The organism is Klebsiella sp. 141251 (genome assembly GCF_050600725.1).
GTDB classification, from domain to species: Bacteria; Pseudomonadota; Gammaproteobacteria; order Enterobacterales; family Enterobacteriaceae; genus Klebsiella; species Klebsiella aerogenes.
Genome location: NZ_JAQIRG010000013.1, coordinates 1 through 57522, shown reverse-complemented (window position 1 = coordinate 57522; position 57522 = coordinate 1). Strand labels below are relative to the sequence as shown.

Below are 57522 nucleotides of genomic sequence, written 5' to 3'. Positions count from 1 at the left end.
GTGCCGTGGAACGAACAAACGCCGGCGCAGCGTCAGCAGACGCTGCAGCGTCAACGTCTGGCACAACAACAGCAGCAGGCGCAGCAGCAACAGTGGGCGCAGACTCAGCAGCAGACCACGCAGCAACAGCCGCGCGTCCAGCAGCCGAAGCCGGTGCAGCAACAGCAACCGAAGCAAACCGCGTCTAACCAGCAGCCGTATCAGGATCTGCTGCAGACGCCGGCGCATAACACCACCACGCAGCCGAAAACCCAGGCCGCCGCGCCGGTCGCCCGCGTGGAAGAAGCGCCGAAAGCCGCAGCCGCCGAGAAGAAAGACGATCGCAGCTGGATGGTTCAGTGTGGTTCCTTTAAAGGCGCCGAGCAGGCCGAAACCGTGCGCGCTCAGTTAGCCTTTGAGGGCTTTGCTTCGCACATCACCACCAATAACGGCTGGAATCGGGTGGTGATTGGGCCGCTGAAAGGCAAAGAGAACGCCAACGATATGATCAACCGTCTCAAGATGGCCGGACACGCAAACTGCATCCGTCTCGCCGCCAGGGGTTGAAACCCCAAAAATCCCCCCCATCTATAATTGCATTCTGCCCCGCGTAACGCGCGGGGCCCCTATTCCGCTTTTGCAACCAAGGGGTCTGCTCGTGACAACAATAGTTAGTGTTCGCCGTAACGGCCATGTCGTTATCGCCGGTGATGGCCAGGCCACGCTGGGCAACACCGTGATGAAAGGCAACGTGAAGAAAGTGCGTCGTCTGTACAACGACAAAGTGATCGCTGGTTTCGCTGGCGGCACCGCTGACGCCTTCACCCTGTTCGAACTTTTCGAACGTAAGCTGGAGATGCATCAGGGCCATCTGGTGAAAGCCGCCGTTGAGCTGGCGAAAGACTGGCGTACCGACCGCATGCTGCGCAAGCTGGAAGCGCTGCTCGCCGTCGCTGACGAAAACGCGTCGCTTATCATCACCGGTAACGGTGACGTGGTTCAGCCAGAAAACGATTTGATTGCGATTGGCTCCGGCGGGCCATATGCCCAGGCCGCCGCTCGCGCGCTGCTGGAAAACACCGAAATGGGCGCTCGCGACATCGCCGAGAAAGCGTTGGATATTGCAGGGGATATCTGCATCTATACCAACCACTTCCACACCATCGAAGAATTACCTTCTAAAGCGTAAGGATCTCCCATGTCTGAAATGACCCCACGCGAAATTGTCAGCGAACTGGACAAACATATTATCGGCCAGGACGCAGCCAAGCGTTCTGTTGCTATCGCCCTGCGTAACCGCTGGCGCCGTATGCAGCTTAATGAAGAGCTGCGTCATGAAGTCACACCGAAAAACATTCTGATGATTGGCCCGACCGGCGTCGGTAAAACCGAAATCGCCCGTCGTCTGGCGAAACTGGCCAACGCGCCGTTCATCAAAGTTGAAGCGACCAAGTTCACCGAAGTGGGCTATGTTGGTAAAGAAGTGGACTCTATCATCCGCGATCTGACCGACGCCGCGATCAAAATGGTCCGCATGCAGTCCATCGATAAAAACCGCTATCGCGCCGAAGAAATGGCCGAAGAGCGTATCCTCGACGTGCTGATCCCCCCGGCGAAAAACAACTGGGGCCAGGCTGAACAGCCGCAGGAGCCTTCAGCTGCGCGTCAGGCATTCCGCAAGAAATTGCGCGAAGGCCAGCTTGACGACAAAGAGATCGAAATCGACCTCGCCGCGGCGCCAATGGGCGTTGAAATCATGTCCCCTCCGGGCATGGAAGAGATGACCAGCCAGCTGCAGTCCATGTTCCAGAACCTGGGCGGCCAGAAACAGAAACCGCGTAAGCTGAAAATCAAAGACGCGATGAAGCTGCTTATCGAAGAAGAAGCAGCGAAGCTGGTTAACCCGGAAGAGCTGAAGCAAGAAGCTATCGACGCCGTTGAACAGCACGGTATCGTGTTTATCGACGAAATCGACAAAATCTGTAAGCGCGGCGGCAACTCCTCCGGCCCGGATGTGTCTCGTGAAGGCGTTCAGCGCGACCTGCTGCCGCTGGTGGAAGGCTGCACCGTCTCCACTAAACACGGGATGGTGAAAACCGATCACATTCTGTTTATCGCCTCCGGCGCGTTCCAGGTCGCCAGCCCATCCGATCTGATCCCGGAACTGCAGGGCCGTCTGCCGATCCGCGTTGAGCTGAAAGCGCTGACCACCCATGATTTCGAACGTATTCTGACCGAGCCGAATGCCTCCATCACCGTGCAGTACAAAGCGCTGATGGCCACCGAAGGCGTGAATATCGAATTCACCGAAGATGGTATCAAGCGTATCGCTCAGGCCGCATGGCAGGTTAACGAAACCACCGAAAACATCGGCGCGCGTCGCCTGCACACGGTGCTGGAACGTCTGATCGAAGATATCTCTTATGATGCCAGCGAAATGAACGGCCAGACGGTGACCATCGACGGTGATTATGTCGGTAAACACCTGGATGTTCTGGTGGCAGATGAAGATCTGAGCCGTTTTATCCTATAATCCGGTTCAATGCATTTTCATCACACACGATGGGGCTATGATAGCCCCATTTTTTTGGCTGAAAGAAATGACTGAACAACCGATAACACGCACCAAGGCCTGGCTTGAAAGCCTGCGTCCCAAAACATTACCTCTGGCGTTCGCCGCTATCGTCGTCGGCACCGCGTTGGCGTGGCAGCAAGGCCACTTCGATCCGCTGGTCGCGCTGCTGGCGCTCATCACCGCCGGTTTGCTGCAAATTTTATCTAATCTCGCCAATGATTATGGCGACGCCGTTAAAGGCAGCGATAAACCTGACCGTATTGGGCCGCTGCGCGGAATGCAAAAAGGCGCCATTACCCAAGCGCAGATGAAACGCGCGCTGATCGTAACGGTAGCGCTGATTTGCCTTTCCGGCCTGGCGTTGCTGTTCTCCGCCTGGCAGACAATGGCGGACTTCATCGGCTTTATGGTGCTCGGCGGGTTGTCGATTATTGCGGCTATAACTTATACCGTTGGCACGCGTCCTTACGGCTATATTGGCCTTGGCGATATCTCGGTGCTGGTTTTCTTCGGCTGGCTGAGCGTCGTCGGCAGTTGGTATCTGCAGGCGCACAGCATCGACGCGGTTATTTTCCTGCCCGCTACCGCCTGTGGCCTGCTGGCCGCAGCGGTGCTGAATATCAATAACCTGCGCGATATCGATAGCGACCGTTCGAACGGTAAAAATACGTTGGCGGTCCGTCTGGGGCCAATTAACGCTCGCCGTTATCACAGCGTCCTGCTGTTCGGCGCTCCACTGTGCCTGGCGCTGTTTAACCTGCTGGCGCTGCGCAGCCTGTGGGGCTGGCTGTTTATTCTCGCCATTCCGCTACTGGTGAAACAGGCGCGTTTCGTCATGCGTGAGCGCGAACCGGTGGCGATGCGTCCGATGCTCGAACGCACGGTCAAAGCGGCATTATTAACCAACCTGCTGTTTGTCATCGGGATTATCGGCAGTAAGCTGGCGGCATAACTGACAAATATCAATTAACAATTGATGATTTTGCAAACAATGCAGTTCACGGGATATACTAAAAATTCTCGCAGCAACTGAACGTTAAGCCTATGAAATACGATACTTCCGAGCTTTGCGACATCTACCAGGAAGATGTCAATGTCGTGGAACCGCTGTTTTCCAACTTTGGAGGGCGGTCGTCGTTTGGTGGACAGATCATTACGGTAAAATGTTTCGAGGATAACGGGTTGCTCTACGATCTGCTCGAGCAGAATGGCCGTGGTCATATTCTCCTCATCGACGGCGGCGGTTCCGTGCGACGCGCGTTAATTGACGCAGACCTGGCGCGTCTGGCGGTACAAAACGAATGGGAAGGGCTGGTGGTCTATGGCGCGGTGCGCCAGGTTGACGACCTGGAAGATTTAGATATCGGTATCCAGGCATTAGCCGCCATTCCAGTGGCCGCTGCAGGGGAAGGTATCGGCGAAAGCGACGTGCGCGTCAATTTCGGCGGCGTCACCTTCTTCTCCGGCGATCATCTGTATGCCGACAATACCGGTATCATCCTTTCCGAGGATGCGCTGGATATCGAATAGCACTAGCATTGAAAGGCAGGCGCAGCCTGCCTTTTCTTTATAACCAGGATGGTTAATCGCTCACACAAGTGCAAAGGAGTGCATGACTTGCGTGAAATACTCTATTTCCTCAGCTTTATTTCGATACCATGGCTACTATATCGAGGATTTCGCATCCTGATTTTAGCCCAACCGCCCTATGTCCTTGCTGCGTCATTACGCTTAGGAGCAGCTTTCGTTATATTTATCGGTGCGGTATCTCTTCCACGTAACGCAGCGACCTTTGAAAAGGAATACAAAGAAATCGTTGGCTATCCATCGACCCAAGTAACACTGCAATTTGCAACGCTGGACAACTCGCAAAAACAACAAATTTTGCAAGAAATGGCTGATTACTTTTCTGATACAGAAAAAATGCTGAAAGTGACGCAAAAGAAGGCGACAGGAAAAGGCCCAAATTTATGGTATAGAACTCCCGAGAAAAACTACAGAACCTGGCACGATACGATCCCTACGCGCTACCGCTGGCAAGAAAATCGGCTGGAGATAGCCACCGGCAGACCACTTGAAGATGAAGAAATAGATACTTTAGAAGCGGTGTTAAGATTAACAATCGCGCAAGAAAATCATTCTGTTTTTTCTGAGCTGTTAAGCCAATCGCTAGAAAATTATCATTTGCAACGCAAGGTTCAATTTCGCCCTTGAAATCGAAACCCACGCTTGTCGATAACCAGCATACCGAGCATGGCTCGCTCGGTTTTATACGCTACGAAAAAAAAGGCCTTCTCCGTGAGAAGGCCTTTTTGTTATGCCGAGAAACTTAGTACAGTTTCTTCGCGCAATCCATCCAGTCAGACTTGAACGGACGCTTCATATTTTCGATAGCATCGATGATGTCGTGGTGAACCAGCTTCTCGTTCTGGATACCGACACAGCGGCCGCCAAAGCCCTGCAGCAGCAGTTCAATAGCATATGCGCCCATGCGGGAAGCCAGAATACGGTCGTAAGGAACCGGAGAGCCGCCGCGCTGAATGTGACCCAGCACGGTCGCACGGGTTTCACGGCCCGTTTCTTTCTCAATGAAGCTAGCCAGTTCGTCAACGTCGCACATGTGCTCGGTGATGGCCACGATCGCGTGTTTCTTACCTTTTGCGATGCCGGCTTTGATTTCAGCCACCAGATCGTCGCGGGTATATTCTACTTCCGGCACCATGATGAACTCACAGCCGCCGGCAATCGCCGCCGCCAGCGTCAGATCGCCACAGTAGCGGCCCATCACTTCCACCACAGAGATACGCTGGTGCGAAGAGGAGGTGTCACGCAGGCGGTCAATAGCTTCAACAACGGTGCTCAGCGCGGTAAAGAAACCGATGGTGTAGTCAGTACCTTTGATGTCGTTGTCGATGGTGCCCGGCAGGCCGATGCAAGGGAAACCCATCTCGGTCAGACGCATCGCACCCATATAGGAACCGTCGCCGCCGATAACAACCAGCGCGTCCAGGCCGCGCTTTTTCATATTTTCAATGGCGACTGCGCGAATATGCTCTTCGCGGAATTCCGGGAAGCGAGCGGAGCCGAGGAAGGTACCGCCACGGTTGATCATGTCGGACACGCTGTAACGGTCAAGCTGAACCATACGATCTTCATACAGGCCGAGGTAACCGTCATAGATTCCAAAAACTTCCAGACCTTCCGTTAATGCCGCGCGCACAACGCCGCGAATTGCTGCGTTCATGCCCGGCGCATCACCGCCACTTGTCAACACACCGATTTTCTTAATCATGACTACCTCTGAACTTAGGAAGCAAAAAATAATCCTGTTGCCTGAAGCGCTCCCATACCAGGAGTGCACGACGATAATTGCAATAGTATATCAAACGCTTCTGGCTGAATTGATTCAGGTCAGACCAAATGGCGGTAATTTATACAAAAAATGCCTACCCGCCCCACATTTTTACATCGAGTTTACAGACTATAACCGAAAGCTCAAAAAACGCCCTGCTGCGCCGGCGGCACCACAGAACAGGGATCCTGATGGATAATCACATCCGATCCCGGGAAACGGCGCAAAATAGCCTGCTCCACCTGGTCGGCGATCACGTGCGCCTGCACCAGCGGGAGGTTATCTTCCATTTCCAAATGTATTTGAATAAAGCGAGTCGGCCCTGACTGCCGCGTTCGTAGATCGTGCGCGCCGCTGACGCCGGGCCAGCTGTTCACGATACTGATGATTTCCTGACGTTCCTCATCCGGAAGCGCGCGGTCTAATAACGATTGCACCGCGTCGTAACCCATACGCAGCGCGCTATATAAAATATAGATGCCAATCCCTAATGCAAACAGCGCATCGGCACGGTGCCAGCCATACCAGGAGAGGCCGAGGGCGATAAGAATAGCGCCGTTCATCATAACATCAGACTGATAATGAAGCATATCCGCGCGCACGGCCTGACTCTGGGTTTTTCTGACCACCCAGCGCTGAAAGGTCACCAGCATCAGGGTGCTTATCAAGGCGATCAGCGTCACCACCATCCCGACGCCTGCCGCCTGCATCGGTTCAGGGCGAATCAGATGCTGGATCCCGGTCAGGAACAGAAACAATGCCGAACCGGAGATAAACATGCTCTGCGCCAGCGCCGCCAGCGATTCCGCTTTCCCATGGCCAAAAGTATGTTCTTCATCAGCGGGTTGTAGCGAGTAACGCACCACCAGCAGGTTGGTCAGCGAGGCGGCAATATCCACCAGCGAATCCACCAGCGCCGCCAGAATACTCACCGAACCGGTATACCACCACGCAAAAATTTTGATCAAAAGTAACACGGAGGCCATCGCCGTCGCGGCAATAGCCGCGCGACTTACCAGCCGCCCATAAGATTGATTCATAAACGCTCCTTTTCCGGCGATGCGCTTAGTATAACCTGAACTTTTACCCGGAAGATGAACGGGCATGCGGCGGCTGAGGCGAAAAAAAGACAAAAAAAACCCCCACATCATGTGGGGGAAGACAGGGATGGTGTCTATGGCAAGGAAAACAGGGTTTGTTACTTGGGTTGCACGGTACTGCTACTACTGGAAAGCATCATGGCTGAGCCTTTCTGCATCCTTGCAACCTCACGCAACTGATCCATACGCTGCTGGTGCTTAGCATTTAAAACCGCTTGCTGCTCAGGGGTTAGCAGGTGATACATCTGGTTGCGAACTTTCGCCATTTCTACCTGGCGGGCAACCTGTTCCTGCGCCATCTTTTCTGCCTGAGCGCGCACAGCGCTTTCATCAAATTTATCTGCGGTGACAAGGCTATGCATTGTCTCCAGTTCGCTAACATTAACAGGGAGCCGGTCATGGCGCGCCCGTTGCATAAGATCCCGTAACTGCTGTCGTTGCTGTTCGGTTAGACTTATGCCGTCAAACATATGGCTCTGGCCGCTGCGCTGGGCTCCTTCTTCACCGTGGAGCCAGTTAACGCCGGTAACGACTTCAGCGGCTTGGCTAGTAGCACTTAGCGCCAGCGTTGAGGCCATGACGGCAGCGATAACATTGCGCATCACATACTCCCAAAACGTTTGTGTCGCGATTCAACGAGAGACAGTTTACGATTCAGGCTGCAAACATGCGTCAGGGGGTGTAAAACAACGTAAAGTCATGGATTAGCGAGCCTTGATGACGTAATTTCTGCCTCGGAGGTATTTAAACAATGAATAAAATCCTGTTAGTTGATGATGACCGGGAGCTCACCTCCCTGTTAAAAGAGCTGCTCGATATGGAAGGTTTTAATGTGCTCGTTGCCCATGACGGTGAACAGGCGCTGGCGCTTCTTGACGACAGCATTGATCTCCTTTTGCTTGATGTGATGATGCCGAAGAAAAACGGTATCGACACGCTTAAAGAATTACGTCAGACACACCAGACCCCGGTTATCATGCTAACGGCGCGCGGAAGCGAGCTGGATCGCGTTCTCGGCCTCGAACTCGGGGCGGATGACTATTTGCCTAAGCCGTTTAACGATCGCGAGCTGGTGGCGCGTATACGCGCGATTCTGCGTCGTTCTCACTGGAGCGAGCAGCAGCAGACCACCGAATCCGGTTCTCCGACCCTGGAAGTGGATGCGTTAAGCCTCAATCCGGGCCGTCAGGAGGCCAATTTTGATGGGCAAACGCTGGAGCTGACCGGCACCGAGTTCACCCTGCTGTATCTGCTGGCGCAGCATCTTGGTCAGGTGGTGTCACGTGAACACTTAAGCCAGGAAGTGCTGGGCAAGCGGCTGACGCCGTTCGACCGCGCTATCGATATGCATATTTCCAACCTGCGGCGTAAGCTGCCGGAGCGTAAAGACGGCCATCCGTGGTTTAAAACGTTGCGCGGACGCGGCTATCTGATGGTTTCTGCTTCATGATTGGAAGTTTAACCGCACGCATCTTCGCCATCTTCTGGCTCACGCTGGCGCTGGTGTTGATGCTGGTACTGATGTTGCCCAAGCTGGACTCGCGCCAGATGACCGAGCTGCTGGAAAGCGAGCAACGTCAGGGCATCATGATTGAGCAACACGTCGAGGCCGAACTGGCGAACGACCCACCTAACGACCTGATGTGGTGGCGACGCCTGTTTCGCGCCATCGATAAGTGGGCGCCGCCGGGGCAGCGGCTGTTGTTGGTCACCAGCGAAGGCCGCGTGATCGGCGCAGAACGCAACGAAATGCAGATCATTCGTAACTTTATCGGCCAGGCCGATAACGCCGATCATCCGCAGAAAAAGCGTTACGGACGCCTGGAGATGGTCGGCCCGTTTTCCGTCAGGGATGGTGAAGATAATTATCAACTTTATCTCATCCGCCCTGCCAGCACTTCACAATCCGACTTCATCAACCTGCTATTTGACCGTCCGCTATTACTGCTTATCGTGACGATGCTGGTCAGCGCCCCGCTGCTGCTATGGCTGGCGTGGAGCCTGGCGAAACCGGCGCGCAAGCTGAAAAACGCCGCCGACGAAGTGGCCCAGGGTAACCTGCGGCAGCATCCGGAGCTGGAAGCCGGTCCGCAGGAGTTTCTGGCCGCCGGGGCCAGCTTTAACCAGATGGTGACCGCGCTTGAGCGAATGATGACCAGCCAGCAGCGGCTGCTGTCGGATATCTCGCACGAGCTACGCACGCCGTTAACCCGTCTGCAGTTAGGCACCGCGCTGCTGCGCCGCCGCAGCGGTGAAAGCAAAGAGCTGGAGCGGATCGAAACCGAAGCGCATCGGCTGGACAGCATGATCAACGACCTGCTGGTGATGTCGCGTAATCAGGCGAAAAACGCGCTGGTCAGCGAGACGGTGAAAGCGAATCAGCTGTGGGGCGAAGTGCTGGACAACGCGGCATTTGAAGCCGAGCAGATGGGGAAATCCTTTACCGTTGAGTATCCGCCGGGCCCCTGGCCGCTGTACGGTAACCCCAATGCGCTGGAAAGCGCGCTGGAAAATATCGTGCGCAACGCGCTGCGCTACTCGCACACGAAAATTTCGGTCAGCTTCTCGGTGGATAAAGACGGAATCACGGTCAACGTCGATGATGACGGCCCGGGCGTCAGCCCGGAAGATCGCGAACAGATTTTCCGTCCGTTCTATCGTACCGACGAAGCTCGCGATCGCGAGTCCGGCGGCACCGGTCTGGGGCTGGCGATTGTCGAAACGGCGATTCAGCAACATCGCGGCTGGGTTAAAGCCGACGATAGCCCGCTGGGTGGCCTGCGATTAACAATCTGGCTGCCGCTGTATAAACGCACCTGAGTCTGTCCCGGCTTGCGCTACGCTGAGCCGGGCTACGGGTTGCAACGTTCAATATGGGGGAATTATTTCCCCCATAATCTCCGCGAATTATCCTCGATCTGCCCGCTTAAACGCCGCTTCTGCATCGTTCTGCTCCAGCTCACCGACAGACCCGCCGCCGATAACAGACGGTGATACTGATCGTCGTCAAACGGCATATGCCAGGCAATCGCTCCGGCCTCATGTACGCTCACATCGCTTAGTCGCGATACCAGCTCCAGCGGCGCATCGCTGGAGACCTGGCCGCCGGCGATAATGCGGTAGAGCCAGCCAACCTTGCCGCTGTTTTGCATCAGTTGCGCCATGTCGCTAATACCGAAATGGTAATTCAGTTTGAAGCAGGGAGAGCGCGGTTGAGTGACCTGAATCAGCGCCTCGCCCCAACGAAAGATATCGCCGATATAGACGTTTTTTTCCGTTAGCCCTTCGGTAGAAAGGTTTTCGCCGAATGCGGGTGCGCAGAACAGATCGGCCTGCTGCGGGAATTCGCGGATCCAGTCGAGATAATGCTCGCGGGGATAGTGGCACAACGCGCGATCCGGCCCGCCGTGAATTTTCTTTTCCGCCTGCTCGTCCCCTTCCAGTCCGAGCTCGCCGAGCTGTAATTCGCCATCGACCTGGATTTTACCAATTGCGCTGGGGCGGCTACCGTCGTAGTCCCTGATTTTGCCGACAAAGACATTCACCGGATAATGCATTGCTGCTCTCCTTGCTACGGATATAAAAAAAGCGAGTCATCAGACTCGCTTCTCTCTTAGCGCAATGCAACCTTATTTTTTGGCGGCAAAACGCGCTGCTGCTTCGTCCCAGTTCACCACGTCCCAGAAGGCTTTGATATAGTCCGGGCGGCGGTTCTGGAATTTCAGGTAGTAAGCGTGTTCCCACACATCCAGGCCGATAATCGGGAAGCCGGAAGCGCCGGAAATGGCTTCGCCCATCAGCGGGGAGTCCTGGTTAGCGGTAGAAACGACGGCCAGTTTGTCGCCTTTCAGCACCAGCCACGCCCAGCCGGAACCAAAGCGGGTTGCTGCCGCTTTTTCGAATTCAGCTTTGAAATTGTCCACGGAACCGAAATCACGCTCGATAGCGGCTTTCAGGTCGCCCTGCAGGGTGGTGCCGGTTTTCAGGCCTTTCCAGAACAGGCTGTGGTTAGCGTGGCCGCCCGCGTTGTTACGCAGTACGGTTTTTTTGTCAGCCGGCAGTTGATCCAGTTTGGTGATCAGCTCTTCCGCGGACAGGTTAGCGAATTCCGGCAGGCTTTCCAGCGCTGCGTTAGCGTTGTTAACGTAGGTCTGGTGATGCTTAGTATGATGGATCTCCATCGTCTGCTTGTCGAAATGCGGTTCCAGAGCATCGTAAGCGTACGGCAGGGATGGCAGTGTATAACTCATAATCATCTCCATTATTATCGGGCGGCAGAGGGTGTTAACGCCGCGTAAGCAGTCGGTTCATTATAGTTAATTAAATGATATTGAAAATGATTATCAATGCCGTAGTTTTACTAAGGTTATACCCAAAATAGATACACCCCAGTTTGTGAGCCAAAACAACTCATTAAGCCCCTGATTGCCAGAGTTTCGCCTGGCGTGGCAACAGCTCAAAGGCGTAAAAACTGCGCAATTTTTACACTCATCGCATCGGAGAGAGTCTATCCAACCCAAAAACAGATGAGGGTAAAGGCAATGAATCATGCGATCACGATGGGAATTTTTTGGCATTTAATCGGCGCCGCCAGTGCCGCCTGTTTTTATGCCCCTTTCAAGAAGGTGAAACACTGGTCGTGGGAAACCATGTGGTCGATCGGCGGGATTGTCTCCTGGCTGATTCTGCCGTGGGCGATAAGCGCCATGCTGCTGCCCGATTTCTGGGCCTACTACCGCTCGTTTAGCGCTTCCACGCTGCTGCCGGTGTTTTTGTTCGGCGCGATGTGGGGCATCGGTAACATCAACTATGGCCTGACCATGCGCTATCTGGGGATGTCGATGGGTATCGGTATCGCTATCGGCATTACGCTTATCGTCGGTACCTTAATGACGCCGATCCTCAACGGCCACTTTGATGTGTTGATTCACACCAAAGGCGGACAAATGACCCTGCTCGGCGTGCTGGTGGCGGTGATTGGCGTGGGTATCGTTACCCGCGCCGGCCAGCTTAAAGAGCGCAAAATGGGCATCAAAGCGGAAGAGTTCAACCTGAAAAAAGGGCTGATGCTGGCGGTAATGTGCGGTATTTTCTCCGCCGGCATGTCATTCGCGATGAATGCCGCTAAACCAATGCATGAAGCCGCCGCGGCGCTGGGCGTCGACCCGCTGTATACCGCGCTGCCAAGCTACGTGGTGATCATGGGCGGCGGCGCGCTGGTCAACCTCGGCTTCTGCTTTATTCGCCTCGCCAAAGTGAAGGATCTGTCGCTAAAAGCCGACTTCTCGCTGGCAAAACCGCTTATCATCAGCAACATTCTGCTTTCCGCATTGGGCGGACTCATGTGGTACCTGCAGTTCTTCTTCTATGCCTGGGGTCACGCCAGTATCCCGGCACAGTATGACTACATGAGCTGGATGCTGCATATGAGCTTCTACGTACTGTGCGGCGGGCTGGTCGGGCTGGTGCTGAAAGAGTGGAACAACGCCGGACGCCGCCCGGTCAGCGTGCTCAGCCTCGGCTGTGTGGTAATCATCATTGCCGCGAATATCGTCGGCCTGGGAATGGCTAACTGATTTCCCCTTCACGCGGCGGCGCGACTGCGCTGCCGCCACTGTCCCGGCGTCATACCTGTTTCCCGGTTAAACACCACCGAAAAGTAGTTACTGTCCTCAAACCCGCACTGCATAGCGATCTCACCAATTAGCCGCTCGGTATGCTGCAGCAAATACTGCGCATGGCAGATCCGCAGCTGACGCAAATAGTGGGTTATCGTCATCCCCGTTTGCTGGCGAAACTGCTGGCGTAACGCGCGTTCGCTGCAGGCTTCACGCAGACAAAAATGCTCCAGATTAAAGGGGCGATTCAGACTTTCGGCCAGCTCAGTTAGCAGTTTATCGAGCTGAGTTTCGCTTTGCGTCGCCGCCAGATTATCAGTGGCGTAGCGATAGCGCTGGAGCGTTAGCGCCAGTTGGGCAAACAGCAGTTCCGCCATGCTATCCGCCTGCGCATCCTGCCGCGCGCTTTCGTGCTCCAGCTGGTTAATCACCTGCCTGACCTGCGCCATGCCGCTGCTGCCGATCCGCCAGTGCGGCTGCCACGGCGTGCCGAATAATCCCGGAATATGCGCCGCCCAGTCAAAATTGAGCCGCAGCCGATCCGGACAATAAATAATATTCTGCAGCACCAGGTCGTTGACCGACGCATAAGAGTGTTTATCTTCCGCGCGGATATAAAAGAGATCGCCGCGGGTAATCCGCCACGGGCGATCGTTGAGGATATGCAGACCGTTGCCGCGCCACACCAGCACCAGCTCGCAAAATTCATGGGTATGCTCGGCGAAGACGTTTTGCGGGTAACGGTCAGCCACCGCCACCGCCTGCGTGGGGGAGGCAAAAAACTCATCTTTGCGAAGCACCAGCTGACCTGCCACAACTCTCACTCCCGACGCGGAAACCAACCATTATTCGCATTTTGCTGAGGCAATACGTTGACTCTTCTCGCGTTACTGAAGAATAGCGTCGCGCCCCTGGCGAATATCGCGCGGCGACCAGTCGAATTCACGGCGAAATAGCGTCGAAAAATGGTTACTGTCGCCGAAACCGCAGCGATAAGCGATTTCTGTCACGCTATCATCGCTGTGGCGCAGCAGGTGCCGCGCTTTCATCAGGCGCACCCGGTTGAGATAGCGCTGGGGCGTCAGCCCGGTTTGCAGCTTTAACTGACGATGCAGGGTGCGTAAAGAGAGCGAAAACTGCGCCGCCACCTCCTCCCAGCATATCTCTTCGGCAAAATGGTCTTCCAGCCAGGCCATTAGTTGATTCAGCCGCGCCTCGTGGTTGCCGGCGCCTTCCGCCAGGCTGTTGCTGTGCAGCAGCACCAGTAGCTGCATAAAAAGGATCTCACGGCTGGCGATGGTATGCGGCTCGACGCCCGGGCCGACCTTTTCCATCTGACCGACGATTTGCCGCACCTGCTGTAGCACCGTTTGGTTGACCCGCCAGTGTGAAAGATAGTTGCCGTCCTGCTCTTGCGGCAGCAGCTGGTTCACGCCGGTCAGAAAACGAAAAGCATCCGGCGCGCGGTAAAGTACATTGGTCAGACACAGGTTATTGGTGTGTTCGTAAAGATGGCGATCGTGATCGCGAATAAAGCAGACCGAACCGCCGCTGATGGTATAGGGCTGGCCGTTGAAAACGTGGATGCCCGTCCCCTGCTCAACGATAACAATTTCATGAAAATCATGATGATGCTCTGGAAAGGCCGCTTGTGGAAGGCGCGGTTCAATCGCCACCGCCGAGACGCCGGCCTTAAAAAAATCCGTACAGTGCAACACGGTCATAGCAGCCTCCACGAATGAGAAAAATTATCAACCGTCGTCGCAAATAGTAATTAAGGGCTGGCAATCCGGCCTTCAATTTTTGACCGCAAACCGCGTAAAGCCTGCCGTTTTTTCAAGAACCAGCCGGAAATATCCGGAACTGCGGCCAGCATCACACCCCGCCTCACGCCGCCTATAAAACGAAACTGTGACGCTTCTCACGGTCACCTTTGCTTTGTTGCCAGCCACCCGCTTTCGCTGTCAGTAGCGAGAAGGTGACGCAGAGACGCCTTTTTTAGACTGCCTGTAATGATTTTAAGAAGGGTCGTGCCATGAGTATTCGTCATTGTGTCGCCGTTGATTTAGGCGCTTCCAGCGGTCGGGTCATGCTCGCGAATTATGCAACCGCGACGCGATCGCTGACGCTGCGCGAGGTTCATCGTTTCACTAACCGCCTGCAGAAAGTGGATGGCTACGATTGCTGGGATATCGATAGCCTGGAAGCGGAAATCCGCCGCGGGCTGGTGAAGGTGTGCGAACAGGGGATCCTGATCGACAGCATCGGTATCGACACCTGGGGCGTCGATTTCGTCTTGCTGGATAAGCACGGCCAGCGCGTCGGCCTGCCGGTTTCCTATCGCGATAGCCGCACTCACGGCCTGATGGCGCAGGCAATCGAACACCTCGGCCGCGCCAGTATCTATTGCCGCAGCGGCATCCAGTTTCTGCCGTTTAACACCCTTTATCAGCTGCGGGCGCTGGTCAACCAGCAGCCGGCGCTGGCGGAACAGGTCGCCCACGCGCTGCTGATCCCGGACTACTTCAGCTACCGCCTGACCGGCGCAATGAACTGGGAATACACCAACGCCACCACCACGCAACTGGTCAATATTAATAGCGATAGCTGGGATGACGAGCTGCTCCGCTGGAGCGGCGCGAAACCGGACTGGTTCGGTACGCCGACGCATCCGGGCAATGTTATCGGTCACTGGATCTGCCCGCAGGGTAACCGCATCCCGGTCGTTGCCGTCGCCAGCCACGATACGGCCAGCGCCGTCATCGCCTCGCCGCTGGCGGATAAAAATGCCGCCTATCTCTCATCGGGCACCTGGTCGCTGATGGGCTTTGAAAGTAAAACGCCTTACACCAGCCAGCAGGCGCTGAAGGCGAATATCACTAATGAAGGCGGCGCCGAGGGGCGCTATCGGGTGCTGAAAAATATCATGGGCCTATGGCTGCTGCAGCGGGTACTGCAGGAGCACAACATTAGCGATCTGCAGGCGCTGATTGTCGACACGGAGCAGCTGCCGGCCTGTCGTTATCTGATTGATTGCAATAACGATCGCTTTATCAACCCGGCCAATATGAGCGCCGAAATTCAAGCCGCCTGCGCGGAGTCCGCTCTGCCGATCCCGGTCACTCCCGCCGAACTGGCGCGCTGCATTTTCGACAGCCTGGCGCTGCTGTATGCCCGGGTATTGGACGAACTGGCCGCACTCCGCGGCCACCCTTTCAGCCAGCTGCATATCGTCGGCGGTGGCTGCCAGAACGCGCTGCTTAACCAGCTGTGCGCCGATGCCTGCGGCCTGCCGGTGGTGGCGGGCCCCATTGAAGCCTCCACGCTTGGCAATATCGGCATCCAGTTGATGGCGCTGGATGAACTTCAAAACGTCGATGAATTCCGTCAGGTGGTACGCGACAACGCGTCGCTCATCACTTTCGCCCCGCATTCAGATAGCGAAATTGCCCGCTTCGTCGCGCAATTTCAGCCACAACCTACAAAGGAGCTTTGCGCATGACCACTCAACTTGAACAAGCCTGGGAAATTGCTAAGCAGCGCTATGCCGCCGTCGGCGTAGATGCCGAGGAAGCTCTGCGTCAGCTGGACCGCCTGCCGGTATCAATGCACTGCTGGCAGGGCGATGACGTGGCGGGCTTTGAAAACCCGGAAGGCAACTTAACTGGCGGCATTCAGGCCACCGGCAACTATCCCGGCAAAGCGCGCAATGCCCAGGAACTACGCGCCGATCTCGAACAGGCGCTCAGCCTGATACCGGGGCCGAAGCGCCTTAATCTGCACGCGATTTATCTCGAATCCGCCACGCCGGTAGCGCGTAATGAAATCAGGCCGGAACACTTTAAGCACTGGGTGGAATGGGCCAAACGCCACCAGTTGGGGCTCGATTTTAACCCTTCCTGCTTCTCGCATCCGCTCAGCGCCGACGGCTTTACGCTGTCGCACGCCAACCCGGAGATTCGTCAGTTCTGGATCGATCACTGTAAAGCCAGCCGCCGCATCTCCGCTTATTTCGGCGAGCAGCTTGGGACGCCATCGGTAATGAATATCTGGGTGCCGGACGGCATGAAAGATATTACCGTCGACCGCTTCGCCCCGCGCCAGCGTCTGCTGAACGCGCTGGATGAGGTCATCAGTGAAAAGCTCGATCCGGCGCACCATATCGACGCCGTTGAGAGCAAGCTGTTCGGTATCGGCGCCGAAAGCTATACCGTTGGCTCCAATGAATTCTATATGGGCTACGCCGCCAGCCGTCAGACCGCGTTGTGCCTGGATGCCGGCCACTTCCATCCGACGGAAGTCATCTCCGACAAAATCTCCGCCGCCATGCTCTATATCCCGCGCCTGCTGCTGCACGTCAGCCGTCCGGTACGCTGGGACAGCGATCACGTGGTGCTGCTGGATGACGAAACCCAGGCCATCGCCAGCGAAATTATCCGCCACAACCTGTTCGACCGCGTGCATATCGGCCTCGACTTCTTTGATGCCTCCATCAACCGCATCGCGGCGTGGGTTATCGGCACCCGCAACATGAAAAAAGCCCTGCTGCGCGCGCTGCTGGAGCCGACGGCGCTGCTGCGCCAGCTGGAAAACGACGGGGATTACACCGCCCGCCTGGCGCTGCTCGAAGAGCAGAAATCGCTGCCTTGGCAGGCTATCTGGGAAATGTACTGCCAGCGTCACGATACGCCGGCAGGCAGCCAGTGGCTGGAAAACGTGCGGGCCTATGAAAAAGACGTGCTGAGCCAGCGCGGCTAATGCCTGACTTTCCCCGGATTGCGCCGCATGGGGTTTATTCGGGGAGTCACACCTATTACGAATCAACAGGAAAGACAAGACTATGCACAACATCATCAATTCATGGTTCGTTCAGGGCATGATCAAAGCCACCTCCGACGCCTGGCTTAAAGGCTGGGACGAACGTAACGGCGGCAATCTGACGCTGCGCCTGGATGAAGCGGATATCGCGCCCTTCAAAGCCGATTTTCACCCCCAGCCGCGCTATATCGCCTTAAGCCAGCCGATGCCGGAACTGGCTAATCAGCCGTTTATCGTCACCGGTTCCGGTAAATTCTTCCGTAACGTGCAGCTCGATCCCGCCGCCAACCTTGGGGTGGTGAAAGTGGACAACGACGGCGCGGGCTACTTCATCCTGTGGGGGCTGACGGAAGAAGCCGTGCCGACCTCGGAACTGCCGGCGCATTTCCTGTCGCACTGCGAGCGCATCAAAGCCACCGGCGGCAAAGACCGCGTGATCATGCACTGCCATGCCACCAACCTTATCGCCCTGACCTACGTGCTGGAGAACAACAGCGATCTGTTCACCCGCAAGCTATGGGAAGGCAGCACCGAATGCCTGGTGGTGTTCCCGGACGGCGTCGGCATTCTGCCGTGGATGGTGCCGGGTACCGACGAGATTGGCCAGGCGACCGCCGGCGAAATGCAGAAACACTCTCTGGTGCTGTGGCCATTCCACGGCGTCTTCGGCAGCGGCCCGACGCTGGATGAAACTTTCGGCCTGATCGATACCGCCGAGAAATCCGCCGAGGTATTGGTGAAAGTCTATTCGATGGGCGGCATGAAACAGACGATAAGCCGCGAAGAATTGATTGCGTTAGGCCAACGCTTTGGCGTCACGCCGCTGGCCAGCGCGCTGGTGCTCTAAGAAAGCGAGCCGCCTTGTAAGGAGAATCATCATGAGCTTTATGTTGGCACTACCGAAAATCAGCCTGCATGGCGCGGGCGCGATCGGCGATATGGTAAACCTGGTCGCAGACAAGCAGTGGGGAAAAGCGCTGATTGTCACCGACGGGCATCTGGTGGAAATGGGCCTGCTCGATAGCCTGTTTCAGGCGCTGGAAGCGCATCAACTGTCTTATCATCTGTTCGATAAGGTCTTTCCGAACCCAACCGAGGCGCTGGTTCAGCAAGGTATCGCCGCATTCCGTGCGGCGCAGTGTGACTATATCATCGCCTTTGGCGGCGGCAGCCCGATCGATACCGCTAAGGCGGTGAAAATCCTCAGCGCCAACCCGGCGCCATCGACGGCCTATTCCGGCGTGGGCAAAGTGAAAAATGCCGGCGTGCCGCTGGTGGCAATTAACACCACCGCCGGAACCGCCGCCGAAATGACCAGCAACGCGGTGATTATCGATAGCGAACGTCAGGTGAAAGAGGTCATTATCGACCCGAACATCATCCCGGATATTGCCGTCGACGATGCCAGCGTCATGCTGGATATTCCGCCGTCGGTTACCGCCGCGACCGGTATGGATGCGTTAACCCACGCTATCGAGGCATTTGTCTCCGTCGGCGCCCATCCGCTGACCGACGCCAACGCGCTGGAAGCGATTCGCTTAATTCACCAGTGGCTGCCGCTGGCCGTTGATAACGGGCACAATCTGCAGGCACGCGAGCAGATGGCATACGGTCAGTATCTGGCAGGCATGGCGTTCAACAGCGCAGGTCTTGGTCTGGTGCACGCGCTGGCGCACCAGCCGGGCGCGACCCACAATCTGCCGCACGGCGTTTGTAATGCCATCCTGCTGCCGATCATCGAAAACTTTAACCGCCCGAACGCGGTAGCGCGTTTTGCCCGCATCGCCCAGGCGATGGGCGTCGATACGGGTGGTATGAGCGACGAAACCGCCAGCATGGCGGCGATTAATGCGATTCGCGCGTTGAGCAAACGAGTCGGTATTCCTGAAGGCTTTAGCCAGCTTGGCGTCAGTAAGGCCGATATTGAAGGCTGGCTGGATAAAGCGCTGGCCGACCCCTGCGCGCCCTGTAACCCGCGTAGCGCCAGCCGCGACGAGGTGCGCGAGTTATACCTGGAGGCGTTATGATCCGCAAAGCCTTCGTGATGCAGGTTAATCCCGACGCCCACGAGGAGTATGAGCGCCGTCATAATCCCATCTGGCCGGAACTGGAAGCGACGCTGAAAGCGCATGGCGCCCACCACTATGCGATCTATCTCGATAAACAGCGCCATCTGCTATTCGCCACAGTGGAAATTGAATCGGAAGCCCGCTGGAATGCGGTGGCGGAAACCGAGGTCTGCCAACGCTGGTGGCGCTATATGCGCGAGGTGATGCCGACGAATCCGGATAACAGCCCGCTAAGCGCTGAACTGAGTGAAGTGTTTTACCTTGCGTAATAAAGAAAACGCCTGAGCAATCAGGCGTTTTTGGTATCAGAGGGATTAGGCATTTTTGCGCACAAAGAAACCGTAGCAGCAGGCCCCCATAAACAGCAGTATCCCGCCGAGAATAAATACGTTGGTAAAGTGCCCGGTAGCATCAAGAATAATGCCGGTGATAATCGGCGCCAGCGCCGCGCCGAGAAAGCCGCCAAAGTTCTGGATAGCACCCAATGAGGCGACCTGTTCTTTCGGCGCCATATCGGTCGCTAACGTCCAGATCACGCCGGAAGGCATTTGTGAACAGAAGTAGCCCAGCGTCAGTAGCGCGATCGCAACGCCGCTATTATCAACAAACGGAATCGGCATCACGAAGCAGGCCGCCAGCGCGGCGCCCGCCACAATCGGCACTTTACGCGCGGTAACAGCGTTCATTCCTCTACGCACCAGTCTGTCAGAAAGCATCCCGCCGCACAGCACGCCGATAATACCGGCAAAGAAAGGTATCGAGGCGATAAAACCGGTCTGCTTGAGGCTAAAGCCCAGCGAGGTTTCCAGATATCCCGGCAGCCATGTCAGATAAACCCAAATGGTAAACATGATGCAGAAGTTACCGGCAATCATGAACCAGGTGGTTTTCCGGCGAAACAGTTCTCCCCAGCTGACCTTCGGCTGCTCACCTTCGGGACGTATGACTTTCCCGGTATGTATCAGCATCGCCTCGCGCGCGTCCGGATCGTGATAAAACTTAAGCCACGCCAGCAACAATGGCAGTCCGAGCAGGCCGACAACCATGAACATGCCGCGCCAGCCGATCCATAACAGCAAAATAGTCAGCACCGGAGGCGCTATCGCATTGGCGATTTGCGAACCGGTATTGATAATTGACGTTGGCAAACCGCGTTCTTTCTCCGCAAACCAGCTCTGGGTGATCTTGATACCGGAAGTGAAGAACGGTGACTCCGCCACGCCCAGCAGCATGCGCAAACCGTAGAAGAAGCTATAGGTGTTCACGAAGCCCATTAAGAACGTCACCGCTGACCATAACCCCAGCGCGCCGCTGAACATTTTCTTCGCGCCAAAGCGGTCTACCAGCCAGCCGGCGGGTAAATTCGCCAGCGCATAGGGCCAGAGAAACGCTGACAATAACAGCCCCATTTCAGTACCAGAGAAGCCAAACTCCCTGGCGATGGTGGTGTTCGCGATACTCAGGTTGGCGCGATCGAGGTAATTGACCACCGCGGCCAGCAGCAGGATTAAAATAATGCCCCAACGTCGACGCGAGAGTTTCGGCGCCGCAATCGCTTCAGCCGCCGTTTGATTAAGCGAACTCATAAACCCTCCTCCAGCAAGGCGCGATCGATTTTCATCACTGCTTTACGGATATGTTGCCGCTCGCCATCGCGCGGATGGCAGCACGGACGATGGATGTCCTGGGGAAAGAAAATGGCGAACATGCCAGGCTTCAGGGTTATCTGCGTCTCCTCTTCTTCAACCTGCCAGAACAGGATGTCCTGCTGCGGCGTCCGATCCTCGGTAACGCAATGACTGCCGCTTTCAGCGCGGCTGACACCCATCCGCTCCTCGCCGGAAATCAGATACTGAATATCAATGAACTGCTTGTGCGACTCCGGCCGCGCCTGGGCGAAAGGCACGCTCTCCATCTCCTGTAGCAGGCAGAAAAGTTTCCCCGGGATCAGGTCGATTTTCCCCGGCGCGAAGCGCTGGAAATCCTGGCTGGCGATAAACGCCAGCGCCTGGCGGATCGCCGGATGAAACGCGGCCTGTTGCGCAGACCACGCCTGCAGACTCGATACGATCATAACGATCCCTCCCTTAGCTGGCGATCCGCTGCTGCCACAGTTCAGTCCCGGCGCGGATCTGGTCGAGGATCACCGTCAGCCCCCAGAATTTGCTCAGCACATCGTCTTTATTAACCCGGCAGGCATCGCTGTCGAAGGTCCCCAGCCGTTGATGGTAAATTTTGGCGTTTTTCGGGTAGCCCAGCGTTTCGGTTACCGCACCCAGCGACAGAAATATCGCCAGTTCATCGGCCAGCGCCCGCTGATTTTTGCCTTCCCGCCACAGCCAGCCGTACAGTTCGGGATGGAAGTTGGTGAACACGCCGCTGAAACCTTCGGCGCCCGCCAGCATCGCCGGCCAGGCGATCGCGGCATTGGCGTTAATGACCTTCAGCGGGGTTCCCTGCGCCAGACGCACGCGGCGCTCAACGGTTGGCAGATCGCAGCTCACATCTTTCAGCACCACGAAACGACCGCTGTTGGCGCACCAGGCGAACTCGTCGTCGCTAAGCAGGCGGCGATACGGCGCCGGGCACTCGTACAGCCCCAGCGGCATGGAAGAAGGCAAAGCCGCTAACAGCGATTGCAGGGTAGCGAAAAAGACTTCACTGCCCTCATTACGCGGATCGAGATGATTAGTGACCAGCACCAGCGCATCAATGCCGGTCTGCGCCATTGCCAGCAACTCCTCTTTTTGCGCCGCCAGATCATCGCTGATATGGCCCGAGGCAATGACTGGAATGCGTCCCGCCACGCGTTGCACCACGAAACGCGCCAGCTCGACACGCTCCTGTAGGCTGAGATATTGCATTTCGCTGGACTGGCAGACGGCAAAAAGCGCATCTACGCCCTTTGCCAGATACCAATCAATCAGCTTCGCCAGCGCCGGATAATCAATCTGGTCGTCAGCGGTAAAAGGGGTCAGCATGACGGGTACAACACCGTTAATCGTTTTCATCTTATTTTTCCTGGATTAGAGGGTACGGAGTCGGGCACTTGCCTGCGCAAAGTCAGGCATGTTGGAAGCCCCCTCCAGCTCGACGGCCAGAGAGGCGAAAGCAGAGGCCCAGGTCGCGGCCTGAACCAGGGTGTTGCCGGCAGCCAGCGAGGCGGCGAGCGCGCCATTAAACGCATCGCCAGCGCCGGTGGTATCGACGGTGACCGCCGGAAAGGCGCGAATTTGGCTAAACTGGCGATTATCCAGCAGCAGCGCTCCGCGCGACCCCATGGTAATCAGAACTTTCTTTACACCTAATTCAGCGATGCGCAGCGCGGCTTCTTTGGCAGTATCAACATCGTGAATGTCGATACCGGATAATAATGAAGCCTCGGTTTCATTCGGTGTAATCACATCGATATAAGGGATGCTTTTGATTATTTCCGCCGAGTATGGCGCCGGATTGAGAATGACTGTCTTACCGAGTTCCCTGGCGATTTTTATTAGCGAATGGGTGGCGTCAAAATTATTCTCAAGCTGAACAAGTAAAACGTCGGAGGCGGACAACTCTGGAATAATCGCCTCAATCTCATTATGCGTTATTGTAGTATTGGCGCCAGAGTAAATAGCAATCATATTTTCGCCATTTTCCTGCGAAACATAAATAATGGCATTGCCGGTAGGTTCGCTCTCAGATTGATAAAGCGTATAGGAGTGTATTTCTGAACGAGTGAGATGATCGGCCGCCAGGTGGCTAAACTGATCCTTGCCCACCTTAGCGACAAAATGGACCTGCGCGCCGGCTTTACTGGCCGCCGTCGCCTGATTCGCCCCCTTGCCACCGGGCCCAAGGCTGCTGGCGAGCGCCAGTAGCGATTCTCCGCCGCGCGGAAAACGCTCCACTCGGGCCACGATATCCACATTAAATGAGCCGAATACACACACTTTGCCGTTCATCGATTTTCCTTTCTGCTGACCGCTCGCCGTAGGTTTCCGATGGTTAATCGGCTGCAGCAGCACGCCGAAACTATCACCGGTTTCAGAAATAAGTTCAGCCTTTAAATTGTGCCGGGAAATAATCGCTCCGCCATAACAACGTTGCACCAAACCCATTTCTGCAAGAATATTTAAATCACTGCGAATGGTTTCTTTTGAAACACTAAAATAAGCAGCAAAATAATTAACAAAACCACGCTCATGATCGTTTAAATATTTCAGGATATGCTTTCTACGTTCTTCTAAAAACATAATAGGCCCCAATGTCACGAATTAAGTATACGAACCACTTCCGGAAGGAAGAGTGACATCAATCCCATGTTTTCAGGCAAAACGGAAGGAAACAAAAATGGAAAAACAATGAAGAAATTGAGTGAATAAATAATTCACTCAATCATTAATGGGAAATGAAATAATCTTCTGCGCATCAGAATAAAATGCGCAGATTCTGACTAATTTTGCTCTGCCACCAGCAGCGCCTGGGTATCCGGCTCCAGCGCCTGAAAGAGGTGTTCCCGATCGGCCGGGTAGCAGATGTAATCCCCTTCTCCCAGCTCTTCCGGCGCTTCGGTAAGACCAACGCGCGCGCGCCCCTGAGTGATAATAATATGTTCGACCGACCCGGGCGGGTGCGGGTGCGAGATCCGATCGGCGCCGGGCTGCGTCAACAGCAGATAGATGTCGCGACGCGCGCCGGGGGGACAAGCCGCCAGCAAAATGGCCTGATAGTTGGCCTGCTCAGCAACCACTTTGGTTCCTTCGCCGCGGCGAATCACCTGGGTCTGGTTGGCCTGCGGCTCCAGTAAGCGGGCGAAGGGAATGTCCAGCGCCACGCACAGCGCCCACAATGTTTCCAGGCTAGGGTTGCCATTGCCGGATTCCAGCTGTGACAGGGTCGATTTGGCTATCCCGGCGCGGCGCGCCACCTCCGCCAGTGAGAGCCCGGTGCGCGAGCGCTCGCGCGTCAGGCTTTTAGCAATTACGCTGATGGGCTGTGTCATACACCGCTCCTCGTATTTTATATCGAACGAATCGTTCGTCTTGAAAAACCATTCTGTTGCGTTCATTATAATGGAAATTCGTTCGATATGGCTAAAGCGTATGCGTTACAAATTTTCCTGTCTCAGTGGAGACACCATTAAAGCAATCATTCTGGTATGCCTGGCGGTCGGCGTGGTTGGCATGTCTTACGGTTCATTAGCGATGGCTTACGGTTTTCCACTGTGGGTGCCGTTTGTCCTTTCCATTACGGTGCTGGCCGGCGCCTCTGAGTTTATGTTTATCGGTATTGTCGCCAGCGGCGGTAACCCGCTCGCCGCGGCGGCGGCAGGTTTACTGGTGAACGCCCGCCACGTTCCTTTTGGCGTCACCGTGCGCGATCTGGTCGGCGCCCGCGCCGCCAGCCTGCTCGGCTGCCATATTATGAATGATGAGAGCGTGGTGTTCGGCCTGTCGCAGAAAACCCCGGAGCAGCGTAAAGCCGCCTACTGGCTCTGCGGGCTGGGCGTGGCGCTCATCTGGCCGCTCGGTACCCTGCTGGGCGCCGGCGTCGGTAAATTATTACCCGCACCGGAAACCATCGGCCTGGATGCGGTATTCCCGGCTATCCTGCTGGCGCTGGTGGTACCGGCTTTTAAAAAACGTACCACACTGATTCGTGCCTGTAGCGGCGCGGTTATTTCGCTTGCCGCCGTGCCCTTCGCGCCGGTTGGATTACCGGTTCTGCTCTCATTGTTTGGTTTACTGGCGAGGAAAAAATAATGGCTAATATGACGCTGTTTATCGCCGGGATCGCGATTCTGTCGATCGGCACATATCTGATGCGTTTGGGCGGGGCAAAGCTTGGCAGTCGTTTAGCGTTTTCCGAGCGCTCGCAGGCGCTGCTTTCTGATGCCGCGACGGTATTGCTTTTTTCCGTGGCGCTGGCGACCACCTTTTATGAAAGCGAGCATTTTTCCGGCATGGCGCGGGTACTGGGCGTCGGTTTTGCCGTGTTCCTTGCCTGGCGCAAGATGCCGCTTATCGTGGTGATTATCGCCGCGGCGGTGGTGACGGCGCTGCTGCGCCTGGCGGGTATAAACTAAAAAAGCGCCCTGAGGCGCTCTTTCGACGGTAGTGGGTTGCTAGCTTATTTGTTCAGCTCAGCGGTCATATGCACGCGGTTACCGCTAAATGCTTCGGTAATGGTGTAAGAAGATGCGCCAGCAGCCTGCGCCTGAGCGGCGATTTTCGCTTCCGCGGCGTCCATGGTGGAAGCGGTGGCGGTCACAGATTGCGCGGCGAAAGAACCGAAAGAAGCGGCCAGAGCGATAACAGCGACAAAAGTTTTGATGCTTTTCATGATATAAACCCTTTCATTTAGTTGTTTGGATAAGGCGCCGTGCCTTGATGTGATAAATAATAGTCTTCACATCCCGTAACTAAAAGCGGAAGGATTTGCTGTCATCTTTCAAAAAAACTGACCAACAATTAACCTGCAATCAGGCGCTGCGGATGAGTATAAATCGTCGCTCTGCCTGGCCTGCAGAAGCCCACCAGCGTCAGATTACAACGCTCGGCGACTTCAACCGCCAGGGTCGTCGCCGCGGAAACGGCAAACAGAATTTCCACCCCACACATTGCGGCCTTCTGTACCATCTCATAACTGGCGCGGCTGGAGACTAAGGCCGCGCCCTGCTGCCAGCCCTCTCCTTCTTCACTACGGCGCCCCAGCAGTTTATCCAGCGCAACGTGACGGCCTACATCTTCATGCCCGCCCGCCAGTTCGCCATCAGGGCGCACCCACGCGGCGGCGTGCGTACAGCCGGTCAGACGGCCGATAGGCTGAACCTCATTTAACTGTTTGAGCGCGCGATCGAGATGAGAGAGCGCAAAGGTCTGGCTAAAGGGCAGCGGCTCGACGGGCTTACCGATATCATTTAGCTGCTCGACGCCACATACTCCACAGCCGGTACGCCCGGCGAGCGCCCGGCGGCGCTCTTTCAGCCCCATAAACCGGCGGCTGGAGAGTTCGATTTGCACTTCTACCCCGTTACAGGCCTGCACCACGTCCATCCCGTAGATCTCTTGTCGACTTTGAATAATCCCTTCCGACAGGGAAAAACCGACGGCGAAATGTTCCAGGTCACGTGGCGTCGCCATCATGACAACGTGCGAGATGCCGTTATAGACCAGAGCGACGGGTACCTCTTCAGCTACCTCGTCTGGCTGAGGATGTTGTAAATCCTCGCGTTTCCAGAGGGTAATCTGGCGATAACCTGTGACATCTGTCACATTTTTGATTTGTTCAGGAAGGTTCTTATTCACTTTCATTTAACCGTATTGGAACAGGCATACACACAATGTGGTATTCTGTTTTTATATCCCTCCAGGACCGAGGGAAATTAACTCAATTCTGAACCTTTGCGGCCTTCACCGCAAAGTAAATAACTACATGTGACAATGTCGAAACAAGGAGCGAACCATGCAGGTCAGCAGAAGGCAGTTCTTTAAGATCTGCGCTGGCGGTATGGCAGGCACGACGGCAGCAGCGCTGGGCTTTGCCCCGGCTACTGCGCTCGCGGAAACACGGCAGTACAAACTGCTGCGTACTCGCGAAACCCGCAACACCTGTACGTACTGTTCCGTTGGCTGCGGGCTATTGATGTATAGCCTCGGCGACGGTGCGAAAAACGCCAAAGCATCCATTTTTCATATCGAAGGCGATCCGGACCATCCGGTAAACCGTGGTGCGCTCTGCCCGAAAGGGGCCGGTCTGGTGGACTTTATCCATTCTGAAAGCCGCCTGAAATTCCCGGAATATCGTGCGCCAGGTTCTGATAAATGGCAACAAATCAGCTGGGATGAAGCGTTCGATCGCATCGCGAAGCTGATGAAAGAGGACCGTGACGCCAACTTTATCGCCCAAAACAGCGCCGGCACCACCGTTAACCGTTGGCTGACCACCGGTATGCTGTGCGCCTCCGCTTCCAGTAACGAAACCGGCTATTTAACACAGAAATTCACCCGCGCCCTCGGGATGCTGGCGGTGGATAACCAGGCGCGTGTCTGACACGGACCAACGGTAGCAAGTCTTGCTCCAACATTTGGTCGCGGTGCGATGACCAACCACTGGGTTGATATTAAAAACGCCAACCTGATCGTGGTGATGGGCGGTAACGCCGCAGAAGCGCATCCGGTGGGGTTCCGCTGGGCGATGGAAGCCAAAATTCATAACGGCGCCAAGCTCATCGTTATCGATCCGCGCTTTACGCGTACGGCGTCGGTGGCTGATTTCTATACCCCGATTCGTTCCGGTACCGACATAACCTTCCTGTCGGGCGTCATCCTGTACCTGCTGAATAACGAAAAATTCAACCGTGAATACACCGAAGCCTATACCAACGCCAGCCTGATCGTGCGTGAGGACTACAGCTTTGATGATGGTCTGTTCAGCGGCTACGATGCCGAAAAACGCCAGTATGACAAAACCAGCTGGAACTACGAGCTGGATGAAAACGGCTTCGCCAAACGCGATACCACGCTACAGCATCCACGCTGCGTCTGGAATCTGCTAAAACAGCACGTTTCCCGCTATACGCCGGATGTGGTTGAAAACATCTGTGGTACGCCGAAGGCCGATTTCCTTAAAGTTTGCGAATATATTGCAGAAACCAGCGCGCACGATAAAACCGCGTCGTTCCTGTATGCCCTCGGCTGGACCCAGCACTCCATCGGCGCGCAGAACATTCGCACCATGGCGATGATCCAGCTGCTGCTTGGCAACATGGGGATGGCAGGCGGCGGCGTCAATGCCCTGCGCGGTCACTCCAACATCCAGGGTCTGACCGACCTCGGCCTGCTCTCAACCAGCCTGCCGGGATACATGTCGCTGCCTAATGAAAAACAGGCCGACCTGCAGACCTACCTGAGCGCCAACACGCCGAAACCGCTGTTGAAAGACCAGGTGAACTACTGGGGCAACTATCCGAAGTTCTTCGTCTCCATGATGAAAGCCTTCTTCGGCGATAAAGCTACGGCCGAGAATAGCTGGGGCTTTGACTGGTTGCCGAAGTGGGATAAGAGCTACGACGTTCTGCAGTATTTCGAGATGATGAATCAGGGCAAAGTGAATGGCTATATTTGCCAGGGCTTTAACCCGGTCGCATCGTTCCCGAACAAAAATAAGGTAGTGGCTTCCCTGTCGAAGTTGAAGTTCCTTGTAACCATCGACCCGCTCAACACCGAAACGTCCACCTTCTGGCAAAACCACGGTGAGTCCAACGATGTTGACCCGTCAAAAATCCAGACCGAAGTATTCCGTCTGCCGTCCACCTGCTTCGCCGAAGAAAACGGTTCTATCGTGAACTCCGGCCGCTGGCTGCAGTGGCACTGGAAAGGCGCGGATGCCCCGGGGATCGCCGTGACCGATGGCGAAATCCTCGCCGGTATCTTCTCACGTCTGCGTAAGATGTATGCCGAAGAAGGCGGCCCGACGCCGGAGCCGGTGCTCAACATGACGTGGAACTACTCCACGCCGCACGAGCCGGCATCTGAAGAAGTGGCGATGGAAAGTAACGGTAAAGCGCTGGCGGATATTACCGATCCGGCAACCGGCGCGGTAATCGTTAAGAAAGGGCAGCAACTGAGCTCCTTCGCACAGCTACGCGATGACGGCACGACTTCCAGCGGCTGCTGGATCTTCGCCGGAAGCTGGACGCCGGAAGGCAACCAGATGGCGCGCCGCGATAACGCCGACCCGTCAGGCCTCGGCAATACGCTGGGCTGGGCCTGGGCATGGCCGCTGAACCGCCGCATTCTGTATAACCGCGCCTCCGCAGACCCGCAGGGTAAACCGTGGGATCCGAAGCGTCAGTTGCTGAAATGGGACGGCGCGAAATGGGGCGGTGTGGATATTCCGGATTACAGCGCCGCCGCCCCTGGTAGCGACGTCGGTCCGTTTATCATGCAGCCTGAAGGGATGGGGCGTCTGTTCGCTATCGATAAGATGGCTGAAGGGCCGTTCCCGGAACACTACGAGCCGTTTGAAACGCCGCTGGGGACTAACCCGCTGCATCCAAACGTGGTCTCTAACCCGGCCGCTCGCGTCTTTAAAGGCGATCTCGAGCAGATGGGCAAGGCCGAGAAGTTCCCGTACGTCGGCACCACTTACCGCCTGACCGAACACTTCCACTACTGGACCAAACACGCGCTGCTTAACGCCATCGCGCAGCCGGAACAGTTTGTGGAGATCGGCGAAAAACTGGCGAATAAGCTCGGCATCGGCCACGGCGATACCGTGAAGGTCTCCTCTAACCGCGGCTATATCAAAGCCAAGGCGGTGGTGACCAAGCGTATTCGTACGCTGCAGGTTCACGGTAAAGAGGTGGATACCATCGGTATTCCTATTCACTGGGGCTACGAAGGCGTGGCGAAAAAAGGCTTTATCGCCAATACGCTGACGCCGTTCGTCGGCGACGCCAACACGCAGACGCCGGAGTTTAAGGCCTTCCTCGTGAACGTGGAAAAGGTGTAACGGAGACGACTTATGGCTTATCAATCGCAAGATATTATTCGTCGTTCCGCGACTAACGGTTTCACTCCCGCGCCTCAGGCGCGGGACCACCAGCAGGAAGTGGCGAAGCTTATCGACGTGACCACCTGTATCGGCTGTAAAGCCTGTCAGGTGGCCTGTTCCGAATGGAACGACCTTCGTGACGAAGTGGGTAACAACGTCGGGGTGTATGACAACCCGGCGGACCTGACCGCCAAGTCATGGACGGTCATGCGCTTCTCGGAAGTGGAACAAAACGACAAGCTGGAATGGCTTATTCGTAAAGATGGCTGCATGCACTGCGCTGACCCGGGCTGCCTGAAGGCCTGTCCGTCAGAAGGCGCGATCATTCAGTACGCTAACGGCATCGTCGACTTCCAGTCTGAGCAGTGTATCGGCTGCGGCTACTGCATCGCAGGTTGCCCGTTCGATGTACCGCGCCTGAACCCGGAAGACAACCGCGTCTACAAATGTACGCTGTGCGTAGACCGTGTGACCGTCGGCCAGGAACCGGCCTGCGTGAAAACCTGTCCGACCGGCGCTATCCACTTTGGTTCGAAAGAGGATATGAAAACGCTGGCCGGCGAGCGCGTCGCAGAGCTGAAAACCCGCGGTTACGACAAGGCGGGCCTGTACGATCCGGCTGGCGTCGGCGGCACCCACGTGATGTACGTGTTGCACCATGCCGATAAACCGAATCTGTACCACGGTCTGCCGGAGAATCCGGAAATCAGCCAAACGGTGAAATTCTGGAAAGGTATCTGGAAACCGCTGGCGGCGGTCGGCTTTGCTGCGACCTTCGCAGCCAGCATCTTCCACTACGTCGGCGTCGGTCCAAACCGCGCAGATGAGGAAGAAGACAACCTGCATGAAGAGAAAGACGAGGTGCGCAAATGAGAAAACGTGACACCATCGTGCGCTACACGGCGCCGGAACGCATCAACCACTGGATAACCGCCTTCTGCTTTATTCTGGCGGCGGTAAGCGGGTTAGGCTTTTTCTTCCCGTCGTTTAACTGGCTGATGCATATTCTCGGTACGCCGCAGCTGGCGCGTATTCTCCACCCGTTTGTCGGGGTGGTGATGTTCGCGTCGTTTATCATCATGTTTTTCCGTTACTGGCACCATAACCTAATCAATCGGGATGATATCTTTTGGGCGAAGAATATTCGTAAGATCGTCGTCAACGAGGAGGTAGGCGATACCGGGCGTTATAACTTCGGCCAGAAATGCGTATTCTGGGCGGCGATTATTTTCCTGGTGCTGCTGCTGGTGAGCGGTGTGATCATCTGGCGTCCGTACTTTGCGCCTGCATTCTCAATCCCGGTGATCCGATTCGCGCTGATGCTGCATTCTTTTGCCGCAGTCGCGTTAATTGTGGTTATCATGGTGCATATCTACGCCGCCCTCTGGGTGAAAGGCACCATTACCGCGATGGTGGAAGGCTGGGTTACCAAAACGTGGGCGAAGAAACATCACCCGCGCTGGTACCGTGAAGTCCGCCAGAAACAGGAAAAATAGACTGCATGAGTATTCGCATAATCCCGCAAGACGAGCTGGGTTCGAGCGAGAAACGCACGGCGGAAGCAATTCCGCCGCTACTGTTCCCCAGACTGAAGAATCTGTATAACCGCCGCGCGGAGCGCCTGCGCGAGCTGGCCGCCAATAACCCGCTGGGCGATTACCTGCGCTTTGCCGCGCTGATCGCTCATGCGCAGGAAGTGGTGCTGTACGACCATCCGTTGCAGATGGATCTGACTGCCCGCATTAAAGAGGCCAACGATCAGGGCAAGCCTCCGCTGGATATTCACGTATTGCCGCGTGATAAACACTGGCACAAACTGCTGCATTCGCTGATCGCCGAGCTGAAACCGGAGATGAGCGGCCCGGCGCTGTCGGTTATCGAGAATCTGGAAAAAGCTTCCGGGCCGGAACTGGAAGAGATGGCCAGCGCGCTGTTTGCTTCCGATTTCGCCTCGGTCAGCAGCGACAAAGCGCCGTTTATCTGGGCCGCGCTGTCGCTGTACTGGGCGCAAATGGCCAGCCTGATCCCGGGGAAAGCGCGCGCCGAATACGGCGAGCATCGCCAGTTCTGCCCGGTTTGCGGCTCGATGCCGGTCTCCAGCATCGTGCAAATCGGCACCACTCAGGGGCTGCGCTATCTGCACTGCAACTTGTGTGAAACCGAATGGCATGTGGTGCGCGTAAAATGCAGCAACTGCGAACAGAGCCGCGACCTGCACTACTGGTCGCTGGATAACGAGCAGGCGGCGGTGAAAGCCGAAAGCTGCGGCGACTGCGGGAGCTACCTGAAGATTATGTATCAGGAGAAAGACCCGAAAGTCGAAGCCGTTGCCGACGATTTAGCCTCGCTGGTACTCGATGCTCGCATGGAACAGGAAGGCTTCGCCAGAAGCTCAATTAACCCGTTCATGTTCCCCGGCGAAGGGGAGTAAGTTCTGCGCGCCTGTAACGGGCGACTCAGGTCGCTCGTTATCATTCATACGGCGTGACCACGCCGGAAATGCTCTCCTTATCCCGATCCTGCTTCTCCAGATATTGTTCAACAGAAGAAGCAGATCTTTGCTGAGAAATACGCTTTTGCGAGCCGCTTTCCACAATGCGATCGCGGCTTTATTCGGTATATCTTTTTCGCAAAAACCAGGCTATAACACTGGATATTAATCCAGTAAAAGGGACTTACCATGACGTTGGAAAAAGGTATTGCTTCGCTGGTTGAGGAGTTTATTGCTGCGGGGCGGCCATCAGCACGAGAACAGAGTATTGATGACCGGAGAAACGGCTATCTCGCCAGCGCCGTTCTCGCAGGGGAAACGGAAACGCGTGTGCAGGTTGAAGACATCACGCTCGATGGCATAACCTTTCGCGTCGTCTCGCCGCCAAAAAGCAACGGCTTGCTACCCACCATGGTGTATTACCACGGCGGCTGTTTTGTGAGCGGCGGCTTTGCCACCCATGACAACCAATTGCGCCAGCTTGCCTGGTGCAGTGGGTGCCGGGTGATCGCCGTGCAGTATCGCCTGGCCCCGGAGTACCCTTTTCCGGCGGCGCACGATGATGCGGAACGAGGCGCCAACATTATCCATCGGTATGCGCGGCGGCTTGGCGTTGACGCCGCGCGCATCACGCTGGCCGGCGACAGCGCCGGCGGCCACCTCGCCCTGGTCACGGCTCTGCGCCTGAAAGCGGCGGGAGCATGGCAACCTGCGCAGGTTATCCTGATTTACCCTATGCTCGACGCTACCGCCAGCATGGCAAGCTACGCCAGCAACGGCGAGGATTACATCATTACCCGGGATACGCTGCTTAGCGGCTACGAAATGTATTTAGCGGCCACACCCGCTACCCATCCGGAAGCCAGTCCGCTGTGGCGCGAAGATTTTAGCGGGCTGCCGCCGGTTCATATCCTGACGGCCGAATTTGACCCTTTGCGCGATGAGGGAGAAGCGCTGTACCAGCGGCTAATAGCACAGGGACTAGAAAGCACCTGTCAGCGCTATCTGGGCGTTATTCACGGGTTCTTTCAGTTAGGCGGGATAAGCCCCGCGGCAAGGCAGGCGATGCGCGATATCGCCTGGCGTACGCAAACGCCAGGACAATAATAATGCCGGAGGCGGGTTACTCTTCCTCGTTCCCGCCCTCTTCATAAGAACCAAACGGCTTTGCGGGCAATACGATATAGGTACCCTCAAAAACGGCGCCCAGCTTATCGTTACCGAACAGTTCGACCTGAAGCTGCACGCGAGCCTTGCGCCCTCGCGCCAGGCGATCGAGATCGCCGCTTAGCGAGCCCAAATCGGCCACCGCATTCGGCCTACCGCTGATCGGCTTGCTGTAACGGATATGCGCATCGGCAAGGATAATCGTGCCGCCAAGGTGCCGCTCGCGCAGCATTAACCAGATAAGCCCCCAGCCGGTTAAGGTGGCGAGCGAAAACAGGCTGCCGGCAAACAACGTATGGTGCGGATTCTGATTCCCCGCTTCGGGCATGGTGGTGATAAATTTTTGCCCGGTGTACTGCTGGATGCGCACGCCCATCTTTTCGCTCAGCGGAATGTGCTGATACCAGGCCTGCTGCAGCTGGCCGCACCAGTCACCGCGGTGCAGGATATCATCCAGTGAAGCAATGGGTTTAATCATCAAAAAGTGGCGAATCGGCGTGGTTGTCGGCGTGGTGATTTCTCCCTGGTTCACAAAGCCCAGCTTAGAGAAAAACTCCATCGCGTCTTCACGGGCGCTACAGGTCACCCGCTTCACCCCTTCCTGACGGGCGACTGACTCAAGGGTCATCGCCATAAGGGTGCCTAAACCTTTATCCTGAACGGAAGGATGAACGGCCATAAAACGGATCGAGGCTTCATTCTCCGCATTGATATACAGCCGGCCGACGGCAACCAGATTGCCCTCTTCATCGACGACCATCTGGTGATGCGCCATGGCATCCCAGGCGTCGCGTTCCGACCCTTTAGGCTGATGCAGCGGCTTACGCAGCATCTCCCAGCGGAACTGATAATAGCTTTCTAACTCTTCTTCTGTTTGCGGTACACGAAGGTGATACATAGCTGTACTCTCTTTTGTTACCCGCAGCCTGCCCGGAAGCTGACTCATACCTGCAACCAAAAGGTCACGGGACCATCGTTTACCAGCGAGACCTGCATATCCGCAGCGAATCTCCCGGTCTGAGTATTCATCTCTTGCTGACGGCAGCGCTCAACAAAGTATTCATACAGCGCTTCCGCTCTGTCCGGCGCCGCGCCTTTGGAAAAACTCGGGCGCATGCCGCGCTCGGTATCGGCCGCCAGCGTAAATTGCGAAACCACCAGCACGCTGCCGCCCGCCTGCTGGACATTAAGATTCATTTTGCCTTCGGCGTCGCTGAAAATGCGATAGCCGAGCACCCGTTCACACAGACGATTGGCCTTCTGTTCGTCATCGTCTTTCTCGACGCCCAGCAGCACCAGCAATCCCGGACCGATTTCACCCGTCACTTCACCCTCCACGGTAACGCTTGCACGGGATACGCGTTGAATTAATGCAATCATGGTTGTTCTGTTTCTTCTTTTTTGAGTTTGCGGTATTCACCGAGAGTGACAGTTATTTCAGCGCCAAGCAAGACGATACACCAGGTCCAGTAAACCCAGACAAACAAAATGGGTACTACCGCTATCACGCCATAAATCAACTGGTATGACGGAAACATGGTGATATATAGAGCAAAAGCCTTTTTACCGGCTTCAAAAAGCAGTGCCGCCACCAGCGAACCGATTACCGCATCGCGATTGCGCACCTGGGTGGTGGGCACGATGCTATAAAGCATCCAGAACGCCGCCCACGATAAGATTAGCGGGAATATACGGAGTACATCGTCAATGACGCTATTGAGATCGCTGGCCCAGCGTAGCGAGAGAAGATAGGAACTGATTGCCAGACTGGCGCCGGCCAACAGCGGACCAAGAGTCAGGATCATCCAGTAGACCGCAAATGAATAGATTTTTGGCCGCGTCCGACTGCTGCGCCAGATGGTGTTCAACGCGCTATCAATCGAATACATCAGCAGTAATGAGGTGACGATTAACCCGAAGGCGCCGACGGCCGTCATCCTGCTGGAGTTCGCCACAAACTGTTCGATATACCCCTGAATGACATCGCCGGTCGCCGGAATGAAGTTGGCAAAGATAAAATGGCGGATCTGCACGCTGACGTCGGAGAACATCGGGAAGGCGGCAAACAGGGCAAAAACCACGGCGATCAGCGGCACCAGCGCAAGTAAAGACACGTAGGCCAGATTCCCCGCCAACGTCGTCATGTTGTCTTCTTCAATTCGCCGCCACAGCAGCTTAAGCCAGGCCACCAGCGGCCTGGTATGGTATTTGGTTTTTTGATGAACGCTTTTTAGCATAGCTGCTTCGCAAAGTAATTGGGGATGGTCTCCTTACCCGTGACCAGAATACTGGTGATCCCCAACTGATTAGCCCCAGCTATATTATCGGCGTTATCGTCAAAAAAGACCGCTTCTTGCGGCGAAAATCCTTCTGCCTGCAGCACGCTTTGATAGATACGCGTTTCGGGTTTACGCATCCCCATCTCTTGTGAGAGGTATACATGATCGGCGGCAGCACGCACTTGCGGATATTCACTTGGCCAGAAAGTGGTATGTAATCGGTTGGTGTTCGAGAGCACTACCACGCGATGCCCCTGGTCGCGAAGTTTTTGCATGATGTCGGTAACTTCTGGACGCAAGGCAACAAAAACGGCCTGCCAGCCGTGGGCGAACTGTTCATAGCTCAGCGGCATGTTCATTTCGTGGCACATCGCGGCGGCAAACTCTTCGTCGCTGATCTCCCCGCGTTCATGCTGGTGGAAGGCATCGCCCATGACAAAGTCTTGCTTTAGCGTCGCCAGCGGGATGCGGGTCAAATCGCTCCACGTTCCGAGCACCCGGTTGAAGTCAATGTCGACAATCACATTACCTAAATCAAAGATATAGAGCATTTTTGTCTCCTTCCGCGCCGTTGAAGATTAACTGTAGCGGGAAAGAAGAGGTTTGACTATGAACAAACCGGAAACGATTCAAGACATCTCAGGCGCAAAAACGACCAAAGCCGCATATCTGCGGCTTTGGTGAAATGGCAGATCCCTTAAAATCAGACCAATGCGGTTTCCAACATATTCTTTCTGCGGTTGATGCGTTTAACCAGCATCACCGAAACGAACGCGCCGGCGCAAGCGAAGCAGGCCATGATGCCAAAGACTATCTTGTACCCCACCAGACCCGGATTGAGATCGAGAATGTAGCCGTACAGGCTGTAGCAAAACATCGCCGGTGCATAGCCAATGAAGCTCCCCAGCGCCATCGCCGCGCCCGTCTGGTTTTCAGCGATTTTCGCTTCCCCAATCGGGGCAAAAAACACGGCTCGTTGCGTAAAAACAATTGCGCCGAACCCGAGAGTACACACCATACCCAGATAGACCGGCATACTTTCGTGCGGTAACAGAATTAACGCGACTAAAGCCATCGTACTGATACAGAAGGTATAAAAGAGATATTTACTTGGCGATTTGAGGATCTTATCGGCAATTAAACCGCCAATTGGACCACCGATCATTTTTAAACAGTACTGGTTAATAATGCCGTAGGCGCCAACCAGGGCTACCGGCAGCATGTAGATGTTCTTCAGGAACGGGATAAAGAAGGTGAGTCCACAGTAAACGGCGTAAACAAAGAACACATTGAAGGCAATCAGCCAGATAGTTTTGTCTTTCAGCACCGAAGAGATGCTGGTTTGTTGCTTTGTGGCGCCTTCATCAGCGGCGGGCGTCGGCTCATCCTTTTGCTTAAGCATGAAAAACAGCAAGATGCCTACAACAATGACAATAATGGCATAGAACCAAATGCCGGCTTTAAAACCCAGTAAGCCACTGCCAAACCAGGTGAAAATAGCTAATGCGGAAAATGCGATAACGGTATCGACAATTCCGCGCCCCGTTTCGAAGAAGCCAAATAAGCGCCCCTGCTGTTCGCTATTCCCTAACCGACTCACCGATTTTAACAATACCGGCCAGTTCATCATGTCGCAGGTGACGCCAAATAATGCCCAGACAAATAGAATGCCCCAATAGCCAGGCATCGTTGTCAGATAGATACCTAATAATCCCGTCGCTATCAGTGAAAATGACATGGTGTAGCGACGCGGAAGTTTATCAGCAAAGTAAATTGACAAGAAAAAACCGATGGTTGTCACTACAGAGTTTACTGACATGGCATTACCAATCTGACCGTTGGTCAAATGAAAATAATCCTGCATCGGTATATAAAATGCGTCTTTTAATGAAGGCAGTTTATAAATGGTACCACCACAAAGCGTTAACAGGCTAAATATAGCCCATTTCTTTCTTGTGAGCATAAGATCCCCTGATGACTTAACATCATTTTATTTAAGGACATGGAACATGTCGCCATTCTAAAAAATAGCGATCATAAATACCAAATGTAATTAAAAGTTAGCGTGCAAGAACTTTCAGTGCATCATTTTTTATATCGCGTAAAGTGTCCATGACAAAATTTAACTGGGCGATCGCATCCTGTTTTTCTTTATCCAGCCGGGTTTCAAGTTGCGTTGTATCAGGCAGAGGCGTTTCGCTCATTTGTCGCCACGGGATCCACGGGTTATCGCCTTCAGTCGCAAAGCGGAAAGGTGGCGCGTAATAATCAACTTCTTCTTCCAGTCCGTACGCCATCACCTGTGGTTGCTCCTGGCCCAGACAAATTAACTCAGTCAGCAGCGCCTTAAACGGCATATCACCCAGACCTGAGTTACAGGCCCGGTGCCCAAGCCCGCCGTTTTCCGCAATGATACAGGCATCTTTAATGTGTACCTGAGTGACATAGGGTGACATCACTGCCAACGCCTCAAGCGGTCGCTCATTAGCATTGATCATATTGGCAAAATCAAACAGCAGCGATAGCGACGGCATCTCGCTTTGTTTAACCAGATTGACCAACTCGGCGCTTTTTAAATCTTCATGTTGTTCAATGGTAAAAGTAAGTCCAGATTGGCTATATGTCTCTTTAATATATTGAATATCAGCCGTAATTCTTGCTAAAACTTCTTGTAAAGGCCCTTCGTAACGAGGATAAAAACGAACGGAGGTTGCCCCGGTCTTTAATGCGATAGCGACGGCTTGATCGATGGTCTCTTTATCGGAGGCGCTGGTTTCTATATGGATATCCAACCGTAACGCTTTTGCCTGCTCGCCAAAAGCGGCCAATTGCATATTATCCATACAGCTAAGAGAGTAACGCTCGCCATCGAGGACATGAATTTTCACACCTTTTAAATGATGGCTATTCGCAATTTTCAGTAAATCAGCCGGTAAAATTCTCTCCAGCCGCATATTCAGGTGATATGCATAAGCATGAAGATAAAGAGGAATATTATCAATGCGAGAAAGGATCTTCTCAGCGTTATCTTTAGTGAGCATAAAATACCTACAAGTTAATAAAGAGATCCACAGCCTCAAATCGCCAATACTCGAGATCTATTTGCACGATATTACCTGCACTATCGGCACGATGTTTTTCTATCAGAATAGCGGGCATACCAGCAGAGCCGCCAATGAATTTACTTACATCGCCGGGCATTCTTACTGGCCTGAAGGCTAATTTTTTAATAACAACATTTTTATGATAATTATTCTCCCAAACGGAAGAAAAAGATTGGTTCTTTAGCCTGGTAATAAACTCCGGCGCAACATTCGGGTTGATAAACGTTTCATGATAAAAAACTTTATGTCCTTCTAATGCCCCCCAGCCGGTTATCAGATATAAATCATGCGCAGGACAGGTGGCCACAAGAGCTTCTGCGACGTCGGGATACTCCGTCGTCCGTACCTTTTCGATAAAACCCCACGACGGTTCTCTGCCCTGTTCAATCGCTGCCCGCTGAAAGCTGGCGGAAAGCTCCGGGCTATAGTTAAAACGCGGCTGGGCGACAAACCAGCCTTTACGGTCTTTACGAAATATTCTTGATTCCGCCTCCAGGCTGAGCAGCGCCTGGCGCAGGGTCATACGCTTGATACCGAGCAACTCGCCCAGCTCGCGCTCGGACGGCAATTTTCCACCCGATACCGTCAGCCCCTGTTTTAACCACAGGTCCAGTTTCTCTTTCGCATTTTCCACAGTGGATAGGTTATTCGTCATTGTTTAATCCATTTGGTTTAAACCAGATAACTCATCTTACTCTTGAGCAAAAAAAGAAAGCAATTGCTGTCGCAAGCTTTAAGAATAATTGTGACCGAGCTCTCTCCCGGAGCGACACTGGCGCCACCCAGGTGATAAGCATGAGGAACAGGCATAAAAAAACCCCGCCGGAGAGGCGAGGTTTGAAGGGTAGCAAGAAGAGTAATTACTCTTCTTTTGCACCGCGCATAGCGCGTTTACGGTCGTTCTCGGTCAGGTGACGTTTACGGATACGGATAGACGTCGGAGTAACTTCTACCAGTTCGTCGTCATCGATGAACTCCAGAGCTTGCTCCAGGGTCATCTTAACCGGCGGAACCAGAACCGTTGCTTCGTCAGTACCGGACGCACGCATGTTAGTCAGTTTCTTACCGGTCAGGCAGTTTACCGTCAGGTCATTAGAACGGCTGTGAATACCGATAATTTGACCTTCGTAAACTTCAGCGCCGTGGCCGAGGAACAGCTTACCGCGATCCTGCAGGCCGAACAGTGCGAACGCAACCGCTTTACCCTGACCGTTAGAGATCAGTACGCCGTTGTTACGCTGGCCCACTTCGCCCGGACGAACGTCGTCGTAGTGGCTGAAGGTGGAGTACAGCAGACCGGTACCGGAAGTCATGGTCATGAACTCTGAACGGAAGCCGATCAGACCACGGCTTGGGATCACGTAGTCGAGACGTACGCGGCCTTTGCCGTCTGGATTCATGTTTTTCAGGTCGCCTTTACGCTCACCCAGCGCCTGCATGACAGAACCCTGGTGCTGCTCTTCGACGTCCAGCGTCACGTTCTCGAACGGCTCTTGTTTACGGCCATCGATTTCGCGGAAGATAACTTTCGGACGGGAAACCGCCATCTCGAAACCTTCACGACGCATGTTTTCAATCAGAACGGACAGGTGCAGTTCACCACGACCAGAAACGCGGAACGCATCGGCGTCTTCGGTTTCTTCAACGCGCAGCGCAACGTTGTGCACCAGCTCTTTGTTCAGACGGTCCAGGATCTGGCGAGAGGTAACGAACTTACCTTCTTTACCGCAGAACGGAGAGGTGTTGACGTTGAAGAACATAGATACGGTCGGCTCATCGACAGACAGCGCCGGCAGCGCTTCGACGTTCTGCGGGTCGCAGATGGTGTCGGAGATGTTCAGCTCGCCCAGACCGGTGATCGCGATGATGTCGCCGGCTTCGGCTACGTCGCTCTCGATACGCTCGAGACCCAGGTGAGTCAGTACTTTACCAACTTTACCGTTACGGGTTTTCCCTTCGCTATCGATGATAGTGATCTGCTGGTTCGGCTTCACTTTACCGCGCTTGATGCGACCAATGCCGATTACGCCAACGTAGTTGTTGTAGTCGAGCTGGGAGATTTGCATCTGCAGCGGACCGTCAAGGTCAACGTCCGGCGCCGGTACACGGTCAACAATCGCCTGGTACAGCGGGGTCATGTCGTCAGCCATGTCTTCGTGGTCCAGACCCGCGATACCGTTCAGCGCGGAAGCGTAAACGATCGGGAAGTCCAGCTGTTCGTCGGTCGCGTCGAGGTTAACGAACAGGTCGAATACCTGGTCGACAACCCAATCCGGACGCGCGCCCGGACGGTCAACTTTGTTGATGACCACGATCGGCTTCAGACCGTGAGCAAACGCTTTTTTGGTAACAAAGCGCGTCTGCGGCATCGGGCCATCAAAGGCATCAACCACCAGCAGCACAGAGTCAACCATGGACATAACACGCTCAACTTCACCTCCGAAGTCGGCGTGCCCTGGGGTATCAACGATGTTGATACGGTAATCATTCCATTTGATTGCAGTGTTTTTAGCGAGGATGGTAATCCCACGCTCTTTCTCCAAATCGTTGGAGTCCATCACACGTTCTTGTGCTTCAGTACGTGCGTCGAACGTACCGGATTGCTGTAGCAGCTTATCAACCAGGGTAGTTTTACCATGGTCGACGTGCGCGATGATGGCGATATTACGCAGATTTTCGATCACAACTTTGCCTCAGGCATTAGAAATAGCGCGTTATTGTACACGTATTAAGCGAAGGACTGAACAGGATCACAAAGATCCTCCGCAAACAAGTATTGCAGAGTTTGTTTGTGATCGCTTTCACGGAGCGATAAAAGGGCACCGTAATAAAAATTGCACCAAAATGGTGCTCAATGTTCACATCGAGGCACTATTTTGGTGCATTATCTCCATCATGGTGCAGTCCTTTTGCACTATGGTGCGCATGATACAGCGTTTTACCGTACTTTTAAAAGTTGGCACAGATTTCGCTTTATATTTTTTAAGGCAACAACGCCACTTTTAAGTAGTAAGAAGTTCGTTACCACGACGACAATGACCAATCCGGGAGAGTTTAAGTATGTCCGCTGAACACGTTTTGACGATGCTGAACGAGCACGAAGTGAAGTTTGTCGATCTGCGCTTCACCGATACCAAAGGTAAAGAACAGCACGTCACGATTCCTTCCCATCAGGTAAATGCCGAATTCTTTGAAGAAGGCAAAATGTTTGATGGCTCCTCGATTGGCGGTTGGAAAGGTATTAACGAATCCGACATGGTCCTGATGCCGGATGCCACCACGGCGCTGATCGACCCGTTCTACGAAGAACCTACGCTGATCATCCGCTGCGATATCCTGGAACCCGGCACCCTGCAGGGCTACGACCGCGACCCGCGCTCTATCGCCAAGCGCGCTGAAGAATACCTGCGCGCCACCGGCATCGCCGACACCGTTCTGTTCGGGCCAGAACCAGAATTCTTCCTGTTCGACGACATCCGCTTTGGCGCATCCATCTCTGGTTCCCACGTGGCCATTGACGATATCGAAGGCGCATGGAACTCTTCTACCAAATACGAAGGCGGCAACAAAGGCCACCGTCCGGGCGTGAAAGGTGGTTACTTCCCGGTTCCGCCGGTAGACTCCTCTCAGGACATCCGTTCTACCATGTGTATGATCATGGAAGAGATGGGCCTGGTTGTTGAAGCTCACCACCACGAAGTGGCAACTGCAGGTCAGAACGAAATCGCCACCCGCTTCAACACCATGACCAAAAAAGCGGACGAAATTCAGATCTACAAATACGTTGTACACAACGTCGCTCACCGTTTCGGTAAAACCGCGACCTTCATGCCAAAACCAATGTTTGGCGATAACGGTTCCGGCATGCACTGCCACATGTCCCTGTCCAAGAACGGCGTAAACCTGTTCTCCGGCGACAAATACGCGGGCCTGTCTGAGCAAGCGCTGCACTACATCGGCGGTGTTATTAAGCACGCTAAAGCGATCAACGCCCTGGCGAACCCGACCACCAACTCCTACAAGCGTCTGGTCCCGGGTTACGAAGCGCCGGTCATGCTGGCTTACTCCGCCCGTAACCGCTCTGCTTCCATCCGTATTCCAGTGGTCGCCTCTCCGAAAGCGCGTCGTATCGAAGTGCGCTTCCCGGACCCGGCAGCCAACCCGTACCTGTGCTTTGCCGCGCTGCTGATGGCCGGCCTCGACGGTATTAAAAACAAAATCCATCCTGGCGATGCGATGGACAAAAACCTGTACGATCTGCCGCCGGAAGAAGCGAAAGAAATCCCGCAGGTTGCAGGTTCTCTGGAAGAAGCCCTGCAGGCTCTGGATGCAGACCGCGAGTTCCTGACCGCAGGCGGCGTCTTCACTGACGAAGCTATCGATGCTTACATCGCCCTGCGCATTGAAGAAAACGACCGCGTACGTATGACTCCGCACCCGGTTGAGTTCGAACTGTACTACAGCGTCTGATTTTGCTGTAAATCCATGGTGTTCCCGTGTTGTGGCACGGGATACCAGGGATGTTTTGTTGCCGTGGAAACTTTCAGCCCATCTCAGGATGGGCTTTTTTCACCAGCAACACGCTGATCTCTCGCGCTTTTTACCAATAAAAAGCTATACTGCACTAAAATAGTGCAACCATTTCAGGAGACTGTCAGATGGCAACAGGCACACAGCCCGATGCTGGGCAGATCCTCAACTCGCTGATCCACAGTATCTTATTAGTCGATGACGACCTCGCGGTGCATTATGCCAACCCGGCAGCCCAGCAGTTACTGGCGCAAAGCTCGCGTAAATTATTCGGTACGCCACTGCCAGAATTGCTGAGCTATTTTTCGTTAAACATTGGCCTGATGCAGGAGAGCCTGCAGGCGGGTCAGGGCTTCACGGATAACGAAGTGACGCTGGTGATTGACGGCCGCTCGCACATTCTCTCCCTCACCGCTCAGCGCCTGCCTGAAGGCTATATCCTGCTTGAGATGTCGCCGATGGATAATCAGCGTCGTTTGAGCCAGGAACAGCTGCAGCATGCTCAGCAGGTGGCGGCGCGCGATTTAGTGCGCGGTCTGGCGCATGAGATTAAAAACCCGCTCGGCGGCCTGCGCGGCGCGGCGCAGCTATTGAGTAAAGCGCTACCGGATCCCGCGCTGATGGAATATACCCAGGTGATTATTGAACAGGCCGACAGGTTACGTAACCTGGTCGATCGCCTGCTGGGGCCGCAGCATCCCGGTATGCACATCACGGAAAGCATTCATAAAGTCGCGGAGCGCGTGGTGGCGCTGGTCTCCATGGAGCTGCCGGATAACGTCAAATTGATCCGCGATTACGACCCGAGCCTGCCTGAGCTGGCCCACGACCCGGAACAAATCGAGCAAGTGCTGCTGAATATCGTGCGCAACGCGCTGCAGGCCCTGGGGCCCGAGGGCGGCGAAATCATCCTGCGCACCCGAACCGCCTTTCAGCTCACGCTCCACGGCGTACGTTACCGTCTGGCGGCGCGTATCGACGTGGAAGATAACGGGCCCGGTATCCCGCCCCATCTGCAGGATACGCTGTTTTACCCCATGGTCAGCGGCCGCGAAGGCGGTACCGGTCTTGGGCTTTCCATCGCCCGCAGTCTTATCGATCAGCACTCCGGCAAAATTGAATTTACCAGTTGGCCAGGCCATACCGAGTTCTCGGTATACCTGCCTATTCGGAAATAGAGGTGTTTATGCAACGAGGGATAGCCTGGGTAGTCGATGACGATAGCTCCATCCGTTGGGTGCTTGAACGCGCACTCACCGGAGCGGGTTTAAGCTGCACCACGTTTGAGAGCGGCAATGAGGTGCTTGATGCCCTCACTACCAAAACGCCGGACGTTTTACTTTCCGACATTCGCATGCCTGGGATGGACGGCCTGGCGCTGTTAAAGCAGATTAAACAACGCCATCCGATGCTTCCGGTCATCATTATGACCGCGCATTCGGATCTCGATGCCGCCGTCAGCGCCTATCAGCAGGGGGCCTTTGATTACCTGCCGAAACCTTTTGATATTGATGAGGCTGTCGCGCTGGTTGACCGTGCGATTAGCCATTATCAGGAGCAGCAGCAGCCGCGTAATACGCCGGTCAGCAGCCCGACGGCCGATATTATTGGCGAAGCGCCGGCGATGCAGGATGTGTTTCGCATCATTGGCCGACTGTCACGCTCCTCAATCAGCGTACTGATCAACGGCGAATCAGGTACCGGTAAAGAGCTGGTCGCCCACGCGCTGCATCGTCACAGTCCACGCGCCAAATCGCCGTTTATCGCCCTTAACATGGCGGCCATTCCGAAAGATTTGATTGAATCGGAACTGTTCGGCCATGAAAAAGGAGCTTTTACCGGCGCCAATACCGTCCGTCAGGGGCGTTTTGAGCAGGCCGATGGCGGTACGCTGTTCCTTGATGAAATTGGCGATATGCCGCTGGATGTTCAGACGCGACTGCTGCGCGTGCTGGCTGACGGTCAATTTTATCGCGTTGGCGGTTATGCACCGGTGAAAGTCGATGTGCGGATTATTGCCGCTACCCACCAGAACCTTGAGCTACGCGTGCAGGAAGGAAAATTCCGTGAAGATTTGTTCCATCGCCTGAACGTGATTCGCGTACATTTGCCGCCGCTGCGCGAACGCCGGGAAGATATTCCGCGCCTGGCGCGCCACTTCCTGCAGATTGCCGCCCGCGAACTGGGCGTCGAAGCCAAGCAGCTGCATCCGGAAACGGAAGCGGCGCTGACGCGGTTGGCCTGGCCCGGTAACGTACGCCAGCTGGAGAACACCTGTCGCTGGCTAACGGTGATGGCAGCAGGCCAGGAGGTATTGACCCAGGATCTGCCGTCCGAGCTGTTCGAAACGTCGATTCCCGATAGCCCAACGCAGATCCAACCGGATAGCTGGGCGACGCTGCTGGGGCAATGGGCTGACCGCGCCCTGCGTTCCGGTCATCAAAACCTGCTATCAGAAGCGCAGCCGGAGATGGAGCGTGCATTGCTCACCACCGCGCTGCGTCATACGCAAGGGCATAAGCAGGAAGCCGCTCGCCTGCTGGGCTGGGGGCGAAATACGTTAACGCGGAAGCTAAAAGAGCTGGGAATGGAATAACACCGGTCTTAGTGGCGAAATGAACGCCCGGTGAGCTGGCTCACCGGGATTCGCTTAAATAACGCGAGAGAACTGCTGCAGGCGCGCTTTCTGCCGCAGATAGGCATCGAAGCACATACAGATGTTACGAATCAACAGACGGCCTTTTGCCGTGACCTGTATTCCTTTTTCATCCACATCCACCAGCCCGTCTTTCGCCAGCGGCGCCAGCAATTTCATATCTTCGGCAAAGTAATCGTTGAAGATAAGATCCCACTGCGTTTCAACCGCCGCGAACTCAAGACGGAAGTTGCAAATCAGGGCCTTAATGACATCCCGGCGGATACAATCATCGCGGGTTAACGCAATGCCCCGCCACAGCGCGGTACCGCTTTCATCGACCTGTTGGTAATACTGTTTCAGCTCTTTCTGGTTCTGCGCGTAGCAGTCGCCAATCATACTGATCGCCGACACGCCCATTCCGAGCAGGTCGGTATCGCCCTGGGTGGTGTATCCCTGGAAGTTGCGGTGCAGCACGCCTTCGCGCTGGGCAATCGCCAGTTCATCGTCCGGCCGGGCAAAGTGGTCCATGCCGATAAACTGATAGCCAGCGTCGGTAAGCGAAGCGATGGTTTCCTGCAGGATATCCAGTTTCTGCTCTGCGCTCGGTAAATCCGCGTCTTTAATTTTGCGCTGCGCAGCGAATAACGTTGGCAGATGCGCGTAGTTAAAGACGCTCAGACGGTCCGGGTTGAGTTCAGCCACTTTCTGCAGCGTGAAGGCAAAGCTTTCCGGCGTTTGCTTCGGCAGACCGTAAATCAAATCGATGTTGGTCGATGTGAAGCCAATCTCACGCGCATGACGCAGCAGCGCAAAGATGAATTTTTCATCTTGTTCACGGTTCACCAGGCGCTGTACTTCTTTATTGAAATCCTGCACCCCCATGCTCAGACGGTTGAACCCTGCGGATCGTAAATGATCCAGTACATCCAGTTCAATTTCACGCGGATCAACCTCAATTGAGATTTCCGCATCGGCGTTGAAGTTAAAGTGGTCGCGCAGCAGATTCATCAAGCGGCTGATTTGCGCTTTGTTGAGATAGGTTGGCGTACCGCCGCCCCAGTGCAGCTGGCTAACCTGACGGCCGGCAAAAAGCGGCGCGCGGTGAATAATTTCCTGCTCAAGGACATCAAGATACTGATCGGCCTTATGCTGCTGACGGGTGACAATCTTATTACAGCCGCAGAAATAGCAGAGCTTATGGCAGAACGGGATATGGACGTACAGCGACAGCGGGCGCTGCGTGTAGCGGGCGACGGCGGCGGCAAAATCAGCAGCGCCGAACGCCGGAGAAAACTCCAGCGCGGTGGGATACGAGGTATATCGCGGCCCGGAATAGTTATATTTCTGGATAAGGGCCAGATCCCAGTCGATTAACTGCTCAGACATGCTCACTCCTTCCGATGATGCCGCCGACGGGTACGTCGTGCCGGCCCAACCGCACCTCGGGTCATGAGCCGGTTGCGCAGCCATTTTTGACGCCGCGACAACCGTCTTAGTTTAACGAATAACCACAGCAGATAACATATAACCAGAAGGGTTATAAGCAGGACTGGGAATCCGATGGGATGCAAACGTTAGTTTCCACCCTTCAGCAGACGCATCATATCTTCCTGACGCTCTTCTTCTTCCTCGTCCTCGTCGTCATCATAGGAGAGGCCAAGCTGCTGCATCAGCGCGTCAATACGATCCAGTTTGGCATCGACCCATGCCTGCTCTTCAGCATTCAGGGTACCGCCCTCTTCCAGACGTTCCAGCAGCGCGTCCAGGCGCTCATCATTCTCCAGCAAATCCAGCTCAGCCTGCGGTGAAAGCATAGGTTTCTCGCTCTTCGGTTTGTGCTGCTTAACGGCCGGGGTGCTTTCTGTCACGCCCAGCGGGATCGGTTTTTTGCTGCCAATACGTGGGTCCTGCTGCTGGCTGCGACCTTTGCTTGCTGAAGCAGCATCGCCGCCGCTGGCACGGCTGCCTGCGGCATGGCCGCGGTGTTTTTTCTGACGTTTACGGTCGCGTGCTTCCTGGTTCAACTCTTCACGCGACTTACCACGTGCTTTACCGCGCGATGCGGATGCCGGTTTTTTCATGATGTGTGATCTTCAGACAGTTTTCTTCAGTATAGAATTGAGGCGGAATCTAGCAGAAAGCAAGCAAAGAAAAAAGGCGACAGATTAATCTGTCGCCTTTTTCCGCACTCACAACCCTTAACGGGTTTCCACTTTCCATGTCAGCTATCGACTTACCCTGTCTTTCCCTTAGCTTCCAACGGTCCTTGTTCTATCCCTTTCCCTTTTAAAACGTCTCCAGACGTTTGTCATCCTGACAATCCTGGTCTTCGCCTCCTGGCGCTCCTGACCCCTCGTCCTGAGTCGTAATCCTCTGGCTTCCTCGCCTTTGCCCACTACTTTACCGTTTTGCCGGAAATCGACAACCACCTGTAGGATGAAAAGATAGCTTAAGGATATGGAGTTTCCTGTAACAGCATGATTTAACGGTGATCTATGAATTTGACGTCAGGTTTTTCTCACAAATTTCGTATAGTCCTTATGGGCAATGTCTCACAAAGTGTATGGTTTTTACTTACAGTAACGGCGTGCGGTAAAAACAGCCTTTTTCTGCCTTTCAGGTATAATCCCCGCCATAGCCTGATTTTACGGAGACGACAGTCTTGACCAACTGGAATTATCAACAGACGCATTTTGTTACGAGCGCGCCTGATATCCGCCATCTTCCATCCGATACCGGAATCGAAGTGGCATTCGCTGGCCGCTCAAATGCGGGCAAATCCAGCGCCCTTAATACGCTGACTAACCAGAAAAGCCTGGCGCGTACGTCAAAAACGCCGGGTCGTACCCAGCTTATCAACCTGTTTGAGGTTGCGGAAGGTAAACGCCTGGTCGACTTGCCGGGTTATGGCTACGCGCAGGTGCCGGAAGAGATGAAAATCAAATGGCAGAAAGCGCTGGGTGAGTATCTTGAAAAACGTCTGTGCCTGAAAGGCCTGGTGGTATTGATGGATATTCGTCATCCGCTGAAAGATCTCGATCAGCAGATGATCGAGTGGGCGGTAGAAAGCGATATTCAGGTGCTGGTGCTGCTAACCAAAGCCGATAAGCTCGCCAGCGGCGCGCGTAAAGCGCAGGTCAATATGGTGCGTGAAGCGGTACTGGCCTTCAATGGCGATATCCAGGTTGAACCTTTCTCTTCGCTGAAAAAATCTGGCGTGGATAAGTTGCGTCAGAAGCTGGATAGCTGGTTTAACGAAATCCCGCCGCAAGAAGCCGCCGAAGACGCAGAGTAACCCCCGCTTTTTCCGGATAATGGCGCCCAGCGCCCTATCCGGACGTTCATTTTGCGCTGTTGTCAGCACGTAAAACTTTTCTTTCGCGCAATAAAAAACGCCCCGGTCATAAATGACCGGGGCGGCTAAAATATTCAGCCAAATCCGATTACGTGAAGTAAAAGGTCTGAAAGATAGAACATCTTACCTCTGTACCCTACGCGAATAACTTTACTCTTCTTTCGGTTATGGATAAAGCACTTTTTGTAGTTTTTTTTCACTATTTACATAACAAATTCAAATGACCATCACAAAAATCTATAAGTTATGTTGCTTACTTACAAAAAAGAGCCTTACAGATTGCCCACTTAGTGCGCTTGATCCCAGTTTTCGCCGCTACCGACTTCCACTAATAACGGCACGGCCAGGGTGGTACTGTTTTCCATTAACTCATGCACCTTCTTCGATACGCTGTCCAGATCGTCTTTGTGCACTTCAAACACCAGTTCATCGTGCACCTGCATGATCATCCGCACGCGCGGTTTTTCGCTCAGCAGCCAGTCATCAACGGCAATCATCGCCCGCTTAATAATATCCGCCGCCGTTCCCTGCATCGGAGCGTTGATAGCCGCTCGTTCCGCGCCCGCGCGGCGGGCGCCATTGCTGGATTTGATATCCGGCAGGTACAGACGGCGCCCTTCCAGCGTTTCGACATAGCCCTGCCCTTTCGCCTGCGCGCGGGTACGTTCCATATAGTCCAGTACGCCCGGATAGCGCTCGAAATAGAGGTCCATATACTTCTGCGCTTCTTTACGCGGAATATTCAGCTGACGCGCCAGCCCAAATGCGCTCATGCCGTAAATCAGGCCGAAGTTAATCGCCTTCGCGCTACGGCGCTGTTCATTACTGACGCTTTCCAGCGGTAGGCCAAACACCTCTGCCGCGGTGGCGCGGTGAATATCCTTACCTTCCGCAAAAGCCTTCAGCAGCCCTTCATCGCGCGACAGGTGCGCCATGATGCGCAGCTCAATCTGCGAATAGTCGGCAGACACAATCAGGTAATCCTCAGGCGCAATAAACGCCTGACGAATGCGGCGACCTTCGTCATTACGCACCGGAATGTTCTGCAGGTTAGGATCGGTCGAAGAGAGCCGCCCGGTCGCCGTTACCGCCTGATGATACGAGGTATGAACACGGCCGGTTTTTGGGTTAATCATCAGCGGCAGCTTATCGGTATAAGTCGATTTCAGCTTCGCCAGCCCGCGATACTCGAGGATCACCTTCGGCAGCGGATAATCCAGCGCCAGTTCCTCCAGCACCTCTTCAGAAGTCGACGGCGCGCCGCCTGGCGTTTTCTTCAGCGGCTTGATGCCCTGCTTTTCAAACAGGATGGTTTGTAACTGTTTGGTAGAAGAGAGGTTGAACTCCTCACCGGCAATCTCATGGGCGCGTTGTTCCAGCTCAACCAGACGCTTCGCGATCTCCTGCGAATGCGCATGTAGCACCGCCGGATCGATCTTCACGCCGTTGCGCTCAACCCGCGACAGCACCGGCACCAGCGGCATCTCGATATTTTTAAAGATATTCAGCGGGCCTTCATGCTGCTGCAGCTGCGGCCACATCTTCAGATGCAGTTGCAGCGTCACGTCAGCATCCTCCGCGGCGTAACGACCGGCCTCTTCCAGGGCGATCTGATTGAAGGTAAGCTGATTTTTTCCCTTACCGGCAATCTCTTCAAAGGTGATGGTTTTGTGTTTCAACCAGCGATCGGACAGGCTATCCATATCATGTCGACCCGCGACGCTGTCGAGGGTGTAGGATTCCAGCATGGTGTCGAAGGCAATACCACGCAGTTCAATGTCGTAGTTGGCCAGGATGCCGCGATCGTACTTCAGGTTTTGCCCTACTTTTAGCACCTTGTCATCTTCCAGCAGCGGCTTGAGCAGCTCCAGCACGCGTTCACGTGGGATCTGATCCGGCGCGTCGAGATAATCATGGGCCACCGGCACATAAGCCGCGACGCCAGGCTCAATCGCGAATGACAGACCAACCATATTGGCGGAAATGTTATCGAGGCTATCCGTTTCGGTATCAAAAGCGAATAGCGGCGCTTTCTTCAGTTTGGCAATCCATTCAACCAGCGTCGCTTCATCCAGGATCGTCACATAGTGCTCGGCAGAGAGCGTCGCGGCGACCTCTTCTTCCACAATCACCGCAGCTTCAGCTGGTTTCGCCGCTGGTTTAGCGCCTTTCCCCTGTAGCCATTTGCCGGATTCGACATCGGTGATCCAACGTTTGAATTCATATTGCTTAAACAACGCCAGCAGCTCATCTGCCGCTGGCTGCGCAACTAACAGCTCTTCGCAGCCGAGATCCAGCTCCACATCGGTTTTTATTGTGGCGAGTTGATAAGAGAGGTAGGCCACCTCTTTGTTCTGCTCCAGCTTCGCCGCCATTGTTTTCGCGCCGCGGAAGGTCAGCCCGGCGATTTTTTCTGGTTCCGCATAGAGCGCATCCAGACCGCCCAATCCCTGCAGTAGCGCCTGCGCCGTTTTTTCCCCAACGCCCGGGACGCCAGGTATGTTATCTGAGGAGTCGCCCATCAGCGCCAGGAAATCAATAATCAGTTCCGGCGGTACGCCGTACTTATTCACGACCTCTTCCGGGCCGAGAATAGTGTTGGTCATGGTGTTGATTAAGGTAATGCCCGGCGTCACCAGCTGAGCCATATCTTTATCGCCGGTGCTGATCAGTACCGGACGGCCCACTTTTTCCGCTTCGCGAGCCAGCGTGCCGATAACGTCATCCGCTTCAACGCCAGGCACCGCCATCAGCGGCAGCCCCATCGCCTTCACCATCTTGTGCAGAGGTTCGATCTGCGCGCGTAGATCGTCCGGCATCGGCGGACGATGTGATTTGTAGTGCTCAAACAATTCGTCACGGAAGGTTTTCCCTTTGGCATCAAATACCACGACGGCATGCGTCGGCTGATACTGCAGGATCAGGCTACGCAGCATATTCAGCACGCCGTACATTGCGCCGGTAGGCTCCCCTGCGCTATTGGTTAGCGGCGGGAAGGCGTGGTAAGCCCGGTATAGATAAGAGGAGCCGTCGACGAGGATGAGAGGGTTTTCTGGGATCTGAACCATAATTTCCGTGCCTGTTTATCAGATTATGGGTAAAGGATGCCACAGACGGGCATGAAATCCTGAATTTTTCCCGCATTTAGCCGAAAAGATTCATCGCAGAGGTGAATCGCTGCACAATATTATCTGTGGATAACTTTGTGCATAGTTTTATCGCCTCAGCCAAAAAAGCCTAAACCATGTAACAAAGAATCTTATAAATCATTATATATCAATGCATTAATTATGCACCCAAGGCTATATATGCTTCATGATGACTCAATGTTCCATGTGGATATAAGATTCGCGTTTTTTTCTGTTCTGGTAAGACCCGTTATTTGCCGCGTTTTCTGGTAAAATCAGCCCCTTGCGCGGTTTAAGAACGTTCTTTGCCGGCCTAACTTTCTGAATAAACTAACTATGTCGAGATTACTCGCTGCGATAACACTCCCGCTGAGTATCGCCCTTACCATCTTAGTCACCATTATCTGTTCCGTGCCGATTATCATCGCCGGGCTGATTAAACTGCTGGTACCTATCCCGGCGGTTTGGCGTTCTATTTCTGTTTTTTGCAATTTCATGATGTATTGCTGGTGCGAAGGACTGGCGCTGTTGCTGCATCTCAACCCATGGTTGAAATGGGATGTTCAGGGGCTGGAAGGGCTGAATAAAAAGAACTGGTATCTGCTTATCAGCAATCATCACAGCTGGGCGGATATCGTGGTACTTTGCGTCCTGTTTCGCAAACATATCCCAATGAACAAGTATTTCCTCAAGCAGCAGTTGGCCTGGGTACCATTTATCGGCCTGGCCTGCTGGGCGCTTGATATGCCTTTTATGCGCCGTTATTCGCGCGGCTACTTACTGCGCCACCCGGAACGCCGCGGTAAAGACGTCGAAACGACTCGCCGCTCTTGTGAAAAATTCCGTTCTCATCCGACTACCATCGTCAATTTCGTCGAAGGCTCAAGGTTTACCGCAGAAAAGAAGCGCGAGACGCGCTCGCCTTACCACAACCTGCTGCCGCCTAAAGCTGCGGGCATAGCGATGGCGTTAAACGTCCTCGGCGCACAGTTCGATAAGCTACTGAACGTTACGCTGTGCTATCCGGACAATAATACCAGGCCGTTTTACGATATGTTAAGCGGTCGCCTGACGCGTATCGTGGTACGTATTAATCTGGTGCCGATTGGCGAGGAATTACACGGTGATTACGTCAATGATAAAAACTTTAAGCGTGGTTTCCAGCGCTGGCTGAATGGGCTTTGGGAAGAAAAAGATCGTCAGCTCACTGACATTATGCAGGGTAACGAAAAGTCGTAACTATTTAGTCGATAAAAAAAGCCGGTCAGTGACCGGCATTTTTTTTATTTCTTTTCAACCAGTTGTTTCACAGTATCTGCGTACTGAGAAACAAACGCGTCCATGTTGCTGGTATCCATACCCTGCGGGTTCAGCTGGTATTTACCATTAACAAACATCGCCGGAACGCCCTGCAGCTGTAAATCGGCTGCGGCTTTCTCTTGCTGTGCGACCAGAGACTTCACCACAAAGCTGTTCCATGCCGCGTCGTAATCTTCACCTTTAACGCCCGCATCAACGAAGACTTTACGGATGTCGGCAGTGGACTGAACGGTTTGAGTTTTCTGTACCGCTTCAAACATCGGCGCGGTAATTTTATCTTCAACGCCCAGCGCGATCGCCACAGCCCACGCCTGGGTCAGGTCTTTACCCAACGGGCCCAGGAATTCAACGTGATACTTGGTCATTTTGGTGCCTTCCGGCAGTTTCTGACGTACGTTGTCGGAAACGTGCAGCACTTCTTCAAACTGATAGCAGTGCGGGCAGTAGAATGAGAAGAACTCAAGGACCTGAGGTTCGCCTGCAACCGGCTTATCAAGGGTGGTGTACTGCTTGCCGTCGGTGATCTGGGCAGCGGATGCACTGAAAGCCAGAATCATACCAGCCAGCGCCAGCCAAATTTTTTTCATGATTATTTCTCTCCTGATATATCACATTAATACATTGGCGTTAACTGAAGAGGGGGTTCCTGCAGAACCTTCACCTGCTCAAGAAATGTTGCAGTCTGCCCGCGCCAATAATCTTCCCCGGTTAACCATGGGAAATTTATAGGGAAAGCAGGATCGTCCCAACGCCTGAGCAGCCACGCCAGATAATAAACTAAACGCATGGCGCGTAAAGGTTCGATGAGAGCGATTTCGTCCGTGTTGAAGGGACTGAATTCTTCATAGGCCTCAATGATGGTCTCCAGCTGCATGCGCTGTTCGGCTTTATCGCCATTCAGCAGCATCCAGAGATCCTGTACTGCCGGGCCGGTGCGGGCATCATCTAAATCAACAAACAGCGGCCCATCGCGCCACAGGATATTGCCGGCGTGGCAGTCGCCATGCAGACGAAGCGTATCCGCACGCCCGTGCCACTGCGACCGGACGGCATCGATGAGTTTATCAGCCGCACCCAGGAAATCAGCCTTCAGGCCAGATGGAATAAGCGTCGCCTGTTCAAATACCTGGCGTGGTTCCAACAGATATTCTTGTACGCCAATTTCCGGACGCGCATTAAAACGCTGCTTACGACCGGTCTGGTGCAGGCGGCCAAGATAGCGCCCGACCCATTCTATTTGGTCAAGATTATCTGCTTCGAACTGGCGGCCGCCGAGGCTTGGGAAGACGGCAAAGAAGAATCCCTGATGTTGATGTAGCGTGCTGTCGTTAAATAAGAGCGGCGCGGCAACGGGCACTTCATCCTCTACGAGCTGAAGCGCAAACTGGTGTTCTTCGAGGATCTGTTCTGCAGACCAGCGTTCAGGACGATAGAACTTCACCACGTAGCGGCGGCGATCTTCGTCCTGAAACTGGTAAACACGGTTCTCATAGCTATTAAGCGGAGTCAGACCGGAGTCGACCCGCATTCCCAGATCGAATAATCCATCAATGATGGTATCCGGGTGAAGCGTCTGAAAAGTAAAAGCCTTATCGTGCATCCTGACATCCGATAATCGTACGAATGCTTCAGGATATCATCTCGTAGCCGGTTTCGCGGCAGCACTTACAACCTTTTACTCTTTAATAACACCGCGCGCGCGTAGTAGTGCGGTTTTGAAATCCTCTTCATAATCTTTCTGTATACCCGGGATGACGGCCTCTTTCGATGAATCACGCATCTTCAGGTGATAAATCAGAATATCATCAGAAAGATCGGCCAGTTCACCTTTGTAACCTGCTTCAGCCGCCAGTTTCTGCAAGAATTGCATCAGGTTCAGTTCAGGTTCTTTTTGCCAGGCAGGCTGGAGAAGCTCAATTACTTCATTCAGGCGTTTACATTTCATAGTCATGCTCCTTACTCTTGATAGGGACAAGTTAACAGGGTCAATCCCACAATGAAAGAGGCGATATTAATATGCAAAGCGAGGCAATAACCGGCGTCGTGCTGGCGGGTGGAAGAGCTACGCGCATGGGCGGTGTTGATAAGGGATTGCAGCTGCTGAATGGTCGTCCTCTCTGGCGTCACGTTGCGGATACATTAGAGCCGCAGGTAGCAAGGTTAGTGATTAGCGCTAACCGTCATCTTGAGCGCTGGCATGCCAGCGGATATCCGGTATATCGCGATACGCAGAATGATTACCCAGGTCCACTGGCCGGAATGCTTGCCGTTATGCAGCAGGTAGATAGCCCCTGGTTTGTTTTTTGCCCCTGCGACACGCCGTTCATCCCCTCTTTTCTGGTCGAGCGTTTTGTACAACAGAAAGCCTCGTCATCGGTGGTTTGGGCACACGATGGCGAGCGCGATCATCCCGCCGTTGCATTAGTTCATCGTCAAATCATCCCGGAACTGGAGACTTATCTTGCTCATGGAGAACGCCGGGTGATGGTCTTTATGCGCCAGGTAGGTGGGCGCCCGGTGAATTTCAGCGATGTGAAATCAGCATTCATCAATGTGAATACGCTGGATGAGTTGCAGCAAATGCAGGAGCCATCATGATCCCCTTACTAGCGATCGCCGCATGGAGCGGTACCGGGAAAACAACATTATTAAAGCGTCTTATTCCTGAACTCTGCGCCAAAGGGTTGCGGCCGGGGTTGATTAAGCACACTCATCACGATATGGATGTCGATAAGCCGGGCAAGGATAGTTATGAGTTGCGTAAAGCTGGCGCTTCACAAACCATTGTCGCCAGTAAGCAGCGCTGGGCGCTGATGACAGAAACCCCAGATGAGGCTGAATTAGACCTTCAATGGCTGGTAAGCAGAATGGATTCGAACAAGTCGGATTTTGTTTTGGTGGAGGGTTTTAAGCATGAACCTGTGCCGAAGATCCTTCTTTTCCGGCAAAACAGCGGACATCGTGTAGAAGAGTTGGTGATTGATGAACATACGATCGCCGTGGCCAGCGATGTGCCCATCGCGACGTCACTTCCGCTGTTGGATTTAAATAATATCCCACAGATCGCGACGTTTATTGCGAGTTGGTTAGAAAAGCAATCGTAGTTTAGAGATAGGATGTTTTCCCGGAGGCGGTGTAGCCCGGGGAAGGAGCGGTAAGCGCAGCGCCACCGGGGGAGATGGCGGCGCGTCTGACCGCAAAACACCAAAACAAAAGGCCCGGTCTTCCGACTGAGCCTTTGTTTACGTTGATATGGCAGCGGCTTTCCCCGGAGGCGGTGCTGCGCACCTTTTCCGGGCTACGGAGTCTGTCGCCCCGGTAAGCGCAGCGCCACCGGGGGAGACGGCGGCGCGTCTGGCCGCAAAACACCAAAACAAAAGGCCCGGCCTTCCGACTGAGCCTTTCGTTTACGTTGCTATGGCAGCGGCTTTTCCCGGAGGCGGTGCTGCGCACCTTT

Annotated in this window: 56 protein-coding genes (1 of these 56 only partly in view); 28 read left to right on the top strand and 28 right to left on the bottom strand. The window is 54.4% G+C overall.

The annotated features are described in order from the left end of the window. The 6 genes from ftsN to PGR09_RS22700 all read left to right on the top strand — a co-directional run. A protein-coding gene (gene ftsN / locus PGR09_RS22725; protein WP_072048011.1) for a cell division protein FtsN crosses the window boundary here: on the top strand, positions 1–546 show its 3' portion. The gene continues 423 nt to the left of window position 1, outside the view; only the last 546 of its 969 coding nucleotides appear in the window; its start codon lies off the left edge, out of view; its stop codon occupies positions 544–546. A gap of 91 nt (positions 547–637) precedes the next feature. Next, positions 638–1168, top strand: a complete 531-nt coding sequence (gene hslV / locus PGR09_RS22720) for an ATP-dependent protease subunit HslV (RefSeq protein ID WP_015368930.1) — start codon at positions 638–640, stop codon at positions 1166–1168. A 9-nt stretch (positions 1169–1177) separates the two neighbouring features. Next, the gene (hslU, locus tag PGR09_RS22715) at positions 1178–2512 is read left to right on the top strand and encodes an HslU--HslV peptidase ATPase subunit (RefSeq protein ID WP_045395296.1); all 1335 of its coding nucleotides are present in this window, start codon (positions 1178–1180) and stop codon (positions 2510–2512) included. A 67-nt stretch (positions 2513–2579) separates the two neighbouring features. Then, positions 2580–3506, top strand: coding sequence for a 1,4-dihydroxy-2-naphthoate polyprenyltransferase (gene menA, locus PGR09_RS22710; RefSeq protein ID WP_047078396.1), 927 nt, complete (start codon positions 2580–2582; stop codon positions 3504–3506). Positions 3507–3598: 92 nt separating this feature from the next. After that, complete coding sequence (gene rraA / locus PGR09_RS22705) at positions 3599–4084, top strand: ribonuclease E activity regulator RraA (protein ID WP_015703948.1); 486 nt, start codon at positions 3599–3601, stop codon at positions 4082–4084. 87 nt (positions 4085–4171) lie between these two features. Continuing rightward, the gene (locus PGR09_RS22700; RefSeq protein ID WP_348876280.1) at positions 4172–4768 is read left to right on the top strand and encodes a hypothetical protein; all 597 of its coding nucleotides are present in this window, start codon (positions 4172–4174) and stop codon (positions 4766–4768) included. A 115-nt stretch (positions 4769–4883) separates the two neighbouring features. On the opposite strand, the gene pfkA is transcribed toward PGR09_RS22700, so the two are convergent. From pfkA to cpxP, 3 genes are all read right to left on the bottom strand, one after another. Then, a complete protein-coding gene (pfkA, locus tag PGR09_RS22695) occupies positions 4884–5846 on the bottom strand; it encodes a 6-phosphofructokinase (RefSeq protein ID WP_015368934.1) in 963 nt (320 codons plus the stop codon). Between the two features lie 203 nt (positions 5847–6049). Beyond that, on the bottom strand, positions 6050–6946 hold the full coding sequence (gene fieF, locus PGR09_RS22690) for a CDF family cation-efflux transporter FieF (protein ID WP_045395293.1): 897 nt from the start codon (positions 6944–6946) through the stop codon (positions 6050–6052). 158 nt (positions 6947–7104) lie between these two features. Next, positions 7105–7608, bottom strand: coding sequence for a cell-envelope stress modulator CpxP (cpxP, locus tag PGR09_RS22685; RefSeq protein WP_015368936.1), 504 nt, complete (start codon positions 7606–7608; stop codon positions 7105–7107). Between the two features lie 149 nt (positions 7609–7757). Here cpxP and cpxR point away from each other — a divergent pair, with 149 nt between their 5' ends. Both cpxR and cpxA read left to right on the top strand, forming a co-directional pair. Then, positions 7758–8456: an envelope stress response regulator transcription factor CpxR gene (gene cpxR / locus PGR09_RS22680; protein WP_015368937.1), complete on the top strand. Its 699-nt coding sequence runs from the start codon at positions 7758–7760 to the stop codon at positions 8454–8456. Continuing rightward, a complete protein-coding gene (cpxA, locus tag PGR09_RS22675; RefSeq protein WP_015368938.1) occupies positions 8453–9826 on the top strand; it encodes an envelope stress sensor histidine kinase CpxA in 1374 nt (457 codons plus the stop codon). The genes cpxR and cpxA overlap by 4 nt, the downstream gene beginning before the upstream one ends. 62 nt (positions 9827–9888) lie before the next feature. Here the strand turns inward: cpxA and yiiM are convergent, their stop codons facing one another. Next, positions 9889–10563 carry a 6-hydroxyaminopurine reductase gene (gene yiiM / locus PGR09_RS22670; RefSeq protein ID WP_045395291.1) on the bottom strand — a complete coding sequence of 225 codons (675 nt, stop codon included), beginning with the start codon at positions 10561–10563 and terminating at the stop codon, positions 9889–9891. A 72-nt stretch (positions 10564–10635) separates the two neighbouring features. Then, complete coding sequence (gene sodA / locus PGR09_RS22665) at positions 10636–11256, bottom strand: superoxide dismutase [Mn] (RefSeq protein WP_015368940.1); 621 nt, start codon at positions 11254–11256, stop codon at positions 10636–10638. 291 nt (positions 11257–11547) lie between these two features. On the opposite strand from sodA, the gene rhaT reads away from it, so the two are divergent. Continuing rightward, the gene (gene rhaT / locus PGR09_RS22660) at positions 11548–12582 is read left to right on the top strand and encodes an L-rhamnose/proton symporter RhaT (protein ID WP_032706783.1); all 1035 of its coding nucleotides are present in this window, start codon (positions 11548–11550) and stop codon (positions 12580–12582) included. Between the two features lie 8 nt (positions 12583–12590). On the opposite strand, the gene rhaR is transcribed toward rhaT, so the two are convergent. Then, positions 12591–13439, bottom strand: a complete 849-nt coding sequence (rhaR, locus tag PGR09_RS22655; protein ID WP_430916535.1) for an HTH-type transcriptional activator RhaR — start codon at positions 13437–13439, stop codon at positions 12591–12593. A 72-nt stretch (positions 13440–13511) separates the two neighbouring features. Next, on the bottom strand, positions 13512–14348 hold the full coding sequence (rhaS, locus tag PGR09_RS22650) for an HTH-type transcriptional activator RhaS (RefSeq protein ID WP_047045450.1): 837 nt from the start codon (positions 14346–14348) through the stop codon (positions 13512–13514). 311 nt (positions 14349–14659) lie between these two features. Here rhaS and rhaB point away from each other — a divergent pair, with 311 nt between their 5' ends. The 5 genes from rhaB (at position 14660) to rhaM (ending at position 19780) form a co-directional block, all read left to right on the top strand. Next, complete coding sequence (gene rhaB, locus PGR09_RS22645) at positions 14660–16126, top strand: rhamnulokinase (RefSeq protein ID WP_396280052.1); 1467 nt, start codon at positions 14660–14662, stop codon at positions 16124–16126. Then, entirely contained in the window at positions 16123–17382 is a 1260-nt protein-coding gene (gene rhaA / locus PGR09_RS22640) for an L-rhamnose isomerase (protein ID WP_045395283.1), read from the top strand. Before rhaB ends, rhaA begins: the two co-directional genes overlap by 4 nt. Before the next feature lie 82 nt (positions 17383–17464). Then, complete coding sequence (gene rhaD / locus PGR09_RS22635) at positions 17465–18289, top strand: rhamnulose-1-phosphate aldolase (protein WP_430916534.1); 825 nt, start codon at positions 17465–17467, stop codon at positions 18287–18289. Between the two features lie 31 nt (positions 18290–18320). Then, positions 18321–19469, top strand: coding sequence for a lactaldehyde reductase (gene fucO / locus PGR09_RS22630; protein ID WP_047045462.1), 1149 nt, complete (start codon positions 18321–18323; stop codon positions 19467–19469). Next, positions 19466–19780 carry an L-rhamnose mutarotase gene (gene rhaM, locus PGR09_RS22625; protein WP_047045465.1) on the top strand — a complete coding sequence of 105 codons (315 nt, stop codon included), beginning with the start codon at positions 19466–19468 and terminating at the stop codon, positions 19778–19780. Before fucO ends, rhaM begins: the two co-directional genes overlap by 4 nt. Before the next feature lie 45 nt (positions 19781–19825). Here the strand turns inward: rhaM and PGR09_RS22620 are convergent, their stop codons facing one another. The 5 genes from PGR09_RS22620 to PGR09_RS22600 form a co-directional block, all read right to left on the bottom strand. Next, positions 19826–21097, bottom strand: coding sequence for an MFS transporter (locus PGR09_RS22620; RefSeq protein WP_430916532.1), 1272 nt, complete (start codon positions 21095–21097; stop codon positions 19826–19828). Then, positions 21094–21585 carry a YhcH/YjgK/YiaL family protein gene (locus PGR09_RS22615; RefSeq protein ID WP_047041910.1) on the bottom strand — a complete coding sequence of 164 codons (492 nt, stop codon included), beginning with the start codon at positions 21583–21585 and terminating at the stop codon, positions 21094–21096. Before PGR09_RS22615 ends, PGR09_RS22620 begins: the two co-directional genes overlap by 4 nt. A 13-nt stretch (positions 21586–21598) precedes the next feature. Further along, a complete protein-coding gene (locus tag PGR09_RS22610) occupies positions 21599–22522 on the bottom strand; it encodes a dihydrodipicolinate synthase family protein (RefSeq protein ID WP_045395277.1) in 924 nt (307 codons plus the stop codon). Positions 22523–22537: 15 nt separating this feature from the next. Further along, a complete protein-coding gene (locus tag PGR09_RS22605) occupies positions 22538–23749 on the bottom strand; it encodes a PfkB family carbohydrate kinase (protein WP_032712973.1) in 1212 nt (403 codons plus the stop codon). A gap of 200 nt (positions 23750–23949) precedes the next feature. Next, the gene (locus PGR09_RS22600; RefSeq protein WP_015368954.1) at positions 23950–24498 is read right to left on the bottom strand and encodes a helix-turn-helix domain-containing protein; all 549 of its coding nucleotides are present in this window, start codon (positions 24496–24498) and stop codon (positions 23950–23952) included. A gap of 100 nt (positions 24499–24598) precedes the next feature. On the opposite strand from PGR09_RS22600, the gene PGR09_RS22595 reads away from it, so the two are divergent. Both PGR09_RS22595 and PGR09_RS22590 read left to right on the top strand, forming a co-directional pair. Continuing rightward, entirely contained in the window at positions 24599–25258 is a 660-nt protein-coding gene (locus tag PGR09_RS22595; RefSeq protein WP_045395274.1) for an AzlC family ABC transporter permease, read from the top strand. Further along, positions 25258–25581 (top strand): AzlD domain-containing protein, encoded by a 324-nt coding sequence (locus tag PGR09_RS22590; RefSeq protein WP_045395272.1) that lies wholly within the window; start codon positions 25258–25260, stop codon positions 25579–25581. The genes PGR09_RS22595 and PGR09_RS22590 overlap by 1 nt, the downstream gene beginning before the upstream one ends. A 44-nt stretch (positions 25582–25625) precedes the next feature. On the opposite strand, the gene PGR09_RS22585 is transcribed toward PGR09_RS22590, so the two are convergent. Both PGR09_RS22585 and fdhD read right to left on the bottom strand, forming a co-directional pair. Then, positions 25626–25838, bottom strand: coding sequence for a YdgH/BhsA/McbA-like domain containing protein (locus PGR09_RS22585; protein WP_045395271.1), 213 nt, complete (start codon positions 25836–25838; stop codon positions 25626–25628). Between the two features lie 128 nt (positions 25839–25966). Further along, positions 25967–26803 carry a formate dehydrogenase accessory sulfurtransferase FdhD gene (gene fdhD, locus PGR09_RS22580; protein ID WP_045395330.1) on the bottom strand — a complete coding sequence of 279 codons (837 nt, stop codon included), beginning with the start codon at positions 26801–26803 and terminating at the stop codon, positions 25967–25969. A 157-nt stretch (positions 26804–26960) separates the two neighbouring features. Here fdhD and fdnG point away from each other — a divergent pair, with 157 nt between their 5' ends. The 5 genes from fdnG to PGR09_RS22555 all read left to right on the top strand — a co-directional run bounded on the left by fdnG (position 26961) and on the right by PGR09_RS22555 (position 33651). Further along, on the top strand, positions 26961–30011 hold the full coding sequence (gene fdnG, locus PGR09_RS22575; protein WP_113771572.1) for a formate dehydrogenase-N subunit alpha: 3051 nt from the start codon (positions 26961–26963) through the stop codon (positions 30009–30011). Positions 30012–30023: 12 nt separating this feature from the next. Next, complete coding sequence (gene fdxH / locus PGR09_RS22570) at positions 30024–30926, top strand: formate dehydrogenase subunit beta (RefSeq protein ID WP_015368961.1); 903 nt, start codon at positions 30024–30026, stop codon at positions 30924–30926. After that, positions 30923–31549: a formate dehydrogenase cytochrome b556 subunit gene (gene fdoI / locus PGR09_RS22565; RefSeq protein ID WP_015368962.1), complete on the top strand. Its 627-nt coding sequence runs from the start codon at positions 30923–30925 to the stop codon at positions 31547–31549. The genes fdxH and fdoI overlap by 4 nt, the downstream gene beginning before the upstream one ends. A gap of 5 nt (positions 31550–31554) precedes the next feature. Then, positions 31555–32484, top strand: coding sequence for a formate dehydrogenase accessory protein FdhE (gene fdhE / locus PGR09_RS22560; RefSeq protein ID WP_015368963.1), 930 nt, complete (start codon positions 31555–31557; stop codon positions 32482–32484). Between the two features lie 249 nt (positions 32485–32733). Beyond that, entirely contained in the window at positions 32734–33651 is a 918-nt protein-coding gene (locus PGR09_RS22555) for an alpha/beta hydrolase (protein ID WP_430916530.1), read from the top strand. Positions 33652–33667: 16 nt separating this feature from the next. On the opposite strand, the gene fabY is transcribed toward PGR09_RS22555, so the two are convergent. The 8 genes from fabY to typA form a co-directional block, all read right to left on the bottom strand. Then, a complete protein-coding gene (gene fabY, locus PGR09_RS22550) occupies positions 33668–34609 on the bottom strand; it encodes a fatty acid biosynthesis protein FabY (protein ID WP_015368966.1) in 942 nt (313 codons plus the stop codon). Positions 34610–34653: 44 nt separating this feature from the next. Then, positions 34654–35091 (bottom strand): D-aminoacyl-tRNA deacylase, encoded by a 438-nt coding sequence (gene dtd / locus PGR09_RS22545; RefSeq protein WP_015368967.1) that lies wholly within the window; start codon positions 35089–35091, stop codon positions 34654–34656. Beyond that, on the bottom strand, positions 35088–35948 hold the full coding sequence (locus PGR09_RS22540; RefSeq protein ID WP_015368968.1) for a virulence factor BrkB family protein: 861 nt from the start codon (positions 35946–35948) through the stop codon (positions 35088–35090). The genes dtd and PGR09_RS22540 overlap by 4 nt, the downstream gene beginning before the upstream one ends. After that, positions 35942–36541 carry a glucose-1-phosphatase gene (gene yihX, locus PGR09_RS22535; protein WP_032715399.1) on the bottom strand — a complete coding sequence of 200 codons (600 nt, stop codon included), beginning with the start codon at positions 36539–36541 and terminating at the stop codon, positions 35942–35944. The genes PGR09_RS22540 and yihX overlap by 7 nt, the downstream gene beginning before the upstream one ends. A 152-nt stretch (positions 36542–36693) precedes the next feature. Continuing rightward, the gene (locus PGR09_RS22530; RefSeq protein ID WP_045395264.1) at positions 36694–37953 is read right to left on the bottom strand and encodes an MFS transporter; all 1260 of its coding nucleotides are present in this window, start codon (positions 37951–37953) and stop codon (positions 36694–36696) included. A gap of 97 nt (positions 37954–38050) precedes the next feature. Further along, positions 38051–39031 (bottom strand): sugar phosphate isomerase/epimerase family protein, encoded by a 981-nt coding sequence (locus tag PGR09_RS22525; protein ID WP_047064456.1) that lies wholly within the window; start codon positions 39029–39031, stop codon positions 38051–38053. Positions 39032–39038: 7 nt separating this feature from the next. Then, positions 39039–39749, bottom strand: a complete 711-nt coding sequence (locus tag PGR09_RS22520) for a GntR family transcriptional regulator (RefSeq protein WP_380378607.1) — start codon at positions 39747–39749, stop codon at positions 39039–39041. Positions 39750–39954: 205 nt separating this feature from the next. After that, complete coding sequence (typA, locus tag PGR09_RS22515; protein WP_045378776.1) at positions 39955–41778, bottom strand: ribosome-dependent GTPase TypA; 1824 nt, start codon at positions 41776–41778, stop codon at positions 39955–39957. 376 nt (positions 41779–42154) lie between these two features. Between typA and glnA the strand changes: the two genes are divergently transcribed. The 3 genes from glnA (at position 42155) to glnG (ending at position 46220) form a co-directional block, all read left to right on the top strand. Further along, positions 42155–43564 (top strand): glutamate--ammonia ligase, encoded by a 1410-nt coding sequence (glnA, locus tag PGR09_RS22510; protein WP_015368971.1) that lies wholly within the window; start codon positions 42155–42157, stop codon positions 43562–43564. Positions 43565–43752: 188 nt separating this feature from the next. Further along, positions 43753–44802, top strand: coding sequence for a nitrogen regulation protein NR(II) (gene glnL / locus PGR09_RS22505; protein WP_015368972.1), 1050 nt, complete (start codon positions 43753–43755; stop codon positions 44800–44802). Between the two features lie 8 nt (positions 44803–44810). Beyond that, a complete protein-coding gene (gene glnG / locus PGR09_RS22500; RefSeq protein WP_015368973.1) occupies positions 44811–46220 on the top strand; it encodes a nitrogen regulation protein NR(I) in 1410 nt (469 codons plus the stop codon). Positions 46221–46274: 54 nt separating this feature from the next. Here the strand turns inward: glnG and hemN are convergent, their stop codons facing one another. Together hemN and yihI are read right to left on the bottom strand one after the other, a co-directional pair. Beyond that, positions 46275–47648 (bottom strand): oxygen-independent coproporphyrinogen III oxidase, encoded by a 1374-nt coding sequence (gene hemN / locus PGR09_RS22495; protein WP_430916529.1) that lies wholly within the window; start codon positions 47646–47648, stop codon positions 46275–46277. 188 nt (positions 47649–47836) lie between these two features. Continuing rightward, a complete protein-coding gene (gene yihI / locus PGR09_RS22490; protein WP_045395254.1) occupies positions 47837–48343 on the bottom strand; it encodes a Der GTPase-activating protein YihI in 507 nt (168 codons plus the stop codon). 581 nt (positions 48344–48924) lie between these two features. Here yihI and yihA point away from each other — a divergent pair. Further along, entirely contained in the window at positions 48925–49557 is a 633-nt protein-coding gene (gene yihA, locus PGR09_RS22485) for a ribosome biogenesis GTP-binding protein YihA/YsxC (RefSeq protein WP_045395252.1), read from the top strand. A gap of 347 nt (positions 49558–49904) precedes the next feature. On the opposite strand, the gene polA is transcribed toward yihA, so the two are convergent. Then, on the bottom strand, positions 49905–52685 hold the full coding sequence (gene polA / locus PGR09_RS22480; protein WP_430916527.1) for a DNA polymerase I: 2781 nt from the start codon (positions 52683–52685) through the stop codon (positions 49905–49907). A 396-nt stretch (positions 52686–53081) separates the two neighbouring features. Here polA and PGR09_RS22475 point away from each other — a divergent pair, with 396 nt between their 5' ends. Continuing rightward, positions 53082–53984 (top strand): acyltransferase, encoded by a 903-nt coding sequence (locus PGR09_RS22475; RefSeq protein ID WP_047045491.1) that lies wholly within the window; start codon positions 53082–53084, stop codon positions 53982–53984. Between the two features lie 44 nt (positions 53985–54028). Here the strand turns inward: PGR09_RS22475 and dsbA are convergent, their stop codons facing one another. From dsbA to PGR09_RS22460, 3 genes are all read right to left on the bottom strand, one after another. Further along, on the bottom strand, positions 54029–54652 hold the full coding sequence (gene dsbA, locus PGR09_RS22470) for a thiol:disulfide interchange protein DsbA (protein ID WP_045395245.1): 624 nt from the start codon (positions 54650–54652) through the stop codon (positions 54029–54031). Positions 54653–54678: 26 nt separating this feature from the next. Next, positions 54679–55665 carry a serine/threonine protein kinase gene (locus tag PGR09_RS22465; RefSeq protein WP_045395243.1) on the bottom strand — a complete coding sequence of 329 codons (987 nt, stop codon included), beginning with the start codon at positions 55663–55665 and terminating at the stop codon, positions 54679–54681. 75 nt (positions 55666–55740) lie between these two features. Beyond that, positions 55741–56010, bottom strand: a complete 270-nt coding sequence (locus PGR09_RS22460; RefSeq protein ID WP_015368982.1) for a YihD family protein — start codon at positions 56008–56010, stop codon at positions 55741–55743. 71 nt (positions 56011–56081) lie between these two features. On the opposite strand from PGR09_RS22460, the gene mobA reads away from it, so the two are divergent. Both mobA and mobB read left to right on the top strand, forming a co-directional pair. Beyond that, positions 56082–56663 carry a molybdenum cofactor guanylyltransferase MobA gene (gene mobA, locus PGR09_RS22455; RefSeq protein ID WP_047078394.1) on the top strand — a complete coding sequence of 194 codons (582 nt, stop codon included), beginning with the start codon at positions 56082–56084 and terminating at the stop codon, positions 56661–56663. Continuing rightward, positions 56660–57169 carry a molybdopterin-guanine dinucleotide biosynthesis protein MobB gene (mobB, locus tag PGR09_RS22450; protein WP_049059986.1) on the top strand — a complete coding sequence of 170 codons (510 nt, stop codon included), beginning with the start codon at positions 56660–56662 and terminating at the stop codon, positions 57167–57169. Before mobA ends, mobB begins: the two co-directional genes overlap by 4 nt. Positions 57170–57522 lie beyond the last annotated feature (353 nt).

Bases quoted from the DNA above. Each gene is read 5' to 3' on its own strand.
- hslU (WP_045395296.1), top strand. From the start codon at position 1,178: ATGTCTGAAATGACCCCACGCGAAATTGTCAGCGAACTGGACAAACAT.
- menA (WP_047078396.1), top strand. From the start codon at position 2,580: ATGACTGAACAACCGATAACACGCACCAAGGCCTGGCTTGAAAGCCTG.
- rraA (WP_015703948.1), top strand. From the start codon at position 3,599: ATGAAATACGATACTTCCGAGCTTTGCGACATCTACCAGGAAGATGTC.
- pfkA (WP_015368934.1), bottom strand. From the start codon at position 5,846: ATGATTAAGAAAATCGGTGTGTTGACAAGTGGCGGTGATGCGCCGGGC.
- fieF (WP_045395293.1), bottom strand. From the start codon at position 6,946: ATGAATCAATCTTATGGGCGGCTGGTAAGTCGCGCGGCTATTGCCGCG.
- cpxP (WP_015368936.1), bottom strand. From the start codon at position 7,608: ATGCGCAATGTTATCGCTGCCGTCATGGCCTCAACGCTGGCGCTAAGT.
- cpxR (WP_015368937.1), top strand. From the start codon at position 7,758: ATGAATAAAATCCTGTTAGTTGATGATGACCGGGAGCTCACCTCCCTG.
- cpxA (WP_015368938.1), top strand. From the start codon at position 8,453: ATGATTGGAAGTTTAACCGCACGCATCTTCGCCATCTTCTGGCTCACG.
- yiiM (WP_045395291.1), bottom strand. From the start codon at position 10,563: ATGCATTATCCGGTGAATGTCTTTGTCGGCAAAATCAGGGACTACGAC.
- sodA (WP_015368940.1), bottom strand. From the start codon at position 11,256: ATGAGTTATACACTGCCATCCCTGCCGTACGCTTACGATGCTCTGGAA.
- rhaT (WP_032706783.1), top strand. From the start codon at position 11,548: ATGAATCATGCGATCACGATGGGAATTTTTTGGCATTTAATCGGCGCC.
- rhaS (WP_047045450.1), bottom strand. From the start codon at position 14,348: ATGACCGTGTTGCACTGTACGGATTTTTTTAAGGCCGGCGTCTCGGCG.
- rhaB (WP_396280052.1), top strand. From the start codon at position 14,660: ATGAGTATTCGTCATTGTGTCGCCGTTGATTTAGGCGCTTCCAGCGGT.
- rhaA (WP_045395283.1), top strand. From the start codon at position 16,123: ATGACCACTCAACTTGAACAAGCCTGGGAAATTGCTAAGCAGCGCTAT.
- rhaD (WP_430916534.1), top strand. From the start codon at position 17,465: ATGCACAACATCATCAATTCATGGTTCGTTCAGGGCATGATCAAAGCC.
- fucO (WP_047045462.1), top strand. From the start codon at position 18,321: ATGAGCTTTATGTTGGCACTACCGAAAATCAGCCTGCATGGCGCGGGC.
- rhaM (WP_047045465.1), top strand. From the start codon at position 19,466: ATGATCCGCAAAGCCTTCGTGATGCAGGTTAATCCCGACGCCCACGAG.
- PGR09_RS22620 (WP_430916532.1), bottom strand. From the start codon at position 21,097: ATGAGTTCGCTTAATCAAACGGCGGCTGAAGCGATTGCGGCGCCGAAA.
- PGR09_RS22615 (WP_047041910.1), bottom strand. From the start codon at position 21,585: ATGATCGTATCGAGTCTGCAGGCGTGGTCTGCGCAACAGGCCGCGTTT.
- PGR09_RS22610 (WP_045395277.1), bottom strand. From the start codon at position 22,522: ATGAAAACGATTAACGGTGTTGTACCCGTCATGCTGACCCCTTTTACC.
- PGR09_RS22605 (WP_032712973.1), bottom strand. From the start codon at position 23,749: ATGTTTTTAGAAGAACGTAGAAAGCATATCCTGAAATATTTAAACGAT.
- PGR09_RS22600 (WP_015368954.1), bottom strand. From the start codon at position 24,498: ATGACACAGCCCATCAGCGTAATTGCTAAAAGCCTGACGCGCGAGCGC.
- PGR09_RS22595 (WP_045395274.1), top strand. From the start codon at position 24,599: ATGCGTTACAAATTTTCCTGTCTCAGTGGAGACACCATTAAAGCAATC.
- PGR09_RS22590 (WP_045395272.1), top strand. From the start codon at position 25,258: ATGGCTAATATGACGCTGTTTATCGCCGGGATCGCGATTCTGTCGATC.
- PGR09_RS22585 (WP_045395271.1), bottom strand. From the start codon at position 25,838: ATGAAAAGCATCAAAACTTTTGTCGCTGTTATCGCTCTGGCCGCTTCT.
- fdxH (WP_015368961.1), top strand. From the start codon at position 30,024: ATGGCTTATCAATCGCAAGATATTATTCGTCGTTCCGCGACTAACGGT.
- fdoI (WP_015368962.1), top strand. From the start codon at position 30,923: ATGAGAAAACGTGACACCATCGTGCGCTACACGGCGCCGGAACGCATC.
- fdhE (WP_015368963.1), top strand. From the start codon at position 31,555: ATGAGTATTCGCATAATCCCGCAAGACGAGCTGGGTTCGAGCGAGAAA.
- PGR09_RS22555 (WP_430916530.1), top strand. From the start codon at position 32,734: ATGACGTTGGAAAAAGGTATTGCTTCGCTGGTTGAGGAGTTTATTGCT.
- fabY (WP_015368966.1), bottom strand. From the start codon at position 34,609: ATGTATCACCTTCGTGTACCGCAAACAGAAGAAGAGTTAGAAAGCTAT.
- dtd (WP_015368967.1), bottom strand. From the start codon at position 35,091: ATGATTGCATTAATTCAACGCGTATCCCGTGCAAGCGTTACCGTGGAG.
- PGR09_RS22540 (WP_015368968.1), bottom strand. From the start codon at position 35,948: ATGCTAAAAAGCGTTCATCAAAAAACCAAATACCATACCAGGCCGCTG.
- yihX (WP_032715399.1), bottom strand. From the start codon at position 36,541: ATGCTCTATATCTTTGATTTAGGTAATGTGATTGTCGACATTGACTTC.
- PGR09_RS22530 (WP_045395264.1), bottom strand. From the start codon at position 37,953: ATGCTCACAAGAAAGAAATGGGCTATATTTAGCCTGTTAACGCTTTGT.
- PGR09_RS22525 (WP_047064456.1), bottom strand. From the start codon at position 39,031: ATGCTCACTAAAGATAACGCTGAGAAGATCCTTTCTCGCATTGATAAT.
- PGR09_RS22520 (WP_380378607.1), bottom strand. From the start codon at position 39,749: ATGACGAATAACCTATCCACTGTGGAAAATGCGAAAGAGAAACTGGAC.
- glnA (WP_015368971.1), top strand. From the start codon at position 42,155: ATGTCCGCTGAACACGTTTTGACGATGCTGAACGAGCACGAAGTGAAG.
- glnL (WP_015368972.1), top strand. From the start codon at position 43,753: ATGGCAACAGGCACACAGCCCGATGCTGGGCAGATCCTCAACTCGCTG.
- glnG (WP_015368973.1), top strand. From the start codon at position 44,811: ATGCAACGAGGGATAGCCTGGGTAGTCGATGACGATAGCTCCATCCGT.
- hemN (WP_430916529.1), bottom strand. From the start codon at position 47,648: ATGTCTGAGCAGTTAATCGACTGGGATCTGGCCCTTATCCAGAAATAT.
- yihI (WP_045395254.1), bottom strand. From the start codon at position 48,343: ATGAAAAAACCGGCATCCGCATCGCGCGGTAAAGCACGTGGTAAGTCG.
- polA (WP_430916527.1), bottom strand. From the start codon at position 52,685: ATGGTTCAGATCCCAGAAAACCCTCTCATCCTCGTCGACGGCTCCTCT.
- PGR09_RS22475 (WP_047045491.1), top strand. From the start codon at position 53,082: ATGTCGAGATTACTCGCTGCGATAACACTCCCGCTGAGTATCGCCCTT.
- dsbA (WP_045395245.1), bottom strand. From the start codon at position 54,652: ATGAAAAAAATTTGGCTGGCGCTGGCTGGTATGATTCTGGCTTTCAGT.
- PGR09_RS22465 (WP_045395243.1), bottom strand. From the start codon at position 55,665: ATGCACGATAAGGCTTTTACTTTTCAGACGCTTCACCCGGATACCATC.
- PGR09_RS22460 (WP_015368982.1), bottom strand. From the start codon at position 56,010: ATGAAATGTAAACGCCTGAATGAAGTAATTGAGCTTCTCCAGCCTGCC.
- mobA (WP_047078394.1), top strand. From the start codon at position 56,082: ATGCAAAGCGAGGCAATAACCGGCGTCGTGCTGGCGGGTGGAAGAGCT.
- mobB (WP_049059986.1), top strand. From the start codon at position 56,660: ATGATCCCCTTACTAGCGATCGCCGCATGGAGCGGTACCGGGAAAACA.